The organism is Massilimicrobiota sp. An142 (assembly GCF_002160725.1).
In the GTDB taxonomy this organism is placed as follows: domain Bacteria; phylum Bacillota_I; class Bacilli_A; order Erysipelotrichales; family Coprobacillaceae; genus Allocoprobacillus; species Allocoprobacillus merdigallinarum.
Genome location: NZ_NFLD01000020.1, coordinates 1 through 48,015, shown reverse-complemented (window position 1 = coordinate 48,015; position 48,015 = coordinate 1). Strand labels below are relative to the sequence as shown.

The 48,015-nt window shown below is 31.4% G+C and carries 51 protein-coding genes; 37 read left to right on the top strand and 14 right to left on the bottom strand.

Features of this window, described 5'->3' with window-relative positions:
- The coding region (locus tag B5E87_RS15650; protein WP_143746895.1) for a transposase at window positions 1–219 on the top strand (219 nt) is incomplete at its 5' end.
- 185 nt (window positions 220–404) lie between these two features.
- Here B5E87_RS15650 and B5E87_RS15055 read toward each other — a convergent pair.
- The 4 genes from B5E87_RS15055 to B5E87_RS09300 form a co-directional block, all read right to left on the bottom strand.
- Window positions 405–581 carry a hypothetical protein gene (locus B5E87_RS15055; RefSeq protein ID WP_158095588.1) on the bottom strand — a complete coding sequence of 59 codons (177 nt, stop codon included), beginning with the start codon at window positions 579–581 and terminating at the stop codon, window positions 405–407.
- Window positions 582–655: 74 nt separating this feature from the next.
- Window positions 656–1,468, bottom strand: coding sequence for an HAD family hydrolase (locus tag B5E87_RS09310; protein ID WP_087244653.1), 813 nt, complete (start codon window positions 1,466–1,468; stop codon window positions 656–658).
- A 10-nt stretch (window positions 1,469–1,478) separates the two neighbouring features.
- Window positions 1,479–2,498 (bottom strand): M42 family metallopeptidase, encoded by a 1,020-nt coding sequence (locus B5E87_RS09305; protein WP_087244652.1) that lies wholly within the window; start codon window positions 2,496–2,498, stop codon window positions 1,479–1,481.
- A 12-nt stretch (window positions 2,499–2,510) separates the two neighbouring features.
- Window positions 2,511–2,939 carry an Rrf2 family transcriptional regulator gene (locus tag B5E87_RS09300; RefSeq protein ID WP_087244651.1) on the bottom strand — a complete coding sequence of 143 codons (429 nt, stop codon included), beginning with the start codon at window positions 2,937–2,939 and terminating at the stop codon, window positions 2,511–2,513.
- A gap of 151 nt (window positions 2,940–3,090) precedes the next feature.
- Here B5E87_RS09300 and B5E87_RS09295 point away from each other — a divergent pair, with 151 nt between their 5' ends.
- The 5 genes from B5E87_RS09295 to B5E87_RS09275 all read left to right on the top strand — a co-directional run bounded on the left by B5E87_RS09295 (window position 3,091) and on the right by B5E87_RS09275 (window position 7,480).
- Window positions 3,091–5,538, top strand: a complete 2,448-nt coding sequence (locus tag B5E87_RS09295) for a YhgE/Pip domain-containing protein (RefSeq protein ID WP_087244650.1) — start codon at window positions 3,091–3,093, stop codon at window positions 5,536–5,538.
- 115 nt (window positions 5,539–5,653) lie between these two features.
- A complete protein-coding gene (bilQ, locus tag B5E87_RS09290) occupies window positions 5,654–6,067 on the top strand; it encodes a bilirubin utilization transcriptional regulator BilQ (protein WP_087244649.1) in 414 nt (137 codons plus the stop codon).
- 2 nt (window positions 6,068–6,069) lie between these two features.
- The gene (locus B5E87_RS09285) at window positions 6,070–6,396 is read left to right on the top strand and encodes a hypothetical protein (protein WP_087244648.1); all 327 of its coding nucleotides are present in this window, start codon (window positions 6,070–6,072) and stop codon (window positions 6,394–6,396) included.
- Between the two features lie 11 nt (window positions 6,397–6,407).
- Window positions 6,408–6,956 (top strand): hypothetical protein, encoded by a 549-nt coding sequence (locus B5E87_RS09280; protein WP_087244647.1) that lies wholly within the window; start codon window positions 6,408–6,410, stop codon window positions 6,954–6,956.
- A gap of 83 nt (window positions 6,957–7,039) precedes the next feature.
- A complete protein-coding gene (locus tag B5E87_RS09275; protein ID WP_087244646.1) occupies window positions 7,040–7,480 on the top strand; it encodes a putative periplasmic lipoprotein in 441 nt (146 codons plus the stop codon).
- A 98-nt stretch (window positions 7,481–7,578) separates the two neighbouring features.
- Here the strand turns inward: B5E87_RS09275 and B5E87_RS09270 are convergent, their stop codons facing one another.
- Window positions 7,579–8,262 (bottom strand): YjjG family noncanonical pyrimidine nucleotidase, encoded by a 684-nt coding sequence (locus B5E87_RS09270; RefSeq protein WP_087244645.1) that lies wholly within the window; start codon window positions 8,260–8,262, stop codon window positions 7,579–7,581.
- Between the two features lie 96 nt (window positions 8,263–8,358).
- Here B5E87_RS09270 and rnmV point away from each other — a divergent pair, with 96 nt between their 5' ends.
- Window positions 8,359–8,895, top strand: coding sequence for a ribonuclease M5 (gene rnmV, locus B5E87_RS09265; RefSeq protein ID WP_087244644.1), 537 nt, complete (start codon window positions 8,359–8,361; stop codon window positions 8,893–8,895).
- Window positions 8,896–8,909: 14 nt separating this feature from the next.
- Here rnmV and B5E87_RS09260 read toward each other — a convergent pair whose 3' ends face one another.
- Both B5E87_RS09260 and B5E87_RS09255 read right to left on the bottom strand, forming a co-directional pair.
- Entirely contained in the window at window positions 8,910–9,485 is a 576-nt protein-coding gene (locus B5E87_RS09260; RefSeq protein ID WP_087244643.1) for a hypothetical protein, read from the bottom strand.
- Between the two features lie 92 nt (window positions 9,486–9,577).
- On the bottom strand, window positions 9,578–10,087 hold the full coding sequence (locus B5E87_RS09255; protein WP_087244642.1) for a transcription repressor NadR: 510 nt from the start codon (window positions 10,085–10,087) through the stop codon (window positions 9,578–9,580).
- 140 nt (window positions 10,088–10,227) lie between these two features.
- Here B5E87_RS09255 and B5E87_RS09250 point away from each other — a divergent pair, with 140 nt between their 5' ends.
- The 20 genes from B5E87_RS09250 to B5E87_RS09155 all read left to right on the top strand — a co-directional run bounded on the left by B5E87_RS09250 (window position 10,228) and on the right by B5E87_RS09155 (window position 30,427).
- On the top strand, window positions 10,228–10,407 hold the full coding sequence (locus tag B5E87_RS09250; protein WP_087244641.1) for a hypothetical protein: 180 nt from the start codon (window positions 10,228–10,230) through the stop codon (window positions 10,405–10,407).
- Between the two features lie 140 nt (window positions 10,408–10,547).
- The gene (locus B5E87_RS09245; RefSeq protein ID WP_087244640.1) at window positions 10,548–11,135 is read left to right on the top strand and encodes a hypothetical protein; all 588 of its coding nucleotides are present in this window, start codon (window positions 10,548–10,550) and stop codon (window positions 11,133–11,135) included.
- A complete protein-coding gene (locus tag B5E87_RS09240) occupies window positions 11,132–11,773 on the top strand; it encodes a LytR/AlgR family response regulator transcription factor (RefSeq protein ID WP_087244639.1) in 642 nt (213 codons plus the stop codon). Before B5E87_RS09245 ends, B5E87_RS09240 begins: the two co-directional genes overlap by 4 nt.
- A 25-nt stretch (window positions 11,774–11,798) precedes the next feature.
- A complete protein-coding gene (locus tag B5E87_RS09235) occupies window positions 11,799–12,353 on the top strand; it encodes a DUF2812 domain-containing protein (RefSeq protein ID WP_087244638.1) in 555 nt (184 codons plus the stop codon).
- A gap of 131 nt (window positions 12,354–12,484) precedes the next feature.
- Window positions 12,485–13,300 (top strand): 16S rRNA (adenine(1518)-N(6)/adenine(1519)-N(6))-dimethyltransferase RsmA, encoded by an 816-nt coding sequence (gene rsmA / locus B5E87_RS09230; RefSeq protein WP_087244637.1) that lies wholly within the window; start codon window positions 12,485–12,487, stop codon window positions 13,298–13,300.
- A 26-nt stretch (window positions 13,301–13,326) separates the two neighbouring features.
- On the top strand, window positions 13,327–14,073 hold the full coding sequence (locus tag B5E87_RS09225; protein WP_087244636.1) for a sporulation peptidase YabG: 747 nt from the start codon (window positions 13,327–13,329) through the stop codon (window positions 14,071–14,073).
- A gap of 5 nt (window positions 14,074–14,078) precedes the next feature.
- Window positions 14,079–14,939, top strand: coding sequence for a 4-(cytidine 5'-diphospho)-2-C-methyl-D-erythritol kinase (gene ispE, locus B5E87_RS09220; RefSeq protein ID WP_087244657.1), 861 nt, complete (start codon window positions 14,079–14,081; stop codon window positions 14,937–14,939).
- Between the two features lie 125 nt (window positions 14,940–15,064).
- A complete protein-coding gene (gene glmU, locus B5E87_RS09215; protein ID WP_087244635.1) occupies window positions 15,065–16,465 on the top strand; it encodes a bifunctional UDP-N-acetylglucosamine diphosphorylase/glucosamine-1-phosphate N-acetyltransferase GlmU in 1,401 nt (466 codons plus the stop codon).
- A gap of 18 nt (window positions 16,466–16,483) precedes the next feature.
- On the top strand, window positions 16,484–17,440 hold the full coding sequence (locus tag B5E87_RS09210) for a ribose-phosphate diphosphokinase (RefSeq protein WP_087244634.1): 957 nt from the start codon (window positions 16,484–16,486) through the stop codon (window positions 17,438–17,440).
- 166 nt (window positions 17,441–17,606) lie between these two features.
- Window positions 17,607–18,791, top strand: a complete 1,185-nt coding sequence (locus B5E87_RS15580) for a LuxR C-terminal-related transcriptional regulator (protein WP_087244633.1) — start codon at window positions 17,607–17,609, stop codon at window positions 18,789–18,791.
- Window positions 18,792–19,030: 239 nt separating this feature from the next.
- Complete coding sequence (locus B5E87_RS15410) at window positions 19,031–21,556, top strand: immunoglobulin-like domain-containing protein (protein ID WP_241147156.1); 2,526 nt, start codon at window positions 19,031–19,033, stop codon at window positions 21,554–21,556.
- A 638-nt stretch (window positions 21,557–22,194) separates the two neighbouring features.
- Window positions 22,195–22,953, top strand: a complete 759-nt coding sequence (locus B5E87_RS09195) for a TatD family hydrolase (RefSeq protein WP_087244632.1) — start codon at window positions 22,195–22,197, stop codon at window positions 22,951–22,953.
- 12 nt (window positions 22,954–22,965) lie between these two features.
- Entirely contained in the window at window positions 22,966–23,904 is a 939-nt protein-coding gene (locus tag B5E87_RS09190; protein ID WP_087244631.1) for a 3D domain-containing protein, read from the top strand.
- A 63-nt stretch (window positions 23,905–23,967) separates the two neighbouring features.
- The gene (deoC, locus tag B5E87_RS09185; protein WP_087244630.1) at window positions 23,968–24,636 is read left to right on the top strand and encodes a deoxyribose-phosphate aldolase; all 669 of its coding nucleotides are present in this window, start codon (window positions 23,968–23,970) and stop codon (window positions 24,634–24,636) included.
- Between the two features lie 111 nt (window positions 24,637–24,747).
- Complete coding sequence (locus B5E87_RS09180; RefSeq protein ID WP_087244629.1) at window positions 24,748–26,037, top strand: PepSY domain-containing protein; 1,290 nt, start codon at window positions 24,748–24,750, stop codon at window positions 26,035–26,037.
- Window positions 26,038–26,125: 88 nt separating this feature from the next.
- Window positions 26,126–26,641 (top strand): RNA polymerase sigma factor, encoded by a 516-nt coding sequence (locus B5E87_RS09175; RefSeq protein WP_087244628.1) that lies wholly within the window; start codon window positions 26,126–26,128, stop codon window positions 26,639–26,641.
- A 3-nt stretch (window positions 26,642–26,644) separates the two neighbouring features.
- Window positions 26,645–27,607, top strand: a complete 963-nt coding sequence (locus tag B5E87_RS09170) for a PepSY domain-containing protein (protein WP_087244627.1) — start codon at window positions 26,645–26,647, stop codon at window positions 27,605–27,607.
- A 43-nt stretch (window positions 27,608–27,650) separates the two neighbouring features.
- A complete protein-coding gene (locus B5E87_RS09165; RefSeq protein ID WP_087244626.1) occupies window positions 27,651–28,343 on the top strand; it encodes a polyphosphate polymerase domain-containing protein in 693 nt (230 codons plus the stop codon).
- A gap of 14 nt (window positions 28,344–28,357) precedes the next feature.
- Window positions 28,358–29,029 (top strand): DUF4956 domain-containing protein, encoded by a 672-nt coding sequence (locus B5E87_RS09160; protein WP_087244625.1) that lies wholly within the window; start codon window positions 28,358–28,360, stop codon window positions 29,027–29,029.
- A gap of 3 nt (window positions 29,030–29,032) precedes the next feature.
- Complete coding sequence (locus tag B5E87_RS09155) at window positions 29,033–30,427, top strand: CotH kinase family protein (protein ID WP_087244624.1); 1,395 nt, start codon at window positions 29,033–29,035, stop codon at window positions 30,425–30,427.
- A 35-nt stretch (window positions 30,428–30,462) separates the two neighbouring features.
- On the opposite strand, the gene B5E87_RS09150 is transcribed toward B5E87_RS09155, so the two are convergent.
- Window positions 30,463–31,932 carry a family 1 glycosylhydrolase gene (locus tag B5E87_RS09150; RefSeq protein ID WP_087244623.1) on the bottom strand — a complete coding sequence of 490 codons (1,470 nt, stop codon included), beginning with the start codon at window positions 31,930–31,932 and terminating at the stop codon, window positions 30,463–30,465.
- 289 nt (window positions 31,933–32,221) lie between these two features.
- Here B5E87_RS09150 and nagB point away from each other — a divergent pair, with 289 nt between their 5' ends.
- Both nagB and B5E87_RS09140 read left to right on the top strand, forming a co-directional pair.
- Window positions 32,222–32,971: a glucosamine-6-phosphate deaminase gene (nagB, locus tag B5E87_RS09145; RefSeq protein ID WP_087244622.1), complete on the top strand. Its 750-nt coding sequence runs from the start codon at window positions 32,222–32,224 to the stop codon at window positions 32,969–32,971.
- A complete protein-coding gene (locus B5E87_RS09140; protein ID WP_087244621.1) occupies window positions 32,958–34,274 on the top strand; it encodes a 6-phospho-beta-glucosidase in 1,317 nt (438 codons plus the stop codon). The genes nagB and B5E87_RS09140 overlap by 14 nt, the downstream gene beginning before the upstream one ends.
- A gap of 40 nt (window positions 34,275–34,314) precedes the next feature.
- Here the strand turns inward: B5E87_RS09140 and B5E87_RS09135 are convergent, their stop codons facing one another.
- The 3 genes from B5E87_RS09135 to B5E87_RS09125 form a co-directional block, all read right to left on the bottom strand.
- Window positions 34,315–35,916, bottom strand: coding sequence for a potassium/proton antiporter (locus B5E87_RS09135; protein ID WP_087244620.1), 1,602 nt, complete (start codon window positions 35,914–35,916; stop codon window positions 34,315–34,317).
- Window positions 35,917–36,061: 145 nt separating this feature from the next.
- Entirely contained in the window at window positions 36,062–36,598 is a 537-nt protein-coding gene (locus tag B5E87_RS09130) for a hypothetical protein (RefSeq protein WP_087244619.1), read from the bottom strand.
- Window positions 36,599–36,614: 16 nt separating this feature from the next.
- A complete protein-coding gene (locus B5E87_RS09125; protein ID WP_241147155.1) occupies window positions 36,615–38,072 on the bottom strand; it encodes a PstS family phosphate ABC transporter substrate-binding protein in 1,458 nt (485 codons plus the stop codon).
- A gap of 192 nt (window positions 38,073–38,264) precedes the next feature.
- Here B5E87_RS09125 and B5E87_RS09120 point away from each other — a divergent pair, with 192 nt between their 5' ends.
- Window positions 38,265–38,798, top strand: coding sequence for a hypothetical protein (locus tag B5E87_RS09120; protein ID WP_087244618.1), 534 nt, complete (start codon window positions 38,265–38,267; stop codon window positions 38,796–38,798).
- 23 nt (window positions 38,799–38,821) lie between these two features.
- On the opposite strand, the gene B5E87_RS09115 is transcribed toward B5E87_RS09120, so the two are convergent.
- The gene (locus B5E87_RS09115; protein WP_087244617.1) at window positions 38,822–39,199 is read right to left on the bottom strand and encodes a CoA-binding protein; all 378 of its coding nucleotides are present in this window, start codon (window positions 39,197–39,199) and stop codon (window positions 38,822–38,824) included.
- 162 nt (window positions 39,200–39,361) lie between these two features.
- Here B5E87_RS09115 and mnmG point away from each other — a divergent pair, with 162 nt between their 5' ends.
- Both mnmG and rsmG read left to right on the top strand, forming a co-directional pair.
- Window positions 39,362–41,215: a tRNA uridine-5-carboxymethylaminomethyl(34) synthesis enzyme MnmG gene (mnmG, locus tag B5E87_RS09110; RefSeq protein ID WP_087244616.1), complete on the top strand. Its 1,854-nt coding sequence runs from the start codon at window positions 39,362–39,364 to the stop codon at window positions 41,213–41,215.
- Window positions 41,216–41,224: 9 nt separating this feature from the next.
- Window positions 41,225–41,929 (top strand): 16S rRNA (guanine(527)-N(7))-methyltransferase RsmG, encoded by a 705-nt coding sequence (gene rsmG, locus B5E87_RS09105; RefSeq protein WP_087244615.1) that lies wholly within the window; start codon window positions 41,225–41,227, stop codon window positions 41,927–41,929.
- 102 nt (window positions 41,930–42,031) lie between these two features.
- Here rsmG and B5E87_RS09100 read toward each other — a convergent pair whose 3' ends face one another.
- Together B5E87_RS09100 and B5E87_RS09095 are read right to left on the bottom strand one after the other, a co-directional pair.
- Window positions 42,032–42,349, bottom strand: a complete 318-nt coding sequence (locus tag B5E87_RS09100) for a type II toxin-antitoxin system RelE/ParE family toxin (RefSeq protein ID WP_087244614.1) — start codon at window positions 42,347–42,349, stop codon at window positions 42,032–42,034.
- Window positions 42,349–42,624 carry a type II toxin-antitoxin system Phd/YefM family antitoxin gene (locus B5E87_RS09095; protein WP_087244613.1) on the bottom strand — a complete coding sequence of 92 codons (276 nt, stop codon included), beginning with the start codon at window positions 42,622–42,624 and terminating at the stop codon, window positions 42,349–42,351. Before B5E87_RS09095 ends, B5E87_RS09100 begins: the two co-directional genes overlap by 1 nt.
- Window positions 42,625–42,912: 288 nt before the next feature.
- Between B5E87_RS09095 and B5E87_RS09090 the strand changes: the two genes are divergently transcribed.
- The 5 genes from B5E87_RS09090 to B5E87_RS14895 all read left to right on the top strand — a co-directional run.
- Entirely contained in the window at window positions 42,913–43,770 is an 858-nt protein-coding gene (locus B5E87_RS09090; RefSeq protein ID WP_087244612.1) for a zinc ribbon domain-containing protein, read from the top strand.
- A gap of 97 nt (window positions 43,771–43,867) precedes the next feature.
- Window positions 43,868–44,629 carry a DeoR/GlpR family DNA-binding transcription regulator gene (locus tag B5E87_RS09085; protein WP_087244611.1) on the top strand — a complete coding sequence of 254 codons (762 nt, stop codon included), beginning with the start codon at window positions 43,868–43,870 and terminating at the stop codon, window positions 44,627–44,629.
- Between the two features lie 9 nt (window positions 44,630–44,638).
- On the top strand, window positions 44,639–46,987 hold the full coding sequence (locus B5E87_RS09080) for a glycyl radical protein (RefSeq protein WP_087244610.1): 2,349 nt from the start codon (window positions 44,639–44,641) through the stop codon (window positions 46,985–46,987).
- Window positions 46,950–47,891, top strand: a complete 942-nt coding sequence (locus tag B5E87_RS09075; protein ID WP_206399280.1) for a glycyl-radical enzyme activating protein — start codon at window positions 46,950–46,952, stop codon at window positions 47,889–47,891. Before B5E87_RS09080 ends, B5E87_RS09075 begins: the two co-directional genes overlap by 38 nt.
- A 15-nt stretch (window positions 47,892–47,906) precedes the next feature.
- Window positions 47,907–48,015, top strand: a 109-nt coding sequence (locus B5E87_RS14895) for a transaldolase family protein (RefSeq protein ID WP_275112312.1), incomplete at its 3' end; no start/stop codon positions are given.

Here is a 48,015-nt window from a genome sequence, read left to right as displayed (position 1 = left end):
GAATGTGCAAAGACACTCACAAACTGGAAACAGGAGATATTAAATTCATTTCATTGGTATGATGGAAGAAGACTTTCAAACGGACCTATAGAAGGAAAGAATAACTATATAAAGAAAATCATAAGTAATGCAAATGGATTAAGCAATTTTAAAAGAGCCAGGAACAAATTCATTTATTCACAAAACCAATATGAAAAATATCTAATAAATGAAAAATAAAGAAAGTATTAAAAGAATAGGTAATTATAGAGGAAAATATAAAAAAGGAAATAAAATAATGAATGTCTGCAATTTCCTTTAAAATAAAAGTGGGGTGTTTTTGCCCCACAATTTTTTTAAAGCTTTTTTATAAAACCCCACGATTATTTAAAGCGCCAATTTTTCATATGAACAGATATGATAAATTATTTTGAAATTTTTATAGTGTCATGTTGAAAAAGAGGGGATTTCTTTGTTTTGTTTGTAAGGATTAATTTTGAAGGAATAATATACTGAGAAATATCCTCTTTTAATTGAATTTCAATGACTGGTCTTGCCTGAATCATTGATGGATAAACGACTTGACCTAAGATTGTTCTCATATTGCCGCCTCCTTTAAAATTTATCATATCTTATACTTTTATCATAGCACTTTCAAGTTAGAAAACAAGTTTTTTTAAACGATATGAAAATGTTTTAAAGCCTTGGCAATTCCATCATTTTTAACATCATCACTGATATAGTCAGCCGCTTGTTTAGCTGCTTCTCTACCACTACCTACACAAATACTTGTACCAGCACATTCAAACATTGGAATATCCACTTCAGCATCTCCAAAAGCATAAATATCCTGCTTATTGATTTGTAGATAATGAATTAATTGTTCAATAGCAGTTTTTTTATCAATATTTGGTAAAGCACAATCACCAAATAAAGCTTCTTCACCTTGTCCACCCCAAGTGAGACATTGAAACTGTGGAAAATGATTTTTAAAATCTAAATAATCTTGATAACTATTTAAAACATAGTTGATTTTTGTGATGTTTTGTTGATGCATACTTTGAGGAAATTCCATCATAGGATAGATGTCTCTAATGCGAGGTGTTCCTCCATGTCCATATTTTTGATAGGCAGGTACAGCTTTGGTTTCAAAATCATGAGAACCATAAAGCCCATCATTACCTTCCATAAAATAACATAAGTCATGTTGATCTAAATAATCAGTGATGTCGATGACTTGTTGTAAAGATAGCTTCTGATCTTTTAAAACTTTTCCTTCACATTCAATATATGCGCCATTACCACAAATCATGCCACTCACTTCAATGTTTCCAACAGTTGCTCTATTTTTCGTTCTACCCGTAACGACAAAAACATAATGTCCATGATCTTTTGCCTGCTTTAAAGCGTCTTTGCAGCTTTGAGGTACAATGCTATCATAACTCACTAAGGTTCCATCTACATCAAATAATAATAGTTTTTTATTCATGACAAGACTCCTATTTATTAATATAAGCAAGAATTAATTGATATGTATTTTCTACTGCTTGCATATGTGTTCTTTCCATACCATGAGAAGCATGAACACCAGGACCAATCAAAGCACCTTTGATATTTTGTCCACCTCTTAAAGCAGCAGACACATCACTGCTGTAAAATGGATAAACATCAACGGCATATTGAAGATTATGAGCTTTCGCAAGTTCTATGAATGTAGATGTGATTTCATAATCATAAGGACCACTTGAATCTTTAGCACAGATACTGACATCATATTCACTACATGATAAATCTTGACCAATGCATCCCATATCTACCGCAATCAATTCATCTACATGATGATCAATATAACTGCTGCCATGACCTACTTCTTCAAAAGTGGAAATCATAAAATAAAGATTATGTTTTGGTTGAATATGATTTTGTGAAAGATGTTTTAAAACACCAAAAAGAATCGCAACACTCATTTTATCATCTAAGAATCTTGATTTAATAAATCCTGAATCTGTGATTGTTGTTTTAGGATCAATCGCAATATAATCCCCATTACAGATATCTAATTGTTGCACATCTTCTTTTGTCTTCACTTTTTCATCAATACGAATATGCATTGTATCACATGTTCTTTCTTTGTTTTTAGCATCTTCATAAACATGTGCAGCAGGTGAATTAGAAAGAATCGTTCCTGTATATATTTGTTGATTTCTTGTGATGATACGACAATATTCACCATCTAAAGTTGGAATAATAGGACCACCCACATTTGTAAAAGCTAAAGTTCCATTCTCTTTAATGCTTCTGACCATTAAACCTAATGTATCGACATGTGCACAAAACCCAACAGTATAGTCATCTTGTCCTTTGACAAATATCTGTAAGTTCCCTTTATTTGTCAGTTTTGTTTCAAAGCCTAAATTTTCTGCTTCTTTTTGACAGTATTGAATAACTTCTTTAGTGTAACCAGAAGGACTATCAATAGCCATAATATCTTTTAAAATAGAAAGTATGTATGCATTCATAAAATAATCTCCTTATTCCTTTTGATGTGCAGCATCCACAATTTGAGCTAAAGTGATTTCTCTTAATTTTTCTTTGTATTGCCATTCTGCTGCATTTAAATAATCAACAATAAAGTCTTCAGTTTCTTTGACTCTCAATTGAGAATCAAAAACCTTTTCTACCAGATGTGTTGTCTTGACAAAAGCTTCTTTGCCTTCCATAGCTTCAAAGATATCTAATAAAGAAATGCAATCCAATGATTTGGTTAACACAAATCCCCCACGTTTATTTGCCATGGATGAAATTAAGCCAGAAACAACAAGTTGTCTGGTGATTTTTTTGAGATAAGAATCTGATACAAGTAGTTTTTCACTCAATTCATGACTTTTAATAGGTTTATCCTGTGCTCCAATTAAAAGTAATATACAAATAGCCTGTTCAAAACTTTTTCTAATCTTCATATCCTTATCACCTTCTTTTTTATTTTAACAGAAAAATAACACTTTGTATCTAAAAGAGTTGACAAATATGTATAAATTTATATAATACTTCATAGATATTATATATCTATGGATAATAAATATCTAAAGATGAGAAGAAAGAAGGAATTTTATGCTTAAGCAAGAATGGAAAAATATTTTTCATCACACTTGGATAAAAGTTGTACTGGTTGCAATCATTTTGATTCCAAGTTTATATGCGTGTATCTTTTTAGGGTCAATGTGGGATCCTTACGGAAATACGGATAAAATACCAGTTGCTGTAGTCAACCATGATCAAGCGGTTGATTATGGGAATTCAACTTTGAATGTAGGAGAAGAATTGGTTGATCGTCTGCAAGAGAATCAAAGTATGAATTTTCAATGTGTAGATGAAGGAAAAGCACAGGATGGTTTAAAGAACGGTCAATATTATATGATTATAAGTATTCCTGAAGATTTTTCAAAAAATGCAACGACGCTTTTAGATCAACAACCACAAAAGATGAAACTTCAATATATAACAAATCCAGGAAGTAATTATATTGCTTCAAAGATGGATGATTCAGCTATTGAAAAAATAAAAGAAGAAGTTTCTCAAACAGTAACGAAAACATATGCGAAAACTATCTTTGAACAAGTGGGAACATTAACAGATGGATTGAAAGAAGCACAGGATGGAACGAGTCAATTAGTAGATGGTTCGCAACAATTAACAGATGGAAATCAACTTATTTCAGATAATCTTCAAGTTTTAGCAAGCAGTTCATTAACATTTGATGATGGTGTTCAAACACTTAGCCAGGGGTTAAAAGATTATACAGATGGTGTATTGACTGTTCATGATGGCGTTTATTCCTTAAAAACAGGTTTAGATACATTCAATGATTCAACAAAACCATTAAATGATGGTGTTCAACAGCTTGCAACGGGTTCTTCTTCATTGAATGAAGGTCTCCAAAAATATACAAATGGTGTTTTACAAACTTATCAAGGGACACAGAAACTTATTGAAAACAATGAAGCATTAAATAATGGAATAGATAGCCTCAATCAAGGTGTTCATCAGCTTGTTGATGGAAATAAGCAAGTCTTACAAGGCTTAACACAGTTGGATCAACAATTAAAAAATAATTTATCATCTGATAATATGAATAAAATATCTTCAGCAAATCAAGCAAATGATTCTTTGAATGAGGCAACAACATTATTAAATCAAATACTTACTACAAATCCAACCATTGCTCAGACATGGATGAATAGGTCATTGAGCATGGATGAAGCTAATCTTATCGCTAAGGATAATCAAACTGCTCAATATTTATTAACGCATTATTCATATACAGAATTGGTAAAAACTGTCACAAGTGGAAATCAAGAAGCAATCAATCAATTAAATTCAGGATTAACACAAGTTTATGAGAATACACAGAAATTAGAAGCAGGAAGTCAAAAAGTACAAACAGGATTAGAATCTTTAAATAATTCAGTAGAAGAAACATTGAAACCTGGCTTTGAAACTTATATGAATGGTGTAACACAAGTCTATGGTGGCTTAGAAACATTGAATAGTCAAAGTCAAGTGTTACTAGATGGGGGTCAACAAATGAATGGTGGGCTATTAGCTCTTCAAAAACAGACACCAGCACTTATCGATGGCATTCAACAATTAGATCAAGGAGCAAAAGCATTATATGAAGGAACTTCAAAAATCGTATCAAATAATGATGCATTAATAAGCGGCTCTGCTAAGTTAAGTGACGGTTCTACCCAAATCAAAGATGGATCACAACAGTTAAGTGATGGCTCTCAAACATTGGGTTCAGGTTTACAGACATTACAAAATGGACTCGAAACTTTAGATGAAAGTTTAGCTGATGGTGTAAAAAAAGCAAGTCTTGATATCGATGATAAGACTTTAGATATGATGTCAGCTCCTGTAGAGACATCACATCAAGAAATTTCAGTTGTAGAAAATAATGGGCATGCGATGGCACCCTATATGATGAGCGTAGCATTATATGTTGCTGCACTGGCTTTGACATTGATGTATCCAATCAGAGAAGGTATAAACCAAGCTTCATCACCATTTAAGTATTGGTTATCAAAAGCCTCTGTTATGTATAGTATTTCTACATTAGCAGCAATCGTTTTAATTACAAGTTTGAGGTGGATATGTGGTTTTGAACCTCAACAATTATTGATGACATATCTTTTCGCAATTATTGTTTCTGCAGCATTTATGTCACTTGTGATGTTGTTATCACTCACAACTGGGTATATTGGAGAATTCTTACTACTCATTTTTATGATTATCAATCTTGGTGGATCAGCAGGAACATATCCATTAGAAACATCAAGTCTCTTTTATCAAGTGATTCATCCATTTGTACCTTATACTTATAGTGTGAATGGATTTAGAAAAGTCATTAGTATGGCTAATGCATCCATATCAACAGAAATGATTGTTTTTGTAGGTATATTTATCATTTGTTCATTATTAACAATTCTTTATTATCGTTTTAAAAATAAAGAAGATAAACATCTTATACCTGAAGCTTTTGAAAAAGTGAATGAATAAGAAAGGAAAGACTTACATGAATATTTAACAATGTAAGTCTTTTATATTACAAAATACTTGACTAAGTCAATTAAATGGTATATATTTGACTTAGTCAAGTAAACAGGAGGGATTTATGACTGATTCATTTGCATTTTATATAACGCTTTTAAGAAAGCAATTTACAAAATATTGTAGTGAGAGATTAAATGAAATTGGTGTAAGTTATGGTCAATTATATATCATTATTTATATTGGTAAAAAAGGGTCATGTTCGCCTAGTGAAATCTCGCAGGCTTTAAAATTAGATGCTGGTCATCTGAATCGTACAATCAATAAACTTGTAGATAATGGTTTTTTAATACAAAAACCAAATGAAAAAGACAAACGTGCAAAAATATTATGTTTGACTTTGGAAGGTGAAAATGTTTTTCATTTTAGCCAAGATTTATTTCATGAATGGGATGAACAAATATTAAAGTCATTAAGTTATGATGAACGCCAACAGATGATCAACATATTAAAGAAAATCACAAGAGAAGGAGAATAGATTTGGAAAAGAAGACAAAGATATGGTTGCTTGTTGCAATAGCCATCTGTGCACTTACAACATGTATAAATGTTGTTGAAGCAAGATGGATAAGTGTTGTTTTAGCAATAGTTGCTATTATAGGATTAATTGAGCTACTGTTGAGAAATGACAAACGTGGATTTTATTTAACATGTATATGTTATGTATTTTCATTTATATATAGTGTTATAAGTAGTATAGGAAGTTCACAAATGATTATTTATATAGTGATGTCATTTGTGGGTAGTGTTTTTATTCCAGGTATTACAGCTATGTTTTTAGTTAAAGATAAAATATTAAGGAGATAAGGAGAAACAATATGAAAGAATTAAATCATTTTATGAGTGTATTAACAGGAAATTTTGATAATCAGGAACAATTTGAACAAAAAGAAAAAGCAGGAATTGCTTATCCATATGCGCGTCATGTCAATACGATCTGTAATGATAAGATAACAGATCTTCCAGATGATTTTCAGGGAATTTTTATGGTTGAAGAAAGTTATTATACGATGGATGGACAAACACGTGCGACACCACATTTGTTTTTATTCACTCAAGAAGGACAAGATGTTCAATTAACATCTTATGAATTACCTGATGGATATGATAAAGATAGTTTTACGTATCAGCAAATGAAAGAAGTATCTTATAAAAGATTAAATTTATCAGAAAAATTTACACCAGCGATTTATCATTACACTGGGAAAGTATGGGAAGGTGGAAGTGACAGTATGTTTTCACCGGTATTAAAATTTCATTTATTTGAAAGATTTTGTGAAGATTATTTAGAAGTTGATGAATCAATGGAAGTTCGTGGAAAAAAAGTATTTGGATTTGACGAACCGATAATTTACAAGAGAAAATAAATATCTCTATATATATGATTATTTCTATAAATTCTGTATATTCTTAGAATCTTTGTCCATGCTATGTATGTGGAGGTTAGAATATGAAGAAAATTTTGGCATTACTTTTATGTATGAGTTTTTTTACTGGATGTAGTACAACCAATGATTCTGTTGATGATACAGCATCAAATAATCCAGTCACAGATAATACAACACCAAATGATAACAATACATCAAAACCTGATCAGGCGGAAGATTGGTATACAAAGTTTGAAAATGGTTTAAAGGAAGGAAATATTACTTATTCATCTAAGAATGTATTAGATGCAACAAGTGTTGGTGGTGTAGAAGGATATCGCTATGTAACAGATAATGGAAACATTGATGTGTATCGTTATGAAGATGGTGATGAATTCAATCGTATTATGAGTGAAAAGACAATTGGTGATGATAAGAAAAAAGTAGAAGTGAATGATCATATGGTTATTGTGTCAGATGGTCTATCAGAAGATGTATTAGATGTTTTTAGAAATTTAAAATAAATGTATGAGTCTTGTAGAAATACAGGACTTTTTATATGGCATTATGATGTGATGATTTGATGATAAAAAAGCTTACAGCATCACGCTGTAAGCTTCAACTATAATAAGTCCAGCAATTCTTTTAAATCATGAATGATATAGGTGATATTCATATCCTGAGGCTCTTCAATGCAATGAGGATTATACCAGCAAGTATCAATACCTACATTGATACCACCTTGGATATCACTAGATAGAGAATCGCCAATAATTAAAGTTTGATCTAAATCTATGTTTTTCATCTTTTTAAAGCAGTAATCAAAATATTCTCGAGTTGGTTTTTGATAACCAATATCTTCTGATACAAAAATATCTTGAAAATACTGATCAATACGTGTTCCTTTTAAACGACTATATTGAGTTTTAGATACACCATTTGTTACAACGTATAATGGATATTTTTGATAAAGCTTTTCAAGTATATCTCTAGCATGAGGTAAAAGAAAATATCCTTCACCTAAGGCATCCTGATAGTCATCTTCAAAAGCAATGCCATCTTCATCAATGCCAAATTCTTGAAATAACTGAACAAAACGTGTATAAACAATTGTTTTTTTATCAATGAGTCCATTCTCAAAATCTTTCCATAATTGTTTATTGATTTGTTCATATCTTTGATTCATCTGTTCAGTGAGGACAATATTATATTTTTGAAATGTATTGATAAGTGCCTGTTCTTCTGCTTTGTTGAAATCTAACAAAGTTCCATCTACATCAAATAACAAATATTTATATTTTTTCATGATATCAACCCCTTGTCACCATATTATACTGATAAAAGTGCTTTATTGACAATGAAAAATAATAAAAATATAGTATAATGAATATGGTGAAGAAGAATGAAGAAAAAGATCAAAGAAGTGATTGTTGTAGAAGGAAAAACAGACACAGCAGTGATTCAAAAATTATTTGATGCAGATACAATAGAAACACATGGTTTAGCTTTAGATGAAGCAACATTGGACTTGATTGAGGAATTAGAAAAAACAAGAGGAGTTATTATTTTGACTGATCCTGATTATCCTGGTATGCGTATTCGAAATATGATTATGGAAAGAGTTCCTCATGTTAAGCAGGCTTTTGTAGATAAAAAAGATGCTATTGGGAAAAAGAAATTGGGGATTGCTGAAGCAAGGGAAGAAGCTATTATACAGGCATTAGAAAATGTTGTGAGCTTTTCTAAAGAAAGTCAGTCATTGACATGGGAAGAATTTATTTCTTTAGATATTATTGGTGATAAACAAAAAAGATTGGCTATCTATGATTTGTTTCATCTAGGTTATGGAAATGCGAAAACATTATTCAAAAGATTAAATATGGCATCCATTACAAAACAAGATATTCTTAATAAATTAAAAGCATATAACCTTCAATGATTATATGCTTATTTTTATGCGTTTTTAATGAGATTGATTTTCTTCACTTGTGAAACACCAGTGATAACTCTGCTTTGACTTAAAGCCTTCCATACAGGAAGAGTGATACAAAAATCAATAGAGCTGTGAATAATAGTTCCTAATCCTACTAAACCAAAAATCATATAACAGAACATTTGGATATCCATCCCATTTCCATAATAGAAAGGAATCACAATAATCATTTCTCCAATGGCATGAATCAATGCAATCACAATATTAAACTGTAATGTTTTGATTGGTTTTTCAAAAATTTGTGGATTCTTTTGCGCATATTTTGCACCTAAATAAGCCCAAATGACATGAGTAAGAGCTCTCATGACAACAACAAATGGGAAACTTGCCATAAAGAAACCAAGTGTTGTTCCTAAAGCAACAGCAATGGCTACAGCTGGACTAATAAAGATGGCAATCATGACCGCAACATGTGAAGCTAAGGTAAAAGACATTGGTCCAACAATAATTTTAGGCATTAACATAGGAATGACTGTTCCTACAGCAATTAATAATGAAGCTAAAACGAGCACTTGCATATGTTTATGTGATTTCATATTTCTACATCTCCTTGTCAATTAATGTGTCAAGACACATGTTATGACTTATTATATTCAAAAAAGAAAATGTGTCAATAAAAAAAGAAGAATTAAATCTCCTTCTTAAATAAATATCCTTTTTCATCTAATGCACTGACAATACGTTGATATGTGTCTTCATTTGGACATTGAATCGTGTGTAAATGCAAACCATCAGTTAACTGACTTAAAGGTTTAGCCTGATTGTTATTGACTTTTTTTATAAATTGATCAACATCATAACGAGATGATAAATGTAATTTACCAGTGAGTTGTCCATAGACAGGATGATCCACAATAACATCAATAGCACATCCACCTAAATCCACAATCGTATATAATTCATCAGCCATTTGTTCTTGAGAGTGATTGACCGCAATGGTATAAGTTTGATTTTGTTGTTTAGAATCTAATATATAACCTCTTGGTGTCGCAATAATATTGGTTCCACTGGCACGTATTAATGCCACATCACCGACAATGATTTGTCTGGAAACGCCAAGTTTTTTTGCCAGTGTAGATGCTGATATAGGCTTATCGCTTTTTTTGATTTCTTCAATAATTTTTTCTTTTCTATCCATAATATTTTACCTCACAACAAATTATAAATGATTTCAACTATAAAATAAAGTAGAATAAGTCTATAAGATGTCGTTGGTGTCATATCTATTTACAATGGTATAAAAAGGCATAAAATGAAAAGTGAAAGGAGAGAGGAAATATGAAAAAAACATTTCTATCCAAATTAAAACCGTTTCTTGGCACTTTTCAATTGCATTTAGATGAAAACACAGAATTCGATTATTTTATTGTTTTTAAAAATGCAGATAATATTTCTTTGAAAGTATTCAATCAAATGGGAAGATGGACTCATTATGGTCAAAAATCAGTGAGAGGTTGATCCTCTTTATCTAAAGAACAAATCAAAGCATTTGTTGTGGAGCATTTGAACTGTAAAGATGATGAATTTGAAGTTTTCAATGCTAATAATGAATTATTTAGAATGAGATTTTAAAGTTATATAAAAAGGAGGAATCATTAATGAAATATATTGTAGGTAGACCTAAAATCAAAACAGCTTTCACATATGTTTTGTTTATTTGTGCTTTTGGAGTCAGTATATTTATTGCTGATGCATGGGAAGGAATGCAAATTGTAGGTATACTGATTATTTTGGTAGGAATATTGATTGTTTTTCCAGGTATCAGTTATTGTGAGTTGATGTGGAAAGTTGATCAAAATGTTTTACAATACACTTATCATGATAATATGCTGATGAAGATTTCGTCTTTCTTTAAACATCTTTTGCATACACATCGTATAGAATATCAAATGACAATAGAACTCAGTCAGATTGATTATATTGCCATCACATATGCGAAAGTTCCACGTTTACCTTATGGAGCCATTGGCTATGATGTCTGGTTTCATGTGCATATGTATGATGGCTCTATATATAGTTTTATAGCTTTAACATTATCAGGCAGAAAAGATTTTAATCAGGCTGTTGATTTCATGAAGGAACAAGGTATTCATTTTAAAGATGGTTATCATATCTTGGATGCATTACATTCTCATGAACATCTTTCTTATTACTTAGAAAGAATAGATAAGGAGCAGTCAAAATGATTAGAGTTAGCATTTCTTCAAAAAATAATCAAGTGATTCAACAATTATTTGAAAAGTTCTTTCAAAAAGAACAGTTAGAATATCAAATTGTTTCTTATTCAAAAAATACGCATCAGGATATTTACATTTTTGAAATCCACCAAAGGGAAGATTTAAAACTGATTGAAGAACAACCACATTTTGATTATGCATTGTACTATGTCATTGGTCCTAAAGACTATGATTTGATTAGTGAATGTATGAGATTAAAAGTGAATCTTTATTTTTCAAAAGAGTCATTAACAGAAGACTTCAAAAAGTATGAAGTGACTATGCTTCATGATATTCAAGATAAATTTCAATACTATCAATACCAGAGAAATGGTATTGTATCTCAGATTCGTTTATCGCATATCTATTATGTAGAATCATTAAGACATCAGATTATCATTCATTCTATTAATGGGACAATGGTAGAAAGAAAAAACTTAAAAGCTTTTCTAGATACAATTCAATCATCACAGTTTATCCAAATTCATAAATCATTTATTGTCAATAAACAATGGATCCAAAATATTTTTTCTGATCATGTTTTATTAAAGAATGCTGAAACATTACAAATTGGTAGAGCTTATAAAAGTCATATTCAATTATTATAAATCATAAAGACGGGGAGGCGTTATTATGCTAAGTGTAAAGAGTGATATGGGCATGACTGCCATTCAAAGATATATCAATAAAAAAGCGACAAAAGGCTATTGTTTAAAATCAATCGTTCCATTTATATTATTTCCACCATTACATTTTATGGTTTTTACTTTTAAAAAATCAGATAAAAAACAGATTGGATATCTTGTTGAATATCAAAGATTCAAAGATGATTCTTTAGAAAAGACATATATTCAAGATATGAAAGATCAGGGATGGACATTATTTACAAATGTGCCTGTCAGTTTTAGAAATAACGGTGAATTTATTTTTTATACAGATCAAGCTTCATTAATATCACAGATCAAAGTCACAAGAGAAGATTTGATAAGAGATGCACAATTACAATTTCAACATGGTTGTATTTTAGCTTGTTTATTTGTTATCTTTTTTTCAATCTTTCCCCTTTCAAATTATACAAATACTTTTCTAGGATTTGTATCTCATTATTTCTTTTTGATTATAGCATTAGCGACAATCCTATATGCATCTATTAAATATATTTTAATCAAAAAATCAATTCTCAAATAATGTGGAGTTGAGGGCAGTTTCAAAAAGTATCATTCAAAACTTTGGGTTAAGATTGATACTTTTTTTATTGCCTGAAATAGGTTGCTTTTCTTTTGGATGAAATTAGATTATAATAGGTTTTAGGTGAGAGAATGAAAGATATTGCAAAAAAAGCGAATACAATGTATTTATTAGAAAAATACAATATGAAAGCCACAAAGAAGTTTGGACAAAATTTCTTAATAGATTTAAATGTCATTCAAAAAATTGTGGCTTGTACGCCTATTGATCAACAAACTTGTGTTATTGAAATTGGTCCTGGAATAGGAGCTTTAACAGAACAATTGTCTTATCAGGCTGGTCATGTTGTGAGCTATGAAATTGATACAAGATTAAAAGCTGTTCTAGAAGAATCATTAAATGAATGTTTAAATGTAGAGATTATTTTTCAAGATTTTTTAACAGTTGATTTAAAACAAATAGTTAATCATTATAGACAACAATATTCAAAGGTTTGTATTGTAGCAAATCTACCATACTATATTACATCAGATATTTTAGAACATATTATCACGTCTCAGGCTGATGTTGATAGTATACATGTTATGGTTCAAAAAGAAGTGGCACTGAAATTAACAGATGCTTCTTATCATAGTCCATTGACTTTTATGATAGAAAGTATTGGTCAAGCTTCTTTAGATATGACAATTTCTAAAAATGTATTTTCACCTGCTCCAAGAGTCGATAGTGCAATTTTATCTATTATGATGGAAAAGACATACAACCCACTTTTAACACAGATTTTAAAACAGGCTTTTACACAAAAAAGAAAAACAATCTATAATAATTTAAAAGATTTGTTTTTAGAAAATACAGAAAAAATATTAAATGAATGTGATATTGATTTAAAAACAAGACCAGAACAATTAAGTGTTGAAGATTATATAAAACTCACACATTATTTATAAATTCATATGATATATGGGTGAGGTTTATGAAAATTGGAGATTATGTTGTCAGGAAAAAATATAATCGCGATATATTATTTGAGATTTTTGATATTAAAGATAATATTTATTATTTAAGAGGTGTAGAACTGAGGTTGATTGCAGATAGTGAGTTGGATGATTTAGAGTTGAGTGAAGTTCAGCCACAGTTAGAAGATGGTTTTGTGATGGAAAGACATCCAGTGATCAGAGGAAAAGTTTTACATCTTGATGGTGATGAAAAATATTTGAAGATGTGTCAAAAGAAATATGAGGAATTAAAGATTAGGGCTGATTGTTATTATATGAAAGAAAGTGAGATGCCTGATCGAGTGATAGAATTATTAGAGAAACACAAGCCTCAGATTTTAGTCATTACTGGACATGATGCATTAAGAAAGAATGCCGATAAAAGTATAGGACAGAATTATCAACATTCTTTAGATTATATGGCAGCAGTGAAAAAAGCACGTTTATATCAAAGTGACAAAGATGCCTTAATTATTATTGCTGGGGCATGTCAATCGTATTATGAAATGTTACTGGCGAGTGGAGCTAACTTTGCTTCCAGTCCTAAACGTATGAATATTCATGCTTTAGATCCTGTTTATATTGCCAGTCTGGTAGCTAATGAGAGTGTGAGAAATTATTGTGATATTGAAGATATTATCAATCATACATCGCATAAACAAAGTGGTATGGGTGGTATTGATACAAGAGGTGTCGCCAGAAAAATATATCCAACGAGAGGATGAGAGAAATGAAAATAAGAGCTTATGCAAAGGTCAATTTAGCATTAGATGTTGTCAGAAAAAGAGAAGATGGGTATCATGATTTAGAGATGATCATGGCACCTATTACATTACATGATTTAATTTATATTGAAAAGATTGATCATGGTATTCAAATCACTGCAAATACCAATCGTATGCCAACAGATCAAAGAAATATCATGTATAAAGTTGCACAGTTACTCATAGAACGTTATCAAATTCCTTATGGAGTCAAGATTCATATTTATAAACATATTCCTACACAAGCAGGACTCGCTGGAGGAAGTGCGGATGGTGCAGCTGTTTTAAAAGCGATGAACCAAATCTTTCAATTAAATCTATCATTGGAAACATTGGCTGATATTGGTAAAGAAGTAGGAGCAGATATACCATTTTGTATTTATGAAAAAACAGCTTTAGTGAAAGGAATTGGAGAAAAGCTTGAATTTATTTCAAAGGATTTTCATTGTTATGTACTGTTGGTTAAACCTAAAAAAGGAGTATCCACAAAAAAATCATTTGGTATGTTAGACTTAAAAAATGCTGAGCATCCTCCAATCATGGATATGAAAGAAGCTATTGAAAATAATGACTATCAGGGGGTTGTCAAATGTTTAGGAAACACTCTAGAAGAACCATCTTTAAAGATAGTCCCTGATATATTAAAAATTAAAGAAGAAATGAAAGAATTAGGGTTTGATGGCGCTTTAATGTCTGGAAGTGGTTCTTGTGTATTTGGTTTAACTCAAGATCAGGAGTTGTTAGAAAAAGGGTATCAGTTCTTTTTGAATAGATATGCTTTTGTCAGAAAAACAGAGATTTTAAATAAGGATTCACTGAAGTTATAAATAACTAACTTTTGTTTTTGTAAAAAAGTATGGAAAAATATGGGTATGAACGAAAGTATTTCCCTGTTTCCTCTTTTTTTTTATATATTTTTTTGTTAGAATAGTGGCGATAAGGAGAGAAAAAAATGAAAGTATATGCTATTGTATTGGCTGCTGGTAAAGGCACAAGAATGAAGTCTGATAAACCAAAAGTAGTACATGAAGTATTATATAAGCCAATGATTAATCATGTTGTAGATGAATTAAAGGCTTTAGGTGTAGATGAAACAATTGTGATTGTTGGTCACGAAGCTGATCAAGTCAAAGCAATTGTGGATGATGTCACTTTTGTTGATCAAACAGAACAACTTGGTACAGGTCATGCTGTATTGCAGGCTAAAGATATTTTGGCTAATCGAGATGGAATGACTCTTGTTTTATGTGGTGATGCACCATTGATTCGTAAAGAAACATTAAAAGAATTTATTGCGTATCATCAAGAACATCATAATCAGGCAACAATTATGAGTGCTGATTGTGATCCAAGTACGCATTATGGAAGAATTATTAAAGAAAATGGTCAAGTCACAGGAATTGTGGAATTTAAAGATTTATTAGAAAGTCAAAAAGATATTACTGAAATGAATACTGGAGAATATTGTTTTGACAATAAAGCATTATTTGAAGCATTAAGTCAAGTGACAAATGATAATGCGCAAAATGAGTATTATTTGACTGATGTTATTGGAATCATGAATCATCAAGGTTTAAAAGTAGATGCTTATAAGATTAATGATTTTGATGAAGTTGGTGGTATTAATGATCGCGTAGCATTAGCTCAGTCAACACAGTTTTTAAGAGATCGTATTAATCGTGAACATCTTTTAAATGGAGTGACGATTGTTGATCCATCTAATACGTATATTGGTAGAGATGTTGTGATTGGACACGATACAATTATTGAACCAGGATGTATTATTAAAGGGAAAACAGTGATTGGAAGTCATTGTCATATTGGACCATATTGTGAATTTACAAATATGGAAATTAAAGATAATGTTGAAATTAAATTCTCTGTTTTAAGTGATTCAATTATTGAAAGTGGTGTAGATATTGGACCATATGCAAGATTGAGAACAAATTGTCATATTCATGAGAATGCACATTTAGGTAACTTTGTAGAAATGAAAAAAGCTGACTTTGGTGCAGGAAGCAAGGCTTCACATTTAACTTATGTAGGAGATGCTCAGGTTGGTCAAGATGTTAACTTTGGTTGTGGAACAATTACATCTAACTATGATGGTAAAAATAAATCACTCACAAAGATTGAAGATAATGTCTTTATTGGATGTAATACCAATTTAGTAGCTCCTGTCACAGTGAGAAAGAACGCATATATTGCAGCAGGATCAACAATTACTAAAGAAGTTGATGAAGATGCGATGGCAATTGCGAGAGCTAGACAGGAAAATAAACAAGGTTATAGTAAGATATTAAAAGAAATACGTGAAAAAGAATACGAAAGACGAAATAAAAATAAAAAATAAGGAGAATATGGGGTAAAAATGAAAAATAACATAACAATATTTGCTTTATCATCTAATCAGGAATTAGCTCATTCAATGGCTGATATTTTAGGGACAGAAGTTGGGAAAAGTAAAGTTCATCATTTTGCAGATGGTGAAATCTTAGTTGAAATTGAAGAATCAGTACGTGGAAAAGATGTCTTTATTGTACAATCAACATCAAATCCAGTGACTGAAAACTTAATGGAAATTTTAGTTTTAACTGATGCTTTAAAACGTGCATCAGCAAAAGAAATTACAGCAGTTATACCATATTTTGGTTATGCTAGACAAGATCGTAAGGCAAAGCCAAGACAACCAATTACATCACGTTTAGTTGCTGACTTATTAACAGTAGCTGGGGTTGATAGAGTTGTGACAGTAGACTTACATGCACGTCAAATTCAGGGATTCTTTGATATTCCAGTTGATGAAATGGAAGCTTTACCTCTTATTTGTAGATATATTAAAAATAAAAATATTGAAGATTTATGTGTTGTATCACCAGATCATGGAGGAGCAACGCGTGCTAGAAAAATGTCAGAAGCATTGGATTGTCCAATTGCTATCATTGATAAAAGACGCCCTAAACCAAACGTTGCGGAAGTTATGGGTATTATTGGGGATGTTGCAGGTAAGAATTGTGTCTTAATTGATGATATGATTGACACAGCTGGTACAATTGTAGCTGGAGCACAAATCTTAAAAGAAAAAGGTGCTAAAGATGTTTATATTGCTTGTACTCATGGTGTATTATCAGGACCGGCAGTAGATAGATTAAAAGATTGTGTCGCAAAAGAAGTTATTATTACAGATACAATTGCTATTCCAGAAGAAAAACGTTTTGATAAATTAGTACAAATCAGTGTAGCTGAATTATTAGCATATACAATTGAAAGTATTGAAAATGATTTACCTGTTAGTGATGTATTCCAACATTTTGATTTTAAAGGATAATTGAGGCAAAATTGCCTCTTTTTTTGTTGTCAAAATTGAATTTTAACATATAGAAATAATTGATAAGATGAATAATAGGCTTGTCAATAAAAGAAAAATGACGTATAAATGAATATAAGGAAGCGAATAGAAATAAAACTGTTCGTCATAAAGGAGACGATTAAAGATGGAGTTTATGACTGTAAAAGAAGCAGCAGAAAAATGGAATGTATCAACAAGACTTATACAGAGATATTGTTCAAACGGACGCATTACAGGAGCAAGAAAATCTGGAAATGTTTGGGAAATTCCGTGTGATGCAATAAAACCAGAAGATCCCAGAAGAAAAGAAGGAAATAATATATATAGAAATTCATCTTTTCAAAATCTCATGCCACTCATGAATACATCTTTCCAGCCAGGTGAGTGTAAAAAAATCATAAGCAAGATGAAAGAAGGAGCTAGAAAAGATATTGCATATGCTGAATATTATTATTTTCGTGGAAATCCTCAAATGTCAGCACAAATGGCTAAACAATATTTGACTTGTTCAAATACGGAGTTACGTCTATCAGCTTGTCTGATTTATGCTTTTTCAAATTTATCCATAGGACAAATTGAACAGGCCAGACAAGTGTTAGAAAAGATTAAAAGTACATTAAAAGAGGATAAAGAAAGAGCTCAACAAATCAAAGTCATTGATGCTTTTATTGCGATGGCAGCAGCAGTTCTTTTGCATTTACCACTTCCAGAAGATATACCATCCATGCAAGAATTTATACCGATTTTACCTTTTGGATTAAGATCTTTTGCACTATATGTGGAAGCACATTATCTTTATTTGCAGAAAAACTATGAAAAAAGTATCGGAATGATAGAAGCTGCACTAGCAATGGGAGCCAATCAATATCCAATCCCTGCTATTTATCTGCATTTGGCAGCTGTTATGGATTATATGAGCCTCAAACAGTTAGAAAAAGCAGAAAATCATCTCTTGATTGCTTGGGAACTCGCACGCCCAGATGATTTGATTGAAGGATTCGGTGAACATCATGGACTTTTAGGTGGTATGCTAGAAGCCGTCATTAAGCCAAAATGGCCAGAAGATTTTAAACGTATTATCTCTATTACCTATGAGTTTTCTGCTGGGTGGAGAAAGATTCATAACCCTGTAACGGGTCATGAAGTAGCAGATGATTTAAGCACAACTGAATTTGCAGTCGCAATGCTTGCTGCTAGAGGATGGACAAATTCAGAAATTGCTAAACATTTAAACATTTCCTCTAACACCGTCAAAAATCATATCTCACAGGCTATAAAAAAACTACATGTAGAAAACAGAAAAGCCTTAAAACAATATATGCTAAAATAAGAAATGCTCACCTATATTCAGGTGAGCATTACCCATTTATAGGGCTAAAACGGGTGATAGATATATCTTATCTATTTTTGTATAATAAAAATAGGTATAAAAGCGTTTTTTGTGTTATGAAATCTGAAACATTCTGGCAGGACATCCTTTAATAGAAGAACAGATAATTCTACAGAAAAAGAAAGGAGAAATATGATTTGAAACGAAAACACATAAGACAACGAATTGGAGCATTTTTCATGGCTGCAGCTCTGATAACAATGGCAATTCTTCAACTGAACACGGAAGTCTATGCCGCTGGTCTTCCAGATATTACGCAGTATGCAACGGTAGATGAATTAAAAACATTCAATACCGATGATACGGATGGTTCAATCAGTGCGGCAAAGGTCTACTTTGGAGAAAATAATCAGGAATGGTGGATTGCAGGAAGTCAAGATGATAATAGTTTAACGTTATTTTCTGCAAGTTCTATGGGAAAGGGGATACAATTTGAATCAAACTATGATATCAATAAAGCATATGATAGCAGTTGGAACTGTACCTATTTAGATGGAAATCCAGCTGAAGTTTTCCCGAACCATTATGGGGCGAGTTATATAAGGAATGTTACTTTAAAAGGATTGGAAACTTCCTTTTTTACGGGGACAGAACAGGCACTAATGAATGGAACAACGATTTACACCAATGATACGAAAAACAACAGTGTTTATTCTACAACGGATAAGCTATATCTTGCTTATGGGGATCAAGAAGATTATAAGTACATTACTGTAGGAAAGAATAGCAGAAATGGTTTAAATGAGGGTCTTCGTATAGATCCAAGTTATTGGGGTGAATCTGTTCTTGAATTATTTTGGATTCGATCACCTTTTGTTAGTAATGATGATCCAAATGATGGAAGTAATGTTTTGACTGCGTGGCCTTCTGCTAATTATCCTGCTTTTAATGGAGCTCGAACAGATAATGCTTCATTAGAGCATATAAGACCCGCCTTTGAACTGAATTCATCAACTATCCTTTTTGCGTCGGCTGTTCCATCAGCAACAATAGATGGATCAATGACGTTAGAAGATGTGGATGGGAACGGTGCATTTACGCTCCGTTATGCTTCCAGTTCACTAGGAACGGCAGAAATAACTTATGATAAGTCCCAAGTAAATGTGAGTAATGTACTACAAGGTACATATTTGGTTGTACAGAACAGTAATGGAGCTTACGCAAAATCTGTCAGTGGAACACAGACAATTACTGCGGCCGATATGAATGTAGATAGCTTTGAAAATTGTAAGGTATGGCTGGAAACGACTGATTCCAATGAAAGAATGACCTATGCAACAATGGCAACGTGTAAAACAAATTACACAGTAAAAGTTGTTGAAAATACTGGTTTGAAAATAACGTCGGGGAATGCTGAACAAGTTATAGCAATAGGGGATGAAGTTTCAACGATTGAAATAACTGTACAGGATGGATATTATCTGCTAGAAGATTATCTTACAAATCTTCAAGGTCTAAACGGATTACACGTAACAGAAACGGATAATGGCTTTTCAATCAGCGGTACACCAACAGAGGATGTAAACATTACTTTGCCAGAAGCGACTGCTTATAAAGATGGCAATACTGTTATCATAGAGCCTACCAACTTGACAGCTGTCTATGGAAAAAAACTGTCTGATGTTTCTTTACCACAAGGCTGGGTGTGGACTGATGGTGATACTCTTGTATCTGTAGGGAAACAAAACTATTTTGCTCGTTTTGATATATCAGCCTATGAAAAAGAATATGATTTTAAAAATGTTACAGGATATAATGCACAAGGTCATTATGTGGAACGCAGTCTTTTAGTGACGGTTCTAAAAGCAGATAGTACAGTAGCCATCACAAATTCATCTTTGGATAAAGAATATGACAAAAGTGCTGTAAGCAATCCGGATGTAGTAAAAACAGGAAGCACAAAGGACGTTACATTCACATGGTATCAAAAAGATGGAAACGGCTGGGAAAAACTTGATAAAGCACCTGTTAATGTGGGAAGCTACAAGGTTGTTGTAGCTGTGCAGGAAGATGACAATTATAATGCTATAGAAACGGAAAAGACTTTTGAAATCACAAAAGCAGTACCAACATATACATTGCCAGAAGACTTAATTATTAAACAGGGAGAAGCTTTATCTGCTGTTACGCTTCCAGACGGGTTTGCATGGAATGATAGTACACAGATTGCCAACGATTTGGGAACGCAGACATTCAAGGCAACCTTTATTCCGGAGGATACCACAAACTATCAGACTGTAGAAGTCGATATTAGAATTAAAGTCGTTTCAGCCATGTTTATGATTAATCGTGTACCAGTAATTAGTGTAGAGGATAAGACATTGACCGTTGGTGATACATTTGATCCTAAGAAAGATGTGACGGCTATAGATAAGGAAGATGGCGACGTTACTGATAAAATTGAAGTGATTAAAAATAATGTCGATACCGAACAATCTGGCACATACGAAGTGACCTATAAAGTGATAGACAGCCAAGGGGCTTCAGTTACAAAAACTATCACTGTAACAGTCAAAGAGAAAAAGAATACACAGACACCAAATAAAGATAACAATGTCACGAATGATATGACAGATAAAAAGGATAATGTACAGATAGCCGTAAAAACAGGAGATACAACAAACTTCTTTGCATGGTTGACAATGTCCATTTTCTCTGCTATTAATGTCCTGTTAATTACACTGTTTCGACGTAAAAAACAGTAAGAATGAAGAAGATTTTAAATGATAGGATAAAAAAACGTGTTATGCGTAAAATCCTAAAAGCTGGAGTGAAAATAGTAGTATTCCTATATTAGAACTAAAGCGACAGTACAGACGAATATCGACGAAGCTATGAATAGTGGTAATCCAGAGGTATAGGAGTATTAAGATTATATCTATATGATAATAAAATAACATTGTAAAAATGATACTGTGCTATAAAAGTGTTACTGTATGGGACAGATAACTACTATTTAATCAATAGCAAATACCTAAGCCCTACTTTATAGCAGACAGCAGAATAGAAAAAGCAAAAGCTCGTACAAAATTCATTACATTTGCACGGGCTTTTTTTATTTTTTGAATAGATATTATATGATAATGAAAATATGATTAAATGATTGAGAAATAGACATACTATAAATATGATGTCTGTGATTTCAACGTTTTTTGACATGATAAGAGCATAATTGATAACTTGGAATATTTCAAAAGCAAAGTTTTATCTATTTGTTATATTAACAAATGAGGATACTTTGAAATAAGAAAAATGTCGATAAAAAGGGAATATTTGTATAATTGTTATTTTAGAAATTTGACAAAGCTTTAAATATTTGTTATTATGCCTCAGGGTGATGGAGATGTATTTCAATACACATACACATTTAAATAGTGAACAATTGTATCCTGATAGAGATCAATTTATTCAAAATGCTTTAGATCATCAAGTCGAAAATATGGTTGTTGTAGGATATGATTTAGAGTCATCAAAGAAGGCTGTTGAGATAGCTCATGAGTATTCATTTATTTATGCAGCAGTCGGAATAAGTCCTAATGATTGTAAGGATACAACTGATGAAGATTTAAATGAAATTGAAAAATTGCTTCAAGACCCATGTGTAGTGGCTTTAGGAGAAATAGGTTTAGATTATTATTGGGAAGAAGTCCCTCATGAAAAGCAAAAAGATATTTTTATAAAGCAAATTGAAATTGCTAAAAAATATCAAAAGCCCATTGTGATTCATGCTAGAGATGCCTATGAAGATACTTACAATATCTTAAAACAAACTGCACATTATGGCATTATGCATTGTTATAGTGGATCGGCTGAAATGGCAAAACGCTATGTTGATATAGGTTTTGAAATATCGTTAGCTGGACCCGTGACATTTAAGAATGCAAAAGTCCCTAAGGAAGTTGCGAAATCAATTGATATAGATCATTTGATGATTGAAACGGACTGCCCTTATTTAACACCTCACCCATTTCGAGGAAAGTTGAATGAGCCAGCAAATGTTGTGTATATTGCCCAGGAAATAGCAAAGCTAAAGAACATGGAGATAGAAGACGTTGCTAGAATCACAACATTTAATGCCAAAAAAATGTTTGGGATTAAATAAGGAGGATATTTTATGTTAAACAAAGCTAAAGAGGCGATTGTCTCGGCTGATAGCCGAACAAAAGGAATTTTAGCAATGGCGGTTGTATACGTTGTTATTATGTTAGCAACTGTATCATCTGGAGCCGTCAATCAGATTACGAATTTTATTCCAACTGTAGACATTACATTAAAAGATGGATTGCAGGAAGAAAAGGATTATTTGGTCAAGCAGGATACAGTATCAAATGTCTTAAATGAATTGAATGTTGAGTTAGATACAAAAGATACTTTAAATAAAGATAAAGAAGAGATTGTTCAACAAGATGATTATATTGAAATCACAAGAGTTGAAACAAAAACAGTAGAAAAAATAGAGAAAATACCATACTCAACAAAAACAAAAGGTAGTGGAAGCTGGACAAAAACAGTTGTTCAAGAAGGAAAAGATGGAAAAGCAAAAAGAACTTATCTTTTCACTTATGCCAATGGAAAAGAAACAAATAAACAAATGATTAAAGAAGAAATTATTGAAAAGCCAGTGGATAAGATTATTCAATATGGTGGTGTCCTTGAAGGAACAACGTTTACTGGTCGTTTAACTCTATATGGTGGAGATTGTACAGGATGTGGAGGTACTTCATCATCAGGGGTTAAGCTATCACCTACAAGTGGTGTCAATAATACAAATTCGCCATATTTATATTATAATGGAAAGAAATATTATTGTTTAGCGGCAGATCGTTCTATTCCATTTGGAACTGTGATTAAAATTTCAAATCATAATTTGAATACAGAAGGAACTATTTATGGAATTGTTGTGGATCGTGGTGGAGCTATTAAGGGAAATAAGATAGATATTTTTAATGGTAGTGAAGGTTCTGGAAATAAATATTTTGGTGGAGGAACTTCATATACTACCAAATTTGAAGTTGTTTCTCTTGGTAGTGGAAATGCTAATTTTTGGAGATAGGAATGAAACTATCTCTTTTTTTTATACCTCATGATATAATAGAATCAATAGGAGGTATACATCATGACAAAAGAAGAACTTGCGCGTATATTTGATCATACATTTTTAAAGGCTTATGCCTCAAGAGATGATTTTATTCAATTATGTAATGAAGCAAAAAGTATTGGGGCGGCAATGGTAGCCATTAATAGTGAACCTGTAAAGTTATGTAAAGAGTTATTACAAGGAACAAATATTCATGTGGGAGCAGCTATTTCTTTTCCTTTAGGACAAACAACACTAGATATCAAATTGGCTGAAACAAAGCAGGCTATTGATGATGGTGCAGATGAGATAGATTATGTGATAAACATAGGTAAAGCAAAAATGCATGACTGGAATTATATTGAACAGGAAATGAGAAGCATTGTTGAACTGTGTCATGAAAATCAGGTGATTTGTAAGGTTATTTTTGAAAATTGTTATTTAACAAAGGAAGAGATTGTAAAAATAGCTGAAATTGCTAAAGAGGTTAAACCAGACTATATCAAAACAAGTACAGGTTTTGGCACTTCAGGAGCAACTGTAGAAGATGTGCGTTTAATGAAAGAAACAGTAGGTAATGAAGTGAAAGTCAAAGCTGCTGGAGGAATACGTGATTGGAAAACTTGTCAAGCTATGATTGAAGCTGGAGCCAGTCGTATAGGAACAAGTAGTTCATTAAAAATATTGGAAGAATTTCAACAGGAATAAGGCATAAAAGATGGTTTCAAATCAATTTTGAAATCATTTTTTTATTTTTTTCAATTTTTATGTGATAAAAAAGGATTCTTATGCATTGATAGGGTAAAGGAGTTGAAAAAAATGAAAAAATTAAAATTATGGGGAATAAGTTTATTAGCAATGTTTTTAATGACAGGATGCGGAAGTGGTCAAAATGTACAAAAATATACAAGTCTTGTCACTTTGGATATCAATCCAAGTATTCAATTACAATTAGATGATGATCATAAAGTTGTAGATGCTATTGCAGTTAATGATGATGCCAAAAAAGTTTTACAGGATATGGATTTAAAACAGGCAGATGCCAATGTTGCATTAAATGCATTATTAGGTTCATTAGTTAAAAATGGTTATTTAAATGCCAATCAAAATACAGTTTTATTATCAGTGGAAAATGATGATGAAACAAAACGTACAGCTTTAGAAGAAGAATTAAGTCAATATATTTATACAACATTACAGAATTATTCTATTGAAGGAGCTATATATTCACAAAATATTGATATTGATGATGATATAGAGAATTTAATGAAGAAATATAGTATTTCTTATGGTAAAGCTAATCTGATAGAAGATATTATGGATGATGATCAGACACAAAAACAATATACTGTAGAAGACTTAGTGAAATTAAATGCACAGGATCTTATTTTAATTCATCAATCAATAGATGATGATCAAAACAATCAAAATATGGTAGGAACAGTCAGTACAAAACAATATATTAGTCGTGATGAAGCTTTAAATATTGCACTAAAAAATGCGTCATTGACTCAAGATCAGATAAAAAATCTAGAAATTGATTATGATACAGAAAATGGTGTCCTGACTTATGATATTGAATTTCAGTATAATCAAAGTGAATATGAATATGAAGTCAGTGCTACAAAAGGTGTCGTAGAAAGAGAAGTAGAACCTGAAAAACCAAAGGCATCTACAAATACAAATTCAAAACAAAATACAAATAATGACAATACAAATTACGATACATCAAATTATGGAACAAGTCAACCGGCAAGCACAAATCAGTCATCAAGTTCAAGCCAGTCATCAAGTTCAAGTAAGCCATCAAGCTCAAGCAAGCCAGCAACTTCAAATTCATCATCAAATAAGAATACAAATTATGATAATACAAATTATGATAATTCGAACTATAATTCAAATCAATCATCAAATTCGTCAACAAATACAAGTTCTGGATCACAAAATACGAATACTGGTTCACAAAATTCTAACTATGATCAGAATTCTAACTATAATCAAAGTTCAAACAATAACCAGTCTTCAAATTATGACCAAAACTCTAATTATGATTCACAACAGAATTCTAATTATGACGATACAAATGATAATTCTAATTACGATGATTAATTAACATAAAATTAATATAAACTTTACAAAGATTGAAAGACATAACTATCTATATAATGTGATATTAACATTATGGGAGAGATAAGTGATGTTAAAAGAGAACAATCTGGAAAACTTATTAATAGCATTAAAAGATGATAATCGTGTGATTGGGGATATTTATGATCTTATGTATAATGAAGTCTATCGTTATATCTATAGTATTGTTCATGCAAAAGAATATGCCCAAGATCTGACCCATGATACTTTTATTCAAATCTATAAAAATGCACATTTATATAAAGGAAACGGACATGCGAAAGCATGGATCATAACAATCTCTAGAAATATCACTTATATGTCTTTAAGAAAATCAAACAGAGAACAAGTTGTAGATTATCATATTGATTCCGTAGATGAAAGTATAAATGATATACATGATAAGATGATGATTGAAAAGATGATGAATATTCTGCGTCAGGAGGAAAGAGAAATCATCATCTTACATGTTGTAGAGGGTTTAACCTTTAAAGAAATATCACAAGTGATGGATTTAAAATTATCAACTGTTCTTAATAAATATCACCGTTCTTTGAAGAAGATTAGAAAGAGTCTGGAGGAATGAGCCTTGAAAAATAAAGATATAAAAAGACAAATAAAAGAAGAGTTTCAAGATATTCATATGCCTTCAAAGAAAGAAAAACTGCTGGAAGATATTCAATTTGTTCAACCTATTCAAGAAGACAAACATAAAAATAAACATTTCAATATCAAATGGCAGTTATCAATATTAACCATTGCTTGTATATGCATCTTTTCATTTATCACTTTACAAACCCAAGATGCTTATTCCATATCATTTGAAGTTAATCCAAGTATTGAACTTAAAGTCAATAATCAAAGACGTGTTGATGATGTAATTTGTCATAATGATGATGCTGTACTTGTTTTAGATGACATGGATTTAAAAAATACAGATTTGGATGTCGCTGTCAATGCTGTGATTGGAAGTATGTTTAAACATGGCTATATTAGCGAAGCTAAGAATTCAGTCTTGGTCAGTGTACAGGGAAGTGATCAAGAAAAAAGAAATGCATTAAAGCAAGATGTCGCAACGGATGTGAAAGATATATTATCTGGTTATTCATTAGAAGCTTCAGTTGTTTCTCAGGATTATGACTTTTCTAAAGAAAGAGAAGCACTTGCAAAGCAATATGGAATCTCTGTTGGAAAAGTTACATTAATACAAAAATTAATTAATGTCAGTCCTAACTATGATTTTGAAGATTTAATTCATTTATCTATTAACGATTTAAATACATTGATACATTACAAACATTTGAATTTTAAGTCTATTACAATTGATGGTGTGGAAAGTCATAGTGGTTATTTAACAAATGAACAGGTGAAATCAAAAGTTTTACAACATGCACAGGTCACTGAAGAAAATGTTTATGAATATCGTGATGATTTGGATGTTCAGGATAACCAGCTTATATATATTGTTGAATTTACAGATGAATTTGCTAAGTATCATTATAAAGTGAATGCGATTAGTGGAGAGATTGTATTATTTGAAAGTGAAATGTAGAAAGTTTATCAGTTCCATTTTATCAGCTAGGGGAGGATAAAATATGATTTTTGAGTATCAGCCAGTCACTTATCGACATGAAATGAAACATAGAATCAATCCACTGGAAGCTCAAATATTAACGAGTCGCTTTGATGTCTTATTTCAACAAGACAAATATAGTCAAAAAGATGGCTTTTATCATGTGCATAGTCTCTATTTTGATACACCTTATGACCAGGCTCTAAAAGAAAAACTGGCTGGTGTTTCTCAAAGAGAAAAATTTCGCATTCGTTATTATAATCATGATTTAAGTTTTATACGTTTAGAAAAGAAAATCAAACATAATGGATTATGTGCTAAACAAACAGCACGTTTATCTGTTGAACAGGTTCAAAATATTTTAAATGGAGAAGTTGATTTTCTATTAAAAAGTGAAAATCCATTGATGATAGACTTCTACAGTCAAATCAAAGGAAAATTATTACAGCCAAGTGTAATTGTTTCTTATCAAAGACAGGCATATGTTTATGAAATATCACGTGTTCGATTAACCATTGATCATCATCTTTGTACATATCAAAATAAAAAGGATTTTTTAAATCTTAAACATGGAATACCAATTGACAATCATTATATCTTAGAAGTGAAATATAATGAATTTTTACCTGAAATTGTGAAAATGTCAGTACAAGGTATTTCACAAAAAACATCATCATATTCAAAATTTGCGCAATGTCGCATGATGGATTGGTAGAAAGAAGGGGAAGGATGAGTTTTCAGGATATTTTTAAATCAAACTTTTTAGAAAATGTCAATGCAGTGACATTATTAGATATGGGTATTGCGCTTGTTTTAGCTTTTACAATGGGATTGTTTATTTTCTTTGTTTATAAGAAAAGTTATAGTGGATTGATGTATTCGTCAAGCTTTGCGACAACGCTTATTGCATTGACAATGATTACAACACTTGTTATTTTAGCAATCACAAGTAATATTATTTTATCTTTAGGAATGGTTGGGGCACTTTCTATTGTGAGATTTCGTACAGCCATTAAAGAACCTATGGATATAGCTTTTCTCTTCTGGAGTATTGCGGTGGGAATTGTTTTGGCAGCAGGACTTATTCCACTGGCAGTCATTGGCAGTCTATTTATAGGAATCATACTGATTGTTTTTTCAAATCAAAAGAATATTCAAAAACCCTATATTTTAGTTGTCCATTGTGATAATACAGATCATGAACAGATGGTTATGGAATTTATTCAAAGACATGTAGATGCCTGTTCTTTGAAAAGTAAAAGTATAAAGCCAGATTGCATAGAATTAAATTATGAAGTGAGACTTAAGCAGCAGGAAACACTTTTTATCAATGAATTATCCAAGAAGGAAGGCATCCTTTATACTGTGATGGTTTCTTATAATGGAGATTATATGAATTAGATTATGATAAAAAGTAAGTTTATGGATGGCATTGTCATTGTTTGTATCTGTATATCACTTATATTTACGATTGGCTTTATGTTTTTTGATCATTGGGGAATAGAACCAGCCCACACATCTCCACCATATATGAATAAGCTATTTGATAATCAACGTGTTCATACGATTGATATTGAATTAGATAATCCGGAATCTTTTTTTGATCAGGCAGCAAATAAAGACTATCATGTCTGTGCCATAACGATTGATGGAGAAAAGTTTGATATGGTTGGATTAAGGGTTAAGGGTCATAATTCATTAGAACTGATTGACAGGTATCAATCAGATCGTTTTAGTCTTAAAATAGAGTTTGATCATTATGATGAAAATTATCATTATTATGGATTAGATAAGTTTACTTTAGACTGTTCTTTTCAAGATAATGCTTATCTTAAAAATTTTATGACCTATGATATGATGTCTTTTATGGGAGTCCCCACACCACTCACAAGTTATGTTTGGGTGACAATCAATCAACAGGATTGGGGCCTCTTTCTTGCAATCGAAGAGCCAGAAGAAGCTTTCGCAAGAAGACATTTTGGAAAAGATTATGGCATATTATATAAACCTGGATATACAGATGTTTATGCAGCTAATAAGGATTTAGCACTTCAATATATTGATGACCGTATTGAATCTTATCCTAACCTTTTTGATAATGCGAAATTTGATATTGATAGAGAAGATAAAGAAAGATTAATTCAATCACTTAAAATATTAGATGAAAATAAAGATTTAACCAAAGCTGTCAATATTGATGAAGTTTTAAGATATTTTGTTGTACAGGTCTTTGTGGTGAATTTAGATAGTTATCTGGGGCCAACAGGACATAATTATTTCTTATATGAAGAAGATGGTATGATTTCAATGCTTCCTTGGGATTATAATTTAGCTTATGGAACTTATGCATTAGGAATGCCAAATCCCAGCAATGATACAACGCAATATGTGAATTTTCCAATAAATACGCCTTATACCAAAGAAGTCATGTTAAACAGACCATTGTATCATCATGTGATGCTACATGATGAATATTATCAACAGTACCACGAATACTTTGATCAATTCATAAGTGAATATTTTGAAAGTGGGTATTTTGAAAAGAAGGTTAAAGATACTACAAAAATGATTGATTCTTATATTCAAAAAGATCCGACTGCATTTTGTTCGTATCAGGATCATCTTTTAGGGGTAGAAACATTTCAAGAGTTCTGTCAGTTAAGAGCGCAAAGTGTGAGAGGACAACTCAATGGAACATTACCTTCCACAATTGCCCAACAGGATGAATCTATTGTAAGAATTGATGCTTCTCATATTCATTTGGAAGATATGGGAGAAATTCCCGATTTATATACATAAAAGGTGTACTCTTTGTTTTGAGTACACCCTTTTGTTTAATCTAAATCCTGACCATGACTTTCAATGACTTTTTTATACCAATAGAAAGAATCTTTTCTATAGCGATTATAAGTGCCCTGCCCTTGATCATCTTTATCTACATAAATAAATCCATAACGTTTTCTCATTTCACCAGTTCCAGCACTGACAAGATCAATACATCCCCAAGTTGTATATCCAATTAAATTCACACCATTATCAATGGCTTTACCCATTTCTTTGATATGATCTCTTAAATAATCAATGCGGTAATCATCATGAATACTTCCATCTTCTTCTAATGTATCATAAGCACCTAATCCATTTTCGACAACCATGATTGGTTTTTCATAACGGTCATAAATCATTTCAAGATAATAACGTAAACCTAAAGGATCTTGTGCCCAACCCCAATCAGAATATGTTAAATAAGGATTTCTAGCTCCCGCAGCAAAGTTACCAGAAACCATATCATCTGTTTCATGTGTTGTTTCAATAGAAGACATATAATAAGAGAATGTATACATATCTACACAACCATTTCTTAAATCTTCTAAATCTTGTTCAGTGATATCTAATTGAACATGATGTTCATTCCATAATCTTTTCGCAAAAGTTGGATATTTTCCTTTACATTGAACATCTCCACAATAGAAAATACTCTTTTCCCACATATGGCGATTAGCCATAATATCTTGAGGATCACATGTTCCTGGATAAAATGTAATGCCACAAATCATACATCCAATCATATTATTTGGATCAATTTCATGACCAATCTGAACTGCTTTTGCACTTGCAACAAATTGATAATGAAGTTGTTGATAACCTTGTTGATGTTCTTTATCTCCAGCATGATTTCCAAAAAGATTTAACATCATAATTGTGTTATTGATTTCATTAAATGTGAGCCAGTATTTCACTAACCCCTGATATTCTTTAAAACAAGTTGTCGCAAAACGCACATAGAAATCAATAAGCTGACGATTGTTCCATCCACCATAATGTTCTTCTAAATATAATGGTGTATCAAAATGCCAGATTGTCACTAATGGTTCAATACCGTGTTTTTTACATTCCAAAAAGACAGAACGATAGAATTCAACACCTTTTGGATTAGGTTGATCTTCATCACCATGAGGATATAAACGTGACCATGAAATAGAAAGTCTAAACATTTTAAATCCCATCTCAGCTAATAATGCAATATCTTCTTTATAATGATGATAAAAATCTACACCATCATGATTAGGATAATAATAATCATCTAAAACAGCATACTTTGCGCCTTCTGGGATAGGTTGACCATTGATGACTTTACCAGGTTTTCCATCCTTATCAATAAATGTCACATATCTTGGTTCTTTCACAGAGCCACCTGTTGTGACATCTGTTTTGGCTGGTCCACGGCCATCTTCGTTCCATGCACCTTCAGCCTGATTGGCAGCAATCGCACCACCCCATAAAAAATTCTCCTGAAAACTCATATCTTATATTCCTCCTTATACTCTATATTGTAATAGCGAATGATGAAAAAAACAAATACTTAAAAAGAATGTATATATATGCCTTTTACAATATTAAACTTCATAAATAAGTCATAAAGTCAATTTATATTGAAAAGATATTTAGGTTTACTTATTAAAAGTTGTCTAAGAATATACTTTAAAAGATATGAGATTAAGAATTAATTAAAATTTGTTTTTTTGTATATTCTCGTATTTAATCATGTTACTATTAATGTGAGAAGAGAGTTATAAAATAGGAGGGTTTAAAATGAAAATTCTTGTCTTTGAAAAAGAGGAGCATCTTGATGCTTATGTAGGAGAATATATCTGTCATTTTATTAGAAATCATTCGCAACCAGTTATTGGGTTTGCAACAGGATCAACACCACTTGGAGTTTATCGCTATTTTATAGACAATTATCAGGCTCAAAAAGTAAGTTTTCGTCAGGTCAAAGCATTCAATTTAGATGAATATGTAGGATTAACTCCAAGTCATCCACGTAGTTTTGCATCAGCAATGAAAAATGAACTTTTTTCCCACATTGATATTTTACCTGAAAATATCAATGCTTTAGATGGATCAAAAGAAGATATGATTCAAGAATGTCAAAGATATGAATCTTTGATTGATGCCAATCCTATTGATATCCAAATTTTAGGAATTGGAATGGATGGACACATTGCTTATAATGAGCCAGGAAGTCCACTTGATGGAGCATGTCATGTTGTGGATTTACATCAGGAATCTATAGAAAGTTCACTTGATTATGGATTTGATCATATTGAAGATGTTCCTACACAAGGTGTCACACAGGGAATTGGTACAATCATGAAAGCAAAACAACTGATCATGATGGCTAAGGGAGAAAAGAAAGCTGATTTAGTGAAAAGAATGATTTATGGTGAAGTGACACCAGATTTTCCTAGCTCTATTATTCAAAGACATCCAAATGTGATTGTCTGCCTTGATAGAAATGCAGCGAGTCAATTGAAGGAGGAAGATTATGAAAAGCGTTAAAATTGTAACAATTGGTGGAGGTTCTTCCTATACACCTGAACTGATTGAAGGATTTATCAAAAGATATGATGAATTACCTGTTAGAGAATTATGGCTTGTTGATATTGAAGAAGGGAAACATAAGTTGGAAATTGTAGGAAATCTTGCAAAAAGAATGGTGAAAAAAGCAGGAATCCCTATGAAGATTTATATGACTCTTGATCGTCAGGAAGCATTGAAAGATGCAGATTTTGTCACAACGCAATTTAGAGTTGGACAATTAGATGCGAGAGAAAAAGATGAATTGATTCCTTTAAAATATGGTGTCATTGGACAAGAAACAAATGGTCCAGGAGGTATGTTTAAAGCTTTAAGAACAATACCTGTTATCTTTGATATTATTAAGGATTGTGAAAAATTATGTCCAAACGCATGGATTATTTCATTTACGAATCCATCAGGTATTAATGCCGAAGCTGTTTTTAGACATACAGGATGGAAGAAATTTATTGGTTTATGTAATGGACCAGTGAATATGATTAAAGATATTGAACATATTTTAAATGTTCAAGACAATGATGAATTAGGTGTTAAAATTGGTGGTATCAATCATATGATTTATGCATTGGATATTACATTGAATGGAGAAAATGCGAATCGAAAATTGATTGAAACAATGATTGATCAGGGAAATAGTGAATCTTTGAAAAATATTGTAGATATACCTTGGTCAAAAGAGTTTTTAAATAGTTATGGATATTTAGGTATTGGATATTTACGCTATTACTTACAAAAACAACAAATGTTAGAACATTGTCAGGAAGATGCTGCAAAAGGACAATGTCGAGCACAAGTTGTTAAAAAGGTTGAAAAAGAATTATTTGAAAAATATAAAGATGAAAATCTTGATGTTAAACCAAAAGAATTGGAACAACGTGGTGGAGCATATTATAGTGATGCGGCCTGCAACTTGATTTCGTCATTATATAATGATAAAGGTGATATACAAGTTGTTGATACTTTAAATAAAGGGGCTATTTCTAATATGCCTGATGATGTTGTGGTAGAAGTGAGCTGTAAAATCACAAAAGATGGACCTGTTCCTATCCCAGTCGGAGAGCTTCCTTTACAAACAGTTGGTTTAATTCATCAGTTAAAAGCTTTTGAAATTTTAACAACAAATGTTGCATTAAGTGGAAATTATGATGATGCATTAGTTGCGATGACAATTAACCCTCTTGTTCAAAGTGAAATCACTGCTAAAAAGATATTAGATGAAATGCTAGAAGCCCATAAAAAATACCTACCTCAATTTTATAAATAATAAAAAGACTTCAATTGAATTTTGAAGTCTTTTTCGATGTTTATATTTCATCCTGTGTTTCAATTGTCACAAGAATATCATTTTCTAAGATAGGCGTTGTTCCATTAGGGATAATAGATTGATGATTTCTTTGAATCATGATAATTAACTGTTTAGCAGGTAAAGAAATATCCTTAACAAGCTTATCTTTCCATTTATGTGATGAATGAATATGGGTTTCATCTAAACGAATGTTTTCCCTGTTTTCAAATTGCTTTGCGGCTAAAACAAGTAAATCTCCTTCTAATATTTCTGTATCACCATTAGGAATCAAAGTTTGGTGATCTCTTGCGATTAAAATAACTAACAAATCATCAGCATTAATATCTTTAAGCTTCAGATTTTTAAAATGATGATGATGACCTATTTTCATTTTCACAAAACACATATCATTATCTTCCTGATAATCATTAAATGTACGTAATATATCAACTTGTGGGTTGATCATATGACATTTCTTTGAAATCCATGGTAGAAGTGAGCCTTGAATAGAAAGTGAAAATAAGACAATACAAAAGACAAGATTAAATAAATCAAATGGTAAATCAACTTGATAAAGCACAGCATATATCGCAAAGACGATTGATGCAACACCTCTTAATCCTGCCCATGATACAACGGCCATTTGTCGCAATGGTGAACGAAACATACCAAGGAGTACAGAAATAGATAAAGGACGAGCTACAAATGTTAAGAAAATCATAATCAAAATGGCAGGAATAATAACTTCTGGAAGTTCGGATGGTGTGACAAGTAATCCTAGTAAAAAGAAGATTAAGACTTGTGCCATTTTTGTAAGAGTTTCATAAAAATGAACCATGTCTTTTTTATGGGGAATATAACTATTACCTAAAATGATGCCACAAATATAAACACTTAAATACCCATTTCCACCAATCAGATTAGAAAAAGCATAAGTGATAATACTACTCGCAAAAATAATAACTGTATTTTCATAGCTTTCATTGACATGAACTTCATTTAAAATTTTCACTATGATTTTTCCAATACAAAAACCACATAATAAACCAAAGATAATTTGTTGAAAAATCATAACTGGTAAAGATATGTTTTGTCCTGTCATAATCATAATCACAGATATTGTTAACATATATGAAACTGGGTCATTCGATCCTGATTCAATTTCCAACAAGGAGTCTGTTCCATACTTTAAAGATAAATGACGAGAACGTAAAATATTAAAGACAGATGTTGCATCAGTAGAAGAAATGACAGATCCAATTAATAAACTCTGTAACCATGATAAATCCAAAACATAATAAACAAATCCCGCAACCAGCAATGCTGTTAATAAGACACCGAGTGTTGATAAGACAATAGATTTGACAATTACTGGTTTGGCTACTTTCAAATTGGTTCCAAAACCACCAAAGAACATAATGAATATCAAACTGGTTGAACAAATCATTTCGGCAATCTGATAATCATTAAAAACAACACCTAAAATACCATTTTCACCTAAAAGCATGCCTAAAAGAATAAAAAACAAAAGAGAAGGAATAGCCAATTTATCTAAAAAACGATTTAATAAAATACATATAAGAATAACACATCCAACTAATACAAAATATAAATCCGACACATCATCTCCTTTTTCCAAACTATATCATATATTTGTGTATCCCATAATAACAAAAGATGAAAAAACGAAAATCTTTGTATAGAGAATAAATACTATACAAAGATTTTATTCATTAATAAGTTTTAAACTGTTCGTTATAGTAAGCTTAATAACAGACAGTATGAGCTGTATCTGGTGAAGGAAGATAAGCATAGTGCTCTTGAATTTGTTGACTTAAATCAAATGAATGGGATGAGTGATTTAAGATATGATTTTGTATTTGAGGTGGAAATAGCCTTTGAATAGAATCAATATAAAGATCTCCACTTTCAGGCGTTTCACATTGAACGACCTGGTTATCTTTGTAAGTGATTTTATAAGGAATAGAAAAGCTTTCATCTTGAATAAGTTCATCATTCAACACATAGAAACTTTCTAAATGTATCCACATAAAGATATGTTGATAATGACCTGTTTCTTCAATACCATAAGGAATATAATCTGTAAAAATATGATAGTCTTCCTTATCTTTATGATAAGAAGCATTCTTTTGTTTGGATATGACATAGTCTAAGGCTTTAGAATATAGTGTGTCTTCTTTTGCAACATGTGTCATCGAATCCTTTGTTATTGGACTTAAACAAAATAGACAGATGATTATCATAATGATGACCAAAAGTGATAAGCTGATTACTTTTTTCATGAATGGAACTCCTTTTCTAATTTAATGCACAATAACCTGTTTTTTCAATAATATATTGTCCCTGTGAAGAGAGAAGATAATCTTTTAATTTTTTTACATTTTCTTTCTGATTTGATTTTAAAGTCACACAATATAAATAAGTAGATATAGGATATGTCTGATTTTTAATATTTTCAGTCGTTGGCTTAACACCATCAACAGATAATATTTTCACATTTTGTTCTTGATGAAGCCCTTCTAAAAAGTATTTAAATGTATATCCGATTGCATCTTTTTCACCATTATATTGGGCTGTATCAGTAATAATACCAGTCATTGCTGAAACATATTCATATTGAAGAGGTTCCTTTAATGAAACATCTCCCATGAAATGGGTCATCATAGATTGACTGCCAGATCTTTCAGGTCTTTGAAAAGCGAGAATGTCTTTGTTTTGTCCACCAACTTCCTGCCAGTTTGTAATATCGCCATGATAGATATCTTTAATCTGTTGAGTTGATAAATGAGAAACAGGATTATCCTCATTAACAAAGAATACAAAAGCTTCCTGACCGATAGGTGTATATTCAAATTCAACACCTGCCTCTCTAGCCTCGTCTAATTGTGACTTTGATGGTTTGGCTCCAAAGAACATATCAACTTCACCATTGATTAAACGTGTATAACCTACAGATGTATTGGTGAATGTGACAATTTTGCCATTGGTATTATAATAATTGTAGTCTTCTGTTTCACTATAGGCTTTTTCTATCTGACCAATATCTTTATAGACAGCTTTCGCAATGGCACTGTAGACAGGATAACAGGCTTCAGCCCCATCAAGAATAGGCATGTCTTTTTCATTTTCAATAGTAAAAGTACTTGGTTCTTGAAGCTCTACAAGCTGGCTATTTTCTGTGTAAGGATAGAAGTGAGATAAATCAGTGCTGGAATAACCATTCATGTAGTCAAAATCATGTCCGCCCTTAAATTTTTGAGAAGGGCTATTCTGATAAATGTACAGACTGGTCGTTGTTGTTATTATCATGACTAATGACCATATAGTGATACGACGTGTTTGGATTTGAGGTTTTGTCATAGCGTAAATAATAATGAGATGGGCAAGAAGAATGATAATAGGACTGATAAAAACAACGGAGTAATTTCCAAAAGTCGTAGAGGATAAAATCAATGGACTAAAAGGAAGGGTAATAATATAGAAGATATTCCAGTAGGGAGAAGATAAATAACCTTGAGAAAGAATAAAAGAAATACATAGGGCTATTGAAATCAATAGAACAAGGAAAGCTTGAAAAAGAAAATAGTCTTTTTGAAGATTGTTTTTTCTTTTGAGCATAAATGTGTAAATCCATAAAAAGAGAATCATGATAGGAGGATAAAGTTCAGGTACATACATAAATCCAATAGCAGCTATAGAGAGAAAAAAATAAAGTAAGATGTAACGTGAAAAAAAGTAATATAAATATTGTTTCATAAGACTCACCTTCCTACTTTTATTATAATATAAAGATGTGTACGATTAATGGAAATATGATGATGAAAACATATTTTTTATTTTACATAAAATTAACTTAAACTTCATATTAACAAATCGCAAAGCCAGGTGGATTATGACATGATATAAAATGAATAAGAATGGAAAGGTTTTTTATAAGGAGATTTACACATGTTTATGAATCATTTGAAAAAGTATTTGAATATGTATATTTTTTTATTATTGCTTATCATTATTGGATGTCTTGTCATGATTATGCGACATCAGCCACAAGATTTTTATAGTTATCTTATTCAAGATATATCAAAAAGAGATCGTCATTTTGAAACAATTGAAAAAGTAAAATATCAGGATAATTTGTATTTTATAGTTTATCAAGATGATCAAGCTCAAAGCCATTTGCTTATTTATGAAAATGTTCAGAATTTATGGACGAACGACTATCAGTTTTGGGGAGGAAATTCTTCTTCACAGGATATAGATACTTTCAATTATGCAGATTCTCATCAGGCTATTATTGTTGTTTATGGGAAGAATAAACAAAATGCTTCTCAATATTCTTTTGTGAATGATGGGAAGGTTTATGAAAAAGAAATCAATGATTCCCATATCCTTGACATTTATATGTTAGATGGGTCTTCCTGTCATATAGATGATTGGACTTTATATGACCAAAATCATCAAGTTATACAAAATGAGTTATAAAAAAAATCAGTTTTTAAACTGATTTACTCTGTTTCAACTAAGATACAGGCAAGAATAGGTGTAATGCCTTGATCTTTCATATATTGTAATAATTGATCATCATATGTTCCTGGTTGCATCCATGCATAACGAATACCAATGCCAGACATTTCATCAATGTAATCATAGGCATATTTTGGATTGACCACAAAAACCACAACATCAATAGGGTGATCAATAGCCTCTAAATGAGGATAAATATGATAATCATCTATATTTTGATAGATAGGGGATACACCATAAGTCTGATATCCCTTTTCTAATAAACGCTTAAAGATTTTATAACCGTATTTTTCTTGATTAGGAGTGACTCCTACAACTGCAAAATGATAATATTTTTCTAATATGTCTTTAGGATTCATAAGTTTTCACCTCAAAAGTATTATAGCATATGCTTCATTTTATGCGCAACAAAACTTCAAGATACCTAAAAGTTTTATCTATTAAGAATGTATGAATAATTCAATTTGATAATATGAATATTTTGTGCTAAGATGAAACAGATTAAAGGAGTGTGAGGGAAAATGTATGATGTCATTGTTGTAGGAGGAGGACATGCAGGAATTGAAGCATGTTTAGCTACGTCAAGAATAGGGAAGAAAACATTGTTAGTGACATCGAATTTTGAAAATGTGGGATCTATGCCTTGTAATACTTCTATCGGCGGACCAGCAAAAGGAATTATTGTCAGAGAGATAGATGCTTTAGGTGGTCAGATGGGGAAAACAACGGATGCGACATACTTACAAATGAAGATGTTAAATACGGCCAAAGGACCAGGAGTCCAATCATTACGTGCTCAGGCAGATAAAAAAGCTTATCCACGTTATATGCAAAATGTCTTAAAACAACAGGAAAACTTAGATATCATAGAAGCTATGGTTGAAGGGTTAATCATTGAAAATCAGACAGTTAAAGGAGTCACTTTAGCTGATGGCACAGCTTATGAGGGACAAACTGTCATTTTAACAACAGGAACTTATTTAAAAGCTGAAGTCATGGTTGGAGATCAAAAGACACCAAGTGGACCTGATCAGGAAAAGCCATCATTGTATTTATCTGATCAACTGAGAGATTTAGGCTTCCGTATTCAAAGACTGAAAACAGGAACACCTCCAAGAGTAGAAATCAACAGTGTGGATTATTCAAAAACACAATTACAGCCAGGCACTGACGAACCTCTTGCATTTAGTTATGAAACAACAACATTTGTTCCTATTGAAAAACAAACTCCTTGTTATTTAACATATACAAATGAAACAACACATCAAATTATTAAAGATAATTTATCAAGATGTAGTATGTATTCTGGGATTGTCAAAGGAATAGGACCAAGATATTGTCCTTCTATTGAAGATAAAGTTGTGAAATTTTCTGATAAACCACAACATCAGATTTTCTTAGAACCAGAATCCAAAGAAATGAATACCATTTATGTTCAAGGTTTTTCAACATCCATGCCTCATGATATTCAAGAACAAATGATACGTACGATTCCTGGATTAGAAAACTGTCAGATTTTAAAATATGCTTATGCGATAGAATATGATGCGATTGATCCATTACAATTATGGCCATCATTAGAAACAAAAGTGATTAAAAATCTTTTCACAGCAGGACAAATCAATGGAACAAGTGGTTATGAAGAAGCAGCAGCTCAAGGATTAATGGCAGGTATTAATGCTGTTAAGACAATCAATCATGAAGAACCATTAATTTTAAAAAGAAATGAGGCTTATATTGGTGTCATGATTGATGATTTGGTTACAAAAGGAACAAAAGAACCCTATCGTATGTTAACATCACGTGCTGAATATCGTTTATTATTAAGACATGATAATGCGGATGAAAGATTAAGACAATATGGATATGATGCAGGTCTTGTTAGAGAGGGAGTTTATCAGGCTTATTTGGAAAAGATGAATCATATTCATAATGAAATAGAAAGATTAGATAGTATTCGTTTTACACCAAAACATGAAATCAATGAATTATTAGTACAATTAGGATCTACACCTTTAAAAGAAGGTATCAGTGCTAAAGGATTATTACAGAGACCAGAGATGGATTATCAGAAGTTAAAACCCTATATTGAGGATGCTCATTTGACATTAGAAGAAGAAAAAAGAGTGACAATTCTTATTAAATATAAAGGATATATTGATAAGACTTTAAGACAAGTAGAAAAACAACGAAAAATGGAAGAAAAACAGATTCCTCAAGATATTGATTATGAAGATGTTTTAAATCTTTCTTTAGAAGCTAAACAAAAATTATCTGAAATTCGACCAGTTACGATTGCTCAGGCATCAAGAATTTCAGGAATCAATCCAGCTGATATTTCAGTCTTGTTGATCTATTTAAAACAACATTATTAAGAGGTATATATGAATCAGGAACAATTTATACAAGCCCTTTTAGATAAAGGTATCACTTTAACATCAAAACAACTTGAACAGTTTGAAAACTATTATCAAACATTAGTTGAATGGAATCAAAAAATGAATTTAACTGCCATTACTCAAAAAGAAGATGTTTATTTGAAACATTTCTATGATTCATTAACGATTTCATTTGATTATGCATTGTCCAATCAATCTTTATGTGATGTAGGCGCAGGAGCAGGTTTCCCTTCTATTCCTTTAAAGATTGTCTATCCAGAATTAAAAGTTACTATAGTTGATTCACTTTCAAAGCGTATTACATTTTTAAAACATTTAATCCAAGTTTTAGATTTAAAAGATGTTAATGCTATAAGTGCGAGAGCTGAAGAATATGCAGTTAAACATCGTGAATCATTTGATATTGTGACAGCAAGAGCAGTCGCAAGATTAAATATTTTAGATGAATTATGCTTGCCTTTAGTGAAAGTTGATGGAGATTTTATAACTTTAAAAGGATTAAAAGCTCAAGAAGAGTTACAGGAAGCTATGCAGGGTATAGAAAAATTAGGTGGAAAAGTCATGAAACAAGAAAGCTTCACATTAACAGATGAAAACGCTCATCGTTGTAACATCTATATACATAAAGTGAAGAATACTCCATCCAAATACCCTAGAGATTTTAGTAGAATCAAAAAGAAACCATTATAACGCATCAGTTGATGCGTTTTTTCGTATATGATGATTTGATAAGCTTTTATATAATAAAAATCAGCTTTATATTATATAAAGCTGATTGAGGGGATATATGAACTATTTTATAGCATTATTCATATTTGTCTTATTGTATAAGATTCTATATATAGATACAACCTTCATTTTTTTATCTACACCATAAAATACAATATAATTCCCTACTATAAAATATCTATATTGTTTCTTGAGTGGTTTTATAAAATCGTAATATTGATAAATTTCTGGATTTGTTTTTAATAGTTCTATTTTCTTTTGTACTTCATTGACTAATTTATGAGCTGCAGGTTTATTATCAAGTTTTAATGTGATATATTTTACAATATCATTCAAATCGTCTTTAAATAATTGTAAATATTCTATTTTGTATTCATTCATTAAAGACTATCAATGAATTCATGCAAGTTATTAAATACTTCTTCATGGCTTAATCGTTTAGTATTTAATTCATCATAAATTTCCGCTTCTTTCATTTTTAAATATATTTCATTGTTTTCAATCATTTCTTGATAAGCCTCCATACTCATGAGAACCATGTCTCCATATCCATTCTTTGTTAGATAAATAGGCTGGTTGCTTTCATGTATCTCTTTTGATATTTCAGTTAATTTCGTTCTCAAATCAGATATTGGTCTAATTGTAATATGTTCCATAATGAATCACCTCATTTATAGTATATCATATTTCTATATATATTTATACATAAATATATATAGAAATATAAAATGATAGAGAAAATAGTGTTGTTTATCATGGTTATGATTTATTGATGTGATTGTTTCATTGATTTGGATAGATCGTGAGAAGAAAAGATTTAATATTTACAAATAACAACTTCATAGATGATTAATTATCTAAATATGTAAACTTTTCTTCTATTTTGACTTATAAACAATTATAATAAAAGTATAGAAATCTAATAGGGGAAAGGGGAAATCATTATGCGTTGTGATGTATGTGATACAAAAATACCACCGGGAGCAGATAGGTGTCCAAATTGTGGCTATCGTGTTAGACACAGTTCAACAGCGACTCATACGCAGGCAACATCTGCAAATTATCCAGAGCCAGAAGTTTTTAAACCAAAACGTAATAAAAAAATTTATATACCACGTAGAGAAAAAGCACGTGATCGTTCTCAACGAACAAAAGCATCTACTTTTAGAAAATACATTATTTTTATAGTGGCATTGATTGTTATTGGTCAGGTAGCAGCTGTTTTTATTGGGAATATGGTAAGTGATTATGAAAGTTATAATTATACAGAAATTGAAGGGGAATCATTTCAGGAAGGTATTGATAATGGGGATGATGATGGAACTTTGCAGTTGGCATTGGATTATGAAAATGATTTGAAAACTTTCTTTAGTGATGAGTTGTTATTACAAGAGGTAGAGGCAGATGAAAATTATTATATTTATGAAGATAGTTTAAGTGCTTATGCGAATGTATATGGATCTGATGATGTCATAAATTTAACAGCTTCTATTAGTTTTCAAAATCAGGAACCTTATCATCAATCTATAACTTTATCATGGAATAATCAAGGAACGATTAGAGAAAATGATCTCAATTTAGATCAAGCACAGATAGAAAAGATTAATGAAAAGTTTAATATTGATATTTTTGGAGCTATTGAGGCATATAAATCAAAATTAAAAGTTGATGATGATGATAATACACGTTTTGTTGTGAGTGATTATAAGGATGATGAAAGCATTTATTTGAGTGAATCTTATGGAATTGATGGTGAATATTTCATTTATTTATCTTTAGGACAGGACATTGGTGATAACTAATGTCTTTTTTATTTTCTCAATGAGAAAATGTATTGAAAACAATAAAAAATAATATATAATAAGATTAAACAATAAATACTAATAAAGGAGGATGAGAATGTTTGCGAAGGAAAGACAGGATGATATTGTTGAACAGGTGAATCAATCAGGCAGTGTTAAAGTCAAAGATTTAAGTTTGAAATATCAGGTTACAGAAGATTGTATACGTAAAGATTTGGCTGTCTTAGAGAAAAAAGGATTATTAAAAAAGACATATGGTGGAGCCATGAGTATTCGTACGAATCCTCATTTGTATAGCAGTTTACAACGTAAAGATATGAATAATGAAGAACGTATAGTCATTGCTGATAAACTCATTTCATTATTAAAAAATCAGGATACTATTTTTCTGGATATCTCAAGAACGCATGTAGAGGTCGCTAAACTGTTAAATCAGTCGACATTAACGCTTAATGTCATCACCAATATGATAGAGATTTTAGATATTTTAAGACATAATAAAAACATATCTGTTATTTTTATTGGCGGTGAACTGAATAAGGAAAGAGATGGTTTCTGGGGAGGATTATCTGTGCAGATGATTCAAAATTTTAAGATTGATAAGGCGTTTCTAGGTGTTGTAGGTGTTGATATGAATCATGGAAAGATTTCTACTTATTATGTGGAAGATGGTTTGATGAAACAGGCTGTTATGAAACAAAGTCAAATGAATTATATTGTATGTGAAGAAAGAAAACGAAGAGAAGATGGTCAATTTATCTATGGAAACTTAGAAGATTTAGATGGCATGATTGTAGCGGGTTCTTTAAATAAAGATGATCAAAAATATATCAAAGAGTATGACATAGATATCATATAGGAGGAAGCTATGGAAAAATTAATGAGTCAAAGAATTCAAATCTTAAAAGATAAAATGTTATCAGCACCACGTTATGCATCTATTGAACAGGCACGTATTATTACACGTGTTTATCAGGAAAATGAACATTTATCTATTCCTGAAAAAAGAGCCTTATCTTTAAAAGCAGCTATGGAAGAATTGGAAATAGGCTTTGAAAAAGAAGAGTTAATTGTTGGTAATCGTACAAAGGGTGTGAGATATGGTGTTGTTTTTCCAGAAAGTGGATGTTCATGGGTCAACAACGAATTTGAAACATTACCAACTCGACCACAAGATCAGTTTCATGTAAAAGAAGAAGATATTCAAGAATTTAGGGAAAAGATTTATCCTTATTGGAAAGGAAAATCAATGGAAGATGTCATTAAACATCATGGCGGTCAGGAAATTCAAAGTATTGCTAAGGTTGTAAAAATCAATCAGAAAGATCATGCTCAAGGTCATATTTGTCCTGACAGCGCATTATGGTTAAAGATGGGACCATTAGGACTCATGAATCAGGCTCAAGAAAAATTAAAGACATGTGAGGAATCACAAAAAGAGTTTTATGAATGTGTTGTTCTGGTTATGCAGGGTGCCTGTACATTTATGAAAAGATACCATGATATGATTATGGAAAATATTGATGAAGTCGAAGAACCTTATCAACAATCTTTAAGAACAGTCGCAAACAATTGTTTAAATCTCACAAAACGTCCACCTGAAACATTCCATGAAGCTGTGCAATCCTTATGGTTTTTATTTGTCCTATTGCATATGGAATCTAATGCGTCTTCTTTTTCTCCAGGAAGAATGGATCAATATTTATATCCTTATTATCAAAAAGATATAGAATCAGGAAAGATATCTATGGAAGATGCTTTAGACATCTTAGAATGTTTATGGTTAAAATTTAATCAGATCGTTTATTTACGTAATCAAAATAGTGCCAAATATTTTGCAGGATTCCCCATTGGATTTAATATTGCGATTGGGGGCGAGGATGAAAATGGTAATGACACCTATAATGAGCTTTCTTTACTTTGTTTACAGTGCCAATATGATTTAGGACTACCACAACCGAATTTATCAGTACGTTTAAATCGCAATAGTTCTCATGAGCTGATGCAAAAAGCTATTGAAGTTGTATCCAAAGGAAGTGGTATGCCACAATTCTTTAATGATGAAGCCATTATTCATGCGTTAATGGAACTAGGTATTGAAAAGAAAGATGCTTTAAATTATGCAATTGTAGGTTGTGTAGAATTAACAACACATGGCAACAATTTAGGTTGGTCTGATGCAGCTATGTTTAATTTGAATAAAGCTTTGGAATTGACATTGAATCATGGCAAGTGTTTATTGACAGATGAACAGATTGGATTGAATCTAGGAGGATTGGATACTTATCAGACATTTGAAGATTTAGAAAAAGCCTTTCAGCAACAAATTGATTACTTTATAGACAAGATGATGCAATGTGAAGTCATCGTTGAAAAAGCTCATCAAGATTGTTTACCAACAGCTTTCTTATCATCAGTTATTGACGATTGTCTAGAAAATGGTTTAGATGTCACAAAAGGTGGAGCTAAATATAATCTATCTGGTATTCAAATGATTCAAATCGCAAACTTGGCAGATTCTTTGGCTGCTATGAAACAATTGGTTTATGATGATCAGGTTATTGATGCTAAGGAATTACTAGCAGCCTTACAATCAGATTTTAAAGGATATGAAATCATTCAGACAATGTTGTTAAATAAAGTGCCTAAATATGGAAATGATGTAGAATGGGTTGATCGTTTAGGAGCTAAATGGGCTGAGTATTTTAGATCAAGAATGAAAGATTATACGAATTATCGTGGTGGCCCATATCATACAGGTATGTATACAGTTTCAGCTCATGTTCCAATGGGAGAAAATGTTGGCGCTTCTCCTGATGGAAGAAATGCTTTAACGCCATTAGCTGATGGGGGTATGTCACCTGTTTATGGACGTGATTTGAAAGGTCCAACAGCAGTTTTAAAATCAGTATCACGTTTAAACAATACTTTGACAACAAATGGTGGCTTATTGAATATGAAGTTTTTGCCAGAGTTTTTTGAAACAAAAAATGGAATGAACAAGTTTGAAAACTTTTTAAGAGCTTTTGTTGATTTAAAAGTTCCACATATTCAGTTCAATGTTGTCAGACGTGAAGATCTCGAAGATGCCCAGATTCGTCCTCAACTTCATAAATCATTAACAATACGCGTGGCAGGATATACAGCTTATTTTGTAGAGTTAGCGCATAAATTACAGGATGAAATCATTGAAAGGACAACATATGACAACATCTAAAGCATTAGTGTTTGATATTAAAAGATTTGCTGTACATGATGGGGATGGTATTAGAACAACCATTTTCTTTAAAGGTTGTCCCCTTCATTGTATATGGTGTCAAAATCCCGAGGGTATATCACCACAAAGACAACCTGTTTATTTTCAAAACAATTGTATACATTGTCGCTGTTGTGAAAAGTATGCAAAAGCAGGACAAATGATTTATCAAAATGATAGACCTTATTTCAATAAAGATTATCAAGGTGATTTTGATCAATTAATTCATGTCTGTCCATCGGCTGCAATTCGTTATGACAGTCAATATTATGATGTCGATATGCTGATGAAAGAAATTGAGTCTGATCGTGTTTTTTATCGTGATAGTGGTGGAGTAACTTTTTCTGGTGGAGAACCATTTATGCAGGGAGAGTTCTTAATTGATATTTTGAAACGTTGTCACCAACAACATATTCACACTGCCATTGAAACAACACTTTATACGTCATTAGATTTCATTCAAAAAGCATTACCATATCTTGATCAGATTTATATTGATTTAAAAATCAATGATGAAGATATGCATCAAAAGTATGTTGGAGGTTCATTATCAACAATCAAAAAACATATTCAATATGTCTTAGAAAGTGAACATAGACATAAAGTGATTATCAGGACACCATTGATTCCTCAAATCACTGCGACAGAACAAAATATTCAATCTATCAGTCATTTTTTATCGCATATTTATCCAGATGTCCAATATGAATTACTCAATTATAATCCCTTGGCATCTGCTAAATATGAGTGGGTTGATTTTGATTATGGGATTGATTCAAAATATAAGAAATTAACAGATGAAGAAATGGAAACATTTTATCAAATTGTTTATCAAAATGGTATCAAAAATTTAATCAAAGAATAACAGGAGGAGAAGATTATGGAATTTATTATTGATACAGTTGATTTAGAAGAAATTAAGGAAGCCGTTGCTTATATGCCTATCGTAGGTGTTACAAGCAATCCTTCTATTGTCAAGAAGACAAGCC

Bases quoted from the DNA above. Each gene is read 5' to 3' on its own strand.
- B5E87_RS09115 (WP_087244617.1), bottom strand. From the start codon at position 39,199: ATGAATCCTAAAGACATATTAGAAAAATATTATCATTTTGCAGTTGTA.
- B5E87_RS09090 (WP_087244612.1), top strand. From the start codon at position 42,913: ATGCGTTGTGATGTATGTGATACAAAAATACCACCGGGAGCAGATAGG.
- B5E87_RS09180 (WP_087244629.1), top strand. From the start codon at position 24,748: ATGAAAAAATTAAAATTATGGGGAATAAGTTTATTAGCAATGTTTTTA.
- B5E87_RS09250 (WP_087244641.1), top strand. From the start codon at position 10,228: ATGAAAAAAACATTTCTATCCAAATTAAAACCGTTTCTTGGCACTTTT.
- B5E87_RS15580 (WP_087244633.1), top strand. From the start codon at position 17,607: ATGGAGTTTATGACTGTAAAAGAAGCAGCAGAAAAATGGAATGTATCA.
- B5E87_RS09085 (WP_087244611.1), top strand. From the start codon at position 43,868: ATGTTTGCGAAGGAAAGACAGGATGATATTGTTGAACAGGTGAATCAA.
- B5E87_RS09190 (WP_087244631.1), top strand. From the start codon at position 22,966: ATGTTAAACAAAGCTAAAGAGGCGATTGTCTCGGCTGATAGCCGAACA.
- B5E87_RS09225 (WP_087244636.1), top strand. From the start codon at position 13,327: ATGAAAATTGGAGATTATGTTGTCAGGAAAAAATATAATCGCGATATA.
- B5E87_RS09165 (WP_087244626.1), top strand. From the start codon at position 27,651: ATGATTTTTGAGTATCAGCCAGTCACTTATCGACATGAAATGAAACAT.
- glmU (WP_087244635.1), top strand. From the start codon at position 15,065: ATGAAAGTATATGCTATTGTATTGGCTGCTGGTAAAGGCACAAGAATG.
- B5E87_RS15055 (WP_158095588.1), bottom strand. From the start codon at position 581: ATGAGAACAATCTTAGGTCAAGTCGTTTATCCATCAATGATTCAGGCA.
- B5E87_RS09140 (WP_087244621.1), top strand. From the start codon at position 32,958: ATGAAAAGCGTTAAAATTGTAACAATTGGTGGAGGTTCTTCCTATACA.
- B5E87_RS09260 (WP_087244643.1), bottom strand. From the start codon at position 9,485: ATGAAATCACATAAACATATGCAAGTGCTCGTTTTAGCTTCATTATTA.
- B5E87_RS09275 (WP_087244646.1), top strand. From the start codon at position 7,040: ATGAAGAAAATTTTGGCATTACTTTTATGTATGAGTTTTTTTACTGGA.
- B5E87_RS09240 (WP_087244639.1), top strand. From the start codon at position 11,132: ATGATTAGAGTTAGCATTTCTTCAAAAAATAATCAAGTGATTCAACAA.
- bilQ (WP_087244649.1), top strand. From the start codon at position 5,654: ATGACTGATTCATTTGCATTTTATATAACGCTTTTAAGAAAGCAATTT.
- B5E87_RS09210 (WP_087244634.1), top strand. From the start codon at position 16,484: ATGAAAAATAACATAACAATATTTGCTTTATCATCTAATCAGGAATTA.
- B5E87_RS09100 (WP_087244614.1), bottom strand. From the start codon at position 42,349: ATGAATGAATACAAAATAGAATATTTACAATTATTTAAAGACGATTTG.
- B5E87_RS15410 (WP_241147156.1), top strand. From the start codon at position 19,031: ATGGCTGCAGCTCTGATAACAATGGCAATTCTTCAACTGAACACGGAA.
- B5E87_RS09175 (WP_087244628.1), top strand. From the start codon at position 26,126: ATGTTAAAAGAGAACAATCTGGAAAACTTATTAATAGCATTAAAAGAT.
- B5E87_RS09120 (WP_087244618.1), top strand. From the start codon at position 38,265: ATGTTTATGAATCATTTGAAAAAGTATTTGAATATGTATATTTTTTTA.
- B5E87_RS09155 (WP_087244624.1), top strand. From the start codon at position 29,033: ATGATAAAAAGTAAGTTTATGGATGGCATTGTCATTGTTTGTATCTGT.
- B5E87_RS09305 (WP_087244652.1), bottom strand. From the start codon at position 2,498: ATGAATGCATACATACTTTCTATTTTAAAAGATATTATGGCTATTGAT.
- B5E87_RS09195 (WP_087244632.1), top strand. From the start codon at position 22,195: ATGTATTTCAATACACATACACATTTAAATAGTGAACAATTGTATCCT.
- B5E87_RS09095 (WP_087244613.1), bottom strand. From the start codon at position 42,624: ATGGAACATATTACAATTAGACCAATATCTGATTTGAGAACGAAATTA.
- B5E87_RS09280 (WP_087244647.1), top strand. From the start codon at position 6,408: ATGAAAGAATTAAATCATTTTATGAGTGTATTAACAGGAAATTTTGAT.
- B5E87_RS09255 (WP_087244642.1), bottom strand. From the start codon at position 10,087: ATGGATAGAAAAGAAAAAATTATTGAAGAAATCAAAAAAAGCGATAAG.
- B5E87_RS09300 (WP_087244651.1), bottom strand. From the start codon at position 2,939: ATGAAGATTAGAAAAAGTTTTGAACAGGCTATTTGTATATTACTTTTA.
- B5E87_RS09075 (WP_206399280.1), top strand. From the start codon at position 46,950: ATGAAATCATTGAAAGGACAACATATGACAACATCTAAAGCATTAGTG.
- B5E87_RS09160 (WP_087244625.1), top strand. From the start codon at position 28,358: ATGAGTTTTCAGGATATTTTTAAATCAAACTTTTTAGAAAATGTCAAT.
- mnmG (WP_087244616.1), top strand. From the start codon at position 39,362: ATGTATGATGTCATTGTTGTAGGAGGAGGACATGCAGGAATTGAAGCA.
- rnmV (WP_087244644.1), top strand. From the start codon at position 8,359: ATGAAGAAAAAGATCAAAGAAGTGATTGTTGTAGAAGGAAAAACAGAC.
- B5E87_RS09125 (WP_241147155.1), bottom strand. From the start codon at position 38,072: ATGAAACAATATTTATATTACTTTTTTTCACGTTACATCTTACTTTAT.
- B5E87_RS09130 (WP_087244619.1), bottom strand. From the start codon at position 36,598: ATGAAAAAAGTAATCAGCTTATCACTTTTGGTCATCATTATGATAATC.
- ispE (WP_087244657.1), top strand. From the start codon at position 14,079: ATGAAAATAAGAGCTTATGCAAAGGTCAATTTAGCATTAGATGTTGTC.
- rsmG (WP_087244615.1), top strand. From the start codon at position 41,225: ATGAATCAGGAACAATTTATACAAGCCCTTTTAGATAAAGGTATCACT.
- B5E87_RS09150 (WP_087244623.1), bottom strand. From the start codon at position 31,932: ATGAGTTTTCAGGAGAATTTTTTATGGGGTGGTGCGATTGCTGCCAAT.
- rsmA (WP_087244637.1), top strand. From the start codon at position 12,485: ATGAAAGATATTGCAAAAAAAGCGAATACAATGTATTTATTAGAAAAA.
- B5E87_RS09235 (WP_087244638.1), top strand. From the start codon at position 11,799: ATGCTAAGTGTAAAGAGTGATATGGGCATGACTGCCATTCAAAGATAT.
- B5E87_RS09245 (WP_087244640.1), top strand. From the start codon at position 10,548: ATGAAATATATTGTAGGTAGACCTAAAATCAAAACAGCTTTCACATAT.
- B5E87_RS09080 (WP_087244610.1), top strand. From the start codon at position 44,639: ATGGAAAAATTAATGAGTCAAAGAATTCAAATCTTAAAAGATAAAATG.
- nagB (WP_087244622.1), top strand. From the start codon at position 32,222: ATGAAAATTCTTGTCTTTGAAAAAGAGGAGCATCTTGATGCTTATGTA.
- B5E87_RS09295 (WP_087244650.1), top strand. From the start codon at position 3,091: ATGCTTAAGCAAGAATGGAAAAATATTTTTCATCACACTTGGATAAAA.
- B5E87_RS09310 (WP_087244653.1), bottom strand. From the start codon at position 1,468: ATGAATAAAAAACTATTATTATTTGATGTAGATGGAACCTTAGTGAGT.
- deoC (WP_087244630.1), top strand. From the start codon at position 23,968: ATGACAAAAGAAGAACTTGCGCGTATATTTGATCATACATTTTTAAAG.
- B5E87_RS09270 (WP_087244645.1), bottom strand. From the start codon at position 8,262: ATGAAAAAATATAAATATTTGTTATTTGATGTAGATGGAACTTTGTTA.